The 57671-nt window shown below is 72.3% G+C and carries 46 protein-coding genes and 3 pseudogenes (2 of these 49 running past the window's edge); 26 read left to right on the forward strand and 23 right to left on the reverse strand.

The annotated features are described in order from the left end of the window. Nucleotides 1-941 carry the 3' portion of a hemolysin family protein gene (locus tag ACFC96_RS24805; RefSeq protein ID WP_376257506.1) on the forward strand. 394 nt of this gene lie to the left of the window's left edge, so only the last 941 of its 1335 coding nucleotides appear in the window; the start codon falls outside the window, past its left edge; its stop codon occupies nt 939-941. After that, nucleotides 938-2035 carry a hemolysin family protein gene (locus ACFC96_RS24810; protein ID WP_376257508.1) on the forward strand — a complete coding sequence of 366 codons (1098 nt, stop codon included), beginning with the start codon at nt 938-940 and terminating at the stop codon, nt 2033-2035. Before ACFC96_RS24805 ends, ACFC96_RS24810 begins: the two co-directional genes overlap by 4 nt. A gap of 54 nt (nt 2036-2089) precedes the next feature. Here the strand turns inward: ACFC96_RS24810 and ACFC96_RS24815 are convergent, their stop codons facing one another. After that, nucleotides 2090-3964 carry an AAA family ATPase gene (locus ACFC96_RS24815; RefSeq protein WP_376257510.1) on the reverse strand — a complete coding sequence of 625 codons (1875 nt, stop codon included), beginning with the start codon at nt 3962-3964 and terminating at the stop codon, nt 2090-2092. A gap of 433 nt (nt 3965-4397) precedes the next feature. Then, a complete protein-coding gene (locus ACFC96_RS24820) occupies nt 4398-5039 on the reverse strand; it encodes a uridine kinase (RefSeq protein WP_376257512.1) in 642 nt (213 codons plus the stop codon). Between the two features lie 202 nt (nt 5040-5241). On the opposite strand from ACFC96_RS24820, the gene ACFC96_RS24825 reads away from it, so the two are divergent. Continuing rightward, the gene (locus ACFC96_RS24825; RefSeq protein ID WP_376614132.1) at nt 5242-6609 is read left to right on the forward strand and encodes a peptidase C39 family protein; all 1368 of its coding nucleotides are present in this window, start codon (nt 5242-5244) and stop codon (nt 6607-6609) included. Nucleotides 6610-6890: 281 nt separating this feature from the next. Then, nucleotides 6891-7037, forward strand: a complete 147-nt coding sequence (locus ACFC96_RS24830) for an SCO1431 family membrane protein (RefSeq protein WP_116503494.1) — start codon at nt 6891-6893, stop codon at nt 7035-7037. Between the two features lie 449 nt (nt 7038-7486). On the opposite strand, the gene ACFC96_RS24835 is transcribed toward ACFC96_RS24830, so the two are convergent. Beyond that, entirely contained in the window at nt 7487-8728 is a 1242-nt protein-coding gene (locus tag ACFC96_RS24835) for a glycoside hydrolase family 18 protein (RefSeq protein WP_376257516.1), read from the reverse strand. A gap of 466 nt (nt 8729-9194) precedes the next feature. Between ACFC96_RS24835 and ACFC96_RS24840 the strand changes: the two genes are divergently transcribed. Then, nucleotides 9195-10367, forward strand: a complete 1173-nt coding sequence (locus ACFC96_RS24840; protein WP_340461048.1) for an acyl-CoA dehydrogenase family protein — start codon at nt 9195-9197, stop codon at nt 10365-10367. Here ACFC96_RS24840 and ACFC96_RS24845 read toward each other — a convergent pair. Further along, nucleotides 10330-10590: a hypothetical protein gene (locus tag ACFC96_RS24845; RefSeq protein ID WP_340461047.1), complete on the reverse strand. Its 261-nt coding sequence runs from the start codon at nt 10588-10590 to the stop codon at nt 10330-10332. The two genes, ACFC96_RS24840 and ACFC96_RS24845, sit on opposite strands and share 38 nt — an antisense overlap. 310 nt (nt 10591-10900) lie before the next feature. On the opposite strand from ACFC96_RS24845, the gene ACFC96_RS24850 reads away from it, so the two are divergent. Both ACFC96_RS24850 and ACFC96_RS24855 read left to right on the forward strand, forming a co-directional pair. Further along, nucleotides 10901-12025, forward strand: a complete 1125-nt coding sequence (locus tag ACFC96_RS24850; protein WP_376614134.1) for a hypothetical protein — start codon at nt 10901-10903, stop codon at nt 12023-12025. Nucleotides 12026-12037: 12 nt separating this feature from the next. Continuing rightward, the gene (locus tag ACFC96_RS24855) at nt 12038-13132 is read left to right on the forward strand and encodes a phosphotransferase family protein (protein WP_376614136.1); all 1095 of its coding nucleotides are present in this window, start codon (nt 12038-12040) and stop codon (nt 13130-13132) included. Between the two features lie 7 nt (nt 13133-13139). Here the strand turns inward: ACFC96_RS24855 and ACFC96_RS24860 are convergent, their stop codons facing one another. Continuing rightward, complete coding sequence (locus ACFC96_RS24860; RefSeq protein ID WP_376614138.1) at nt 13140-13580, reverse strand: hypothetical protein; 441 nt, start codon at nt 13578-13580, stop codon at nt 13140-13142. 245 nt (nt 13581-13825) lie between these two features. On the opposite strand from ACFC96_RS24860, the gene ACFC96_RS24865 reads away from it, so the two are divergent. From ACFC96_RS24865 to fxsA, 4 genes are all read left to right on the forward strand, one after another. Then, nucleotides 13826-14266 (forward strand): Lrp/AsnC family transcriptional regulator, encoded by a 441-nt coding sequence (locus tag ACFC96_RS24865; RefSeq protein WP_100597468.1) that lies wholly within the window; start codon nt 13826-13828, stop codon nt 14264-14266. A 69-nt stretch (nt 14267-14335) separates the two neighbouring features. Next, nucleotides 14336-15970, forward strand: a complete 1635-nt coding sequence (locus ACFC96_RS24870) for an amidohydrolase (RefSeq protein ID WP_376614140.1) — start codon at nt 14336-14338, stop codon at nt 15968-15970. 518 nt (nt 15971-16488) lie between these two features. Beyond that, nucleotides 16489-17256 carry a polyprenol monophosphomannose synthase gene (locus ACFC96_RS24875; RefSeq protein ID WP_376257527.1) on the forward strand — a complete coding sequence of 256 codons (768 nt, stop codon included), beginning with the start codon at nt 16489-16491 and terminating at the stop codon, nt 17254-17256. A gap of 69 nt (nt 17257-17325) precedes the next feature. After that, nucleotides 17326-17907 (forward strand): FxsA family membrane protein, encoded by a 582-nt coding sequence (gene fxsA / locus ACFC96_RS24880; RefSeq protein ID WP_376614141.1) that lies wholly within the window; start codon nt 17326-17328, stop codon nt 17905-17907. 156 nt (nt 17908-18063) lie between these two features. Here fxsA and ACFC96_RS24885 read toward each other — a convergent pair whose 3' ends face one another. The 4 genes from ACFC96_RS24885 to ACFC96_RS24900 all read right to left on the reverse strand — a co-directional run bounded on the left by ACFC96_RS24885 (nt 18064) and on the right by ACFC96_RS24900 (nt 21533). Beyond that, the gene (locus ACFC96_RS24885) at nt 18064-18438 is read right to left on the reverse strand and encodes an RNA polymerase-binding protein RbpA (protein WP_003977404.1); all 375 of its coding nucleotides are present in this window, start codon (nt 18436-18438) and stop codon (nt 18064-18066) included. A 254-nt stretch (nt 18439-18692) separates the two neighbouring features. Then, a complete protein-coding gene (locus tag ACFC96_RS24890; protein ID WP_376614143.1) occupies nt 18693-20054 on the reverse strand; it encodes an MFS transporter in 1362 nt (453 codons plus the stop codon). A 46-nt stretch (nt 20055-20100) separates the two neighbouring features. Beyond that, a complete protein-coding gene (locus ACFC96_RS24895; protein ID WP_376257533.1) occupies nt 20101-20868 on the reverse strand; it encodes a glycerophosphodiester phosphodiesterase in 768 nt (255 codons plus the stop codon). Further along, nucleotides 20865-21533 (reverse strand): YitT family protein, encoded by a 669-nt coding sequence (locus ACFC96_RS24900; RefSeq protein WP_376257535.1) that lies wholly within the window; start codon nt 21531-21533, stop codon nt 20865-20867. Before ACFC96_RS24900 ends, ACFC96_RS24895 begins: the two co-directional genes overlap by 4 nt. 99 nt (nt 21534-21632) lie before the next feature. Between ACFC96_RS24900 and ACFC96_RS24905 the strand changes: the two genes are divergently transcribed. Next, on the forward strand, nt 21633-23132 hold the full coding sequence (locus ACFC96_RS24905) for a PLP-dependent aminotransferase family protein (protein ID WP_376614145.1): 1500 nt from the start codon (nt 21633-21635) through the stop codon (nt 23130-23132). Nucleotides 23133-23151: 19 nt separating this feature from the next. Here the strand turns inward: ACFC96_RS24905 and ACFC96_RS24910 are convergent, their stop codons facing one another. Both ACFC96_RS24910 and ACFC96_RS24915 read right to left on the reverse strand, forming a co-directional pair. Then, a complete protein-coding gene (locus ACFC96_RS24910; RefSeq protein ID WP_376614147.1) occupies nt 23152-24774 on the reverse strand; it encodes a hypothetical protein in 1623 nt (540 codons plus the stop codon). A gap of 36 nt (nt 24775-24810) precedes the next feature. After that, nucleotides 24811-25005: a hypothetical protein gene (locus tag ACFC96_RS24915; RefSeq protein ID WP_266668277.1), complete on the reverse strand. Its 195-nt coding sequence runs from the start codon at nt 25003-25005 to the stop codon at nt 24811-24813. Between the two features lie 282 nt (nt 25006-25287). On the opposite strand from ACFC96_RS24915, the gene ACFC96_RS24920 reads away from it, so the two are divergent. The 5 genes from ACFC96_RS24920 to ACFC96_RS24940 all read left to right on the forward strand — a co-directional run bounded on the left by ACFC96_RS24920 (nt 25288) and on the right by ACFC96_RS24940 (nt 30761). Next, entirely contained in the window at nt 25288-25680 is a 393-nt protein-coding gene (locus ACFC96_RS24920) for an ankyrin repeat domain-containing protein (RefSeq protein ID WP_376257541.1), read from the forward strand. A 278-nt stretch (nt 25681-25958) separates the two neighbouring features. Continuing rightward, the gene (locus ACFC96_RS24925; protein ID WP_376614149.1) at nt 25959-27377 is read left to right on the forward strand and encodes a HEAT repeat domain-containing protein; all 1419 of its coding nucleotides are present in this window, start codon (nt 25959-25961) and stop codon (nt 27375-27377) included. Between the two features lie 140 nt (nt 27378-27517). After that, a complete protein-coding gene (locus ACFC96_RS24930; RefSeq protein ID WP_376614151.1) occupies nt 27518-28642 on the forward strand; it encodes a glycosyltransferase family 4 protein in 1125 nt (374 codons plus the stop codon). Next, entirely contained in the window at nt 28639-29907 is a 1269-nt protein-coding gene (locus ACFC96_RS24935; RefSeq protein ID WP_376614153.1) for a glycosyltransferase, read from the forward strand. The genes ACFC96_RS24930 and ACFC96_RS24935 overlap by 4 nt, the downstream gene beginning before the upstream one ends. Then, nucleotides 29904-30761 (forward strand): SGNH/GDSL hydrolase family protein, encoded by an 858-nt coding sequence (locus ACFC96_RS24940; protein ID WP_376257549.1) that lies wholly within the window; start codon nt 29904-29906, stop codon nt 30759-30761. The genes ACFC96_RS24935 and ACFC96_RS24940 overlap by 4 nt, the downstream gene beginning before the upstream one ends. A gap of 79 nt (nt 30762-30840) precedes the next feature. On the opposite strand, the pseudogene ACFC96_RS24945 reads toward ACFC96_RS24940, so the two are convergent. Beyond that, nucleotides 30841-31105 (reverse strand): annotated as a pseudogene (locus ACFC96_RS24945) (allophanate hydrolase subunit 2 family protein); the annotation flags it as partial. A gap of 57 nt (nt 31106-31162) precedes the next feature. Then, nucleotides 31163-31714, reverse strand: a pseudogene (locus ACFC96_RS24950) (hypothetical protein); the annotation flags it as partial. 18 nt (nt 31715-31732) lie between these two features. On the opposite strand from ACFC96_RS24950, the gene ACFC96_RS24955 reads away from it, so the two are divergent. The 4 genes from ACFC96_RS24955 (at nt 31733) to ACFC96_RS24970 (ending at nt 39879) form a co-directional block, all read left to right on the forward strand. Continuing rightward, nucleotides 31733-32437 carry a GntR family transcriptional regulator gene (locus tag ACFC96_RS24955; protein WP_376614155.1) on the forward strand — a complete coding sequence of 235 codons (705 nt, stop codon included), beginning with the start codon at nt 31733-31735 and terminating at the stop codon, nt 32435-32437. 136 nt (nt 32438-32573) lie between these two features. Next, a complete protein-coding gene (locus tag ACFC96_RS24960) occupies nt 32574-34100 on the forward strand; it encodes a hypothetical protein (protein WP_376614157.1) in 1527 nt (508 codons plus the stop codon). Between the two features lie 91 nt (nt 34101-34191). Then, entirely contained in the window at nt 34192-35085 is an 894-nt protein-coding gene (locus ACFC96_RS24965) for a hypothetical protein (RefSeq protein ID WP_340460101.1), read from the forward strand. A gap of 66 nt (nt 35086-35151) precedes the next feature. After that, nucleotides 35152-39879 carry a hypothetical protein gene (locus ACFC96_RS24970; protein ID WP_376614159.1) on the forward strand — a complete coding sequence of 1576 codons (4728 nt, stop codon included), beginning with the start codon at nt 35152-35154 and terminating at the stop codon, nt 39877-39879. Nucleotides 39880-40060: 181 nt separating this feature from the next. On the opposite strand, the gene ACFC96_RS24975 is transcribed toward ACFC96_RS24970, so the two are convergent. The 9 genes and pseudogenes from ACFC96_RS24975 to ACFC96_RS25015 form a co-directional block, all read right to left on the reverse strand. Further along, complete coding sequence (locus ACFC96_RS24975; protein ID WP_376614189.1) at nt 40061-41611, reverse strand: GMC family oxidoreductase; 1551 nt, start codon at nt 41609-41611, stop codon at nt 40061-40063. An 8-nt stretch (nt 41612-41619) separates the two neighbouring features. Further along, nucleotides 41620-43191, reverse strand: a complete 1572-nt coding sequence (locus ACFC96_RS24980; protein ID WP_376614161.1) for an APC family permease — start codon at nt 43189-43191, stop codon at nt 41620-41622. After that, entirely contained in the window at nt 43188-44690 is a 1503-nt protein-coding gene (locus tag ACFC96_RS24985; RefSeq protein ID WP_376257557.1) for an aldehyde dehydrogenase family protein, read from the reverse strand. Before ACFC96_RS24985 ends, ACFC96_RS24980 begins: the two co-directional genes overlap by 4 nt. Further along, nucleotides 44683-45783 (reverse strand): aromatic ring-hydroxylating dioxygenase subunit alpha, encoded by a 1101-nt coding sequence (locus ACFC96_RS24990; RefSeq protein ID WP_376614191.1) that lies wholly within the window; start codon nt 45781-45783, stop codon nt 44683-44685. The genes ACFC96_RS24985 and ACFC96_RS24990 overlap by 8 nt, the downstream gene beginning before the upstream one ends. Before the next feature lie 41 nt (nt 45784-45824). Further along, nucleotides 45825-46049, reverse strand: a pseudogene (locus ACFC96_RS24995) (N-methyltryptophan oxidase); the annotation flags it as partial. A 123-nt stretch (nt 46050-46172) separates the two neighbouring features. Continuing rightward, a complete protein-coding gene (locus ACFC96_RS25000) occupies nt 46173-48641 on the reverse strand; it encodes an FAD-dependent oxidoreductase (protein WP_376614163.1) in 2469 nt (822 codons plus the stop codon). Nucleotides 48642-48674: 33 nt separating this feature from the next. After that, on the reverse strand, nt 48675-49295 hold the full coding sequence (locus tag ACFC96_RS25005) for an MBL fold metallo-hydrolase (protein ID WP_376614165.1): 621 nt from the start codon (nt 49293-49295) through the stop codon (nt 48675-48677). Beyond that, the gene (locus ACFC96_RS25010) at nt 49292-50377 is read right to left on the reverse strand and encodes an S-(hydroxymethyl)mycothiol dehydrogenase (protein WP_376614166.1); all 1086 of its coding nucleotides are present in this window, start codon (nt 50375-50377) and stop codon (nt 49292-49294) included. The genes ACFC96_RS25005 and ACFC96_RS25010 overlap by 4 nt, the downstream gene beginning before the upstream one ends. 203 nt (nt 50378-50580) lie before the next feature. Then, complete coding sequence (locus ACFC96_RS25015) at nt 50581-51399, reverse strand: IclR family transcriptional regulator (RefSeq protein ID WP_340460091.1); 819 nt, start codon at nt 51397-51399, stop codon at nt 50581-50583. 175 nt (nt 51400-51574) lie between these two features. Between ACFC96_RS25015 and ACFC96_RS25020 the strand changes: the two genes are divergently transcribed. Together ACFC96_RS25020 and ACFC96_RS25025 are read left to right on the forward strand one after the other, a co-directional pair. Continuing rightward, on the forward strand, nt 51575-51895 hold the full coding sequence (locus tag ACFC96_RS25020; protein WP_340460090.1) for a bifunctional 3-phenylpropionate/cinnamic acid dioxygenase ferredoxin subunit: 321 nt from the start codon (nt 51575-51577) through the stop codon (nt 51893-51895). A gap of 32 nt (nt 51896-51927) precedes the next feature. Then, nucleotides 51928-53115: an NAD(P)/FAD-dependent oxidoreductase gene (locus tag ACFC96_RS25025; protein WP_376614193.1), complete on the forward strand. Its 1188-nt coding sequence runs from the start codon at nt 51928-51930 to the stop codon at nt 53113-53115. A gap of 178 nt (nt 53116-53293) precedes the next feature. On the opposite strand, the gene ACFC96_RS25030 is transcribed toward ACFC96_RS25025, so the two are convergent. Next, entirely contained in the window at nt 53294-53743 is a 450-nt protein-coding gene (locus tag ACFC96_RS25030) for a hypothetical protein (RefSeq protein ID WP_376257566.1), read from the reverse strand. Nucleotides 53744-54156: 413 nt separating this feature from the next. Here ACFC96_RS25030 and ACFC96_RS25035 point away from each other — a divergent pair, with 413 nt between their 5' ends. The 3 genes in view from ACFC96_RS25035 to ACFC96_RS25045 are tightly spaced (at most 9 nt apart) and all read left to right on the forward strand, a layout consistent with a single transcriptional unit that may run on beyond the window. Next, entirely contained in the window at nt 54157-57027 is a 2871-nt protein-coding gene (locus ACFC96_RS25035; protein ID WP_376614167.1) for a nitrate- and nitrite sensing domain-containing protein, read from the forward strand. Beyond that, nucleotides 57024-57464, forward strand: coding sequence for a roadblock/LC7 domain-containing protein (locus ACFC96_RS25040; protein WP_100597501.1), 441 nt, complete (start codon nt 57024-57026; stop codon nt 57462-57464). Before ACFC96_RS25035 ends, ACFC96_RS25040 begins: the two co-directional genes overlap by 4 nt. Nucleotides 57465-57473: 9 nt before the next feature. Continuing rightward, nucleotides 57474-57671: the 5' end (the start) of a DUF742 domain-containing protein gene (locus tag ACFC96_RS25045; RefSeq protein WP_340459213.1), read on the forward strand. Its footprint extends 207 nt past the window's final position; only the first 198 of its 405 coding nucleotides appear in the window; its start codon is at nt 57474-57476; the stop codon falls past the right edge of the window.

Consider the following 57671-nt stretch of genomic DNA (forward strand, 5'->3'; position numbering starts at 1 on the left):
AGCCGCTCCAGGTCGCACGGTTCGTCGCGGGCCCCCAGCACGTGTTCTCGCGCCTCTTCAGGCCCGTGATCGCGCTGCTCAACGCCGTGGCCAACCGCGCCGTACGCGCCCTGGGCGTCGAGCCCGCCGACGAGCTGGCCTCGGCCCGCACCCCCGGCGAGCTCGTCTCCCTGGCCAGGCACTCCGCGCAGGCGGGCACCCTGGAGCAGGACACGGCGGACCTGTTCGTCCGCACCCTGTCCCTCGGTGAGCTCACCGCCCAGCACGTCATGACACCGCGCGTGAAGGTCAGCTCGCTCCAGTCCTCGGCGACGGCCGAGGACGTCGTCAACCTCACGCGCGCCACGGGCCTCTCCCGCTTCCCTGTCTACCGCGAGCGGATCGACGAGATCATCGGCATGGTGCACCTCAAGGACGCCCTCGCGGTGCCCGCGCACGAGCGGCTGCGCACTCCCGTGAGCCGCATCGCCCAGGCCCCGCTGCTCGTCCCGGAGACGCTGCCCGTGCAGCCCCTCCTGGAGCGCCTGCGCAGCGAGCAGCCCATAGCCGTCGTCGTCGACGAGTACGGCGGCACGGCCGGCGTCGTCACCCTGGAGGACATCGTCGAGGAGCTCGTCGGCGAGGTCCGCGACGAGCACGACCGCCTCGACCTGCCCGAGCTCGCGGTCGCGCCGTCCGAGGACGGCCGCCCCGCATGGGACGCCGACGGCAGCTGCCGGGTCGACATCCTGCGCCGCATAGGACTCGACGTACCGGAAGGCCCGTACGAGACCGTCGCAGGTCTCGTCGCCGACCTGCTGGGCCGGATCCCCGCGCCCGGTGACCGCGCCGAGCTGCCCGGCTGGCGGCTCTCGGTGCGCCAGGTCGACCACTACCGCGCGGAGCGCGTCCGGATCGTCAGGACCGCGGACGCCGCCCAGCTGGCGGAGGCCGCCCGATGAGCGCGCTCCAACTGTTCTTCGCCGTCCTCCTCGTGCTGGCCAACGGGTTCTTCGTGGGCGCCGAGTTCGCCCTCGTCTCCGTGCGCCGCAGCCAGATCGAGCCCCTGGACACCTCGCGGGCCCGCCAGGTCCTGTACGGCCTGGAGCACCTGCCGCAGATGATGGCGGCGGCCCAGTTCGGCATCACCGTCTGCTCCTTGACGCTCGGCGCGGTCGCCGAGCCGACGGTCGCCCATCTGCTGGAGCCGCTCTTCGAGGCGATGCACCTCCCCGAGGGAATGATCCATCCCCTCGGCTACGTCATCGCGCTCGCCGCCGTCGTCAGCCTGCACCTCGTCGTCGGCGAGATGATCCCGAAGAACCTCGCGATGGCGGCGCCGGAGAAGACCGCCCTCTGGTTCAGCCCCGGCCTCGTCGCCTTCGCCCGGCTGTGCCGGCCGGTCACCGTCGCCCTCGGCGCCTGTGCCCGGCTCGTGCTGAAGCTGTTCGGGGTCGAGCCGAGGGACGAGGTCGAGGCGGTCTTCACCAGCGTGCAGCTCGGCCGTCTCGTGGAGGACTCCGGACAGGCGGGGCTGCTCGAACCCGAGGCGCAGGAACGCCTGGAGGACGCCCTGGAACTGGGCTCGCGCCCGGTCACCGACGTCCTGCTCGACCGGGCGTCCCTGATCACGGTCGGCCCTTCGGTCACCCCCGGCCAGGTCATCGAGCTGACGGGGCGCACGGGCTACTCCCGCTTCCCGGTCTGCGCGGAGGGGGGCGCCTTCATGGGCTATCTGCACGTGAAGGACGTCCTGGACCTGATCGACTCCGCCGACCACGACCGCGCGGTGCCGCAGCAGATCTGGCGTCCCATGACGACGCTGCGCGCCGAACTCCCGCTCGACGACGCCCTGACGGTGATGCGCCGCGCCGCGACGCATCTCGCGCAGGTGGCCGACGCCTCGGGGCGGGTCCTCGGCCTGGTCGCCCTGGAGGACGTCCTGGAGATGCTCGTCGGCGAGGTCCGTGACCCCGCGCACCGGGACGCCCCGGCGCCCGGGTCGCGGGTGGCCGAGCCGCGGGCCGAGGCGCCGGAGGAGGCGCTGGCCGGCTGACAGGCGCACACGGCGAAGGGGCGGGTCCCGGATCGGGCCCGCCCCTTCGCGCTGTCACATCGCGGACGGATCCTGGGGCCCGCGCCCCGAGAGGACCTCGCCGTACGCCTGCATCAGGTCGGGCAGCCGCAGCGTCGACAGGTCGTCCCGTGTCGGAGTCGTCGCGTACCCCGTCAGCCGCAGGTCCCGGTAGGCGCACGACTTCTCGTACAGCGTCCGCAGGAACCTTCCGTTGCCGAGCTCGTCGATCCAGCCCTGGTCGACGACGTGGCCGCTGATGGAGCGCAGCTCGTCGAGCGCCTCCTCGTCCCACACGTCCCCGTTCTCCGCGGCGAGCACCTCGCCGATCGCGGTGAGTTCGAGGGGCCGGTACGAAGGAAAGTCGACCCGCGTCGTGAAGCGCGAGGACAGTCCGGGGTTCGCCGCGAGGAGGCGGTCCATGCCCTCCGGGTAGCCCGCGAGGATCACCACGAGGTGGTCCCGGTTGTCCTCGGCGCGCTTCAGGAGGACCTGGAGCGCCTCGTCGCCGTACGCGTCGCCCTTGCCGTAGCCCGAGTTCGACAGGGCGTACGCCTCGTCGACGAAGAGGACGCCGCCGATCGCCGAGTCGATCAGCTCGTTCGCCTTCACGGCCGTCTGGCCCAGATACTCGCCGACCAGGTCGGCCCGCTGGGACTCCACGAGATGGTCGCCGCCGAGCAGTCCGAGGGCGTAGAAGACCCGGCCGAGGATGCGGGCCACGGTGGTCTTGCCGGTGCCGGAGGGGCCCGAGAAGACGAAGTGCCGTTTCGGCGGTTGCACGGGAAGGCCCTGCCCGGCCCGCAGCCGCGCCATGTTCAACTGCGCCGAGAGCGCCTTCACCTGCCGTTTCACGGGTTCCAGGCCGACCATCCGCTCCAGCTCGGCGAGGGCCTCCTCGAGCAGCGCGGGGTCGGCGGGTCCGGCGGGCAGTTGCGGCGTGATCGGTACGACGGCCTTCTCGCGGACGGCGTCGGTCTCGGCGGACATGGCGCCGGGCGGCGGCAGATCGGGCTCGCTCACCTTCAGGTTCCGGCCGTCGCCCTCGTACAGCGGGTCCATCGACTCGGAGCCGTCCAGCACGTCCTGGCCGAGTCCGCTCATGGCGAGGGGACTGAGGTCCGTGCCGTCGCCGAAGTCGCCGTAGCCGTCGCTCTCGGCGATGGCCGCGAGGCGGGCCGAGGTGTCCATGAAGGCGGGGTCCACCCGGTGCACGGCCCGGTACAGGGGGAGCGCGGCGGCGGAGCGGCCGGTGCCCTCGTGGGCGCGGGCCAGCCAGTAGCGCAGCTCCTTGCGCTGAGGCTGCTCGCTCCGGCAGCGCATCAGCGCCGCGGACAGGAGTGGCTCGGCCTGCCCGTACATCTCCAGGCGCACGCGGGCCATGCCGCCGAAGAGGCCGGCCTCGATGCCGAGGAGCCCGTCGTCGAGCAGCGGGTCCGTGTGCCGGACCAGCTGCTCCCAGTCCTTGACGAGGTAGGCGCGGCAGGCGTGCAGGAACCGCACCTGCGGATCGGCGTCCACCCGCGGCAGCGTCGCCAACGCCCCGTCAAGGTCGGGGACATGGCGCCCGTCGAGCCAGTGCGACGCGTGGGCGAGCAGCAGGTCGCGCGGCCGCTCCAGGACGGGCTGCACCCACCAGCCGAGCCAGTACCAGGAGTTCAGGGTGCGCCGGTGCCGGGTGCGCTGCTCGCCGAACCGGTCGCGGTGCCGGAACATGCGCAGCAGCGCGGTCGTCGTGTCGATGCGTAACGCGTGCAGCCCCAGCCAGCCGTCGGCCATGCCGGGATCCATCCGGACCGCGGCCCGGAACTCCTCCTCGGCCTGCGGATAGGCGCCCATGGTGTAGGCGTCCACACCGCGCACCCAGGCGAGGTCGGCCGGGCCGGGCGAGCCCTGTGTGCCGAAGTCCATCACGTCCCCCACAAACCGTGCCCCCGTGGTGCTCCGTCGGGCCGGTGCCCGCCGGCTCCTGCGTCGAACCGATGTGCTGTGGACGGGAGTTGTCATGGTGCGGACCGCGAGCCGTCCGTAAGCCGCACCGAGAGGCATCGTACCTGCGCAGCAGTCGTCGGCCGAGGGCGCCGCAGGGCCGGATCCGAGGCGGGCGGCGCAGGTGAGGACGGGGCCGGATGGTGACCGAGGGTGAACGAATCGCGGCTCACCGCACCCCCGAAGGGGCGAACAGGGCAGAACGAAGCCCCCGATCACGGGGGAACAACCGGGGGCTTCGCGTCTGCCGGCGGCCCCGAAAGGCCGCACATTCAGAACGTAAGTCCTGTACGGCCCCTCGGTCAAGCCGAGTTGAGGCACTCGCGGAAACTGGCGGAAGGCGCTTCGGGAGGGGTCAGCGCGCTGCCGACGGCCCTTCACGGTGAGTGACGGAAGGCGTCGGAAATTGGGTCCCAGGAGGCATCTGACGTGCCTCGTACCCCTCAGGACACTCGCGTACCAATGTCTGGGCGAAGGGGCGCGAGGGGTCGTCGGCGAAGTGCGCGCGCTCCGCACGGATCCAGCCGTCCCAGAACTCGCTCTGCGCCGGCCCGTCCCTGCGCCGCCCCCGTTCCCAGGACACCTCCTGCGGCGTGTCCATCCACAACAGGTGCGCCAGGAAAGGCCGCACGGCGTGCCGGCCGGCGCCCACGCCCTCCATCAGGACCACCGGCGCGGGCGCCAGGACACGAGGCGGGCAGAAGCGTCGGGCGTTCCAGTCGTACGGCTCGTACCGGGCGCTCTCGCCGCGGGCGAGCGGATCGATGACCTGCTCGCGCAGCCGTGCCGTCCAGTCGAAGAGGGCGTCGTGGCTGGCGAGATCGTCGAGGTGCAGGACGGGCGCCCGGCCGAGCGCCTCGGCGAGCCGCGCCGCGAACGTCGACTTGCCGGAGCCCGCGTGGCCGTCGACGGCGACGAGCCGGACCGGGCCGCAGGAGGGCGGCAGGGCGCGCAGGGTCGCGGCGAGCCGGGGGAGCGGCATGTGCTGGAAGGTCATCGCCCGCAAGGGTACGGGAGGCGCTCGATCGGTTTCCCGCGCGCCGTCGCAGGTCATGCCAGTGGTACAGGCCAATATTGGTAGCCACGACAGGCCCGGAAACGCTGGTGGAAGTCGGCGGGTACCGGCCATAGTTGGCGCACTGTTGTGCCACCTCACCCGCCCCTTTACGGATATCTCGTCGACTGGGGGAGCCCCGCTCATGTCCCGACCCGAACCTCTGTCCCGTAGAACCCTGCTCACCGCCGCCGTGGCCACCGCGGGCGCGGCGGCGCTCACCGCGACCGCGGGTACCGCTGTCGCGGGCACCGGCGCACCGGCCTCCGCCCACGCGGCCCCGCGTCTCGTGGACAACCACGCCTGGACCTCGCACGCGGACTGGCGCTCCGGAACGGCGTCCGGCACCCGCGCGGTCGCCGGAGCCCGTCCCGGTCTGACGCTCGCGACCCCCGAGGGCCGCACCGATTACACGGATCCGCACACGGGCAAGACCGCCACCTGGGAGTACGGCCGGTGGACCTCCCCGGCCCACCGCCTGTCGGTACCCGCCACCGAGGTCATCGCCTCCTGGAACGCGCGCACCCCGGCCGGTACCTGGATCCAGATCGAACTCCAGGGCACGTACTCCGACGGCGCGGCGACGCCCTGGTACGTGATGGGCCGATGGGCCGCCGGCGACCAGGACATCCGGCGGACCTCCGTCGACGACCAGTCGGACGGAAAGTCCAGTATCTGGACGGACACCTTCTCGATCGACGACGCGGCCTCGGGCCTGCGCCTCGTCTCCTACCGCCTGCGCCTGACCCTGTACCGCGCGCCGGGTTCCAAGGACGCGCCTCTCGTGTGGCGGCTCGGCGCGATGGGCTCCGACGTCCCGGACCGCTTCTCGGTCCCGGCCTCGACCCCGGGGCTCGCCAAGGAGCTGTCCGTTCCGCGCTTCTCGCAGAGCGTCCACGCGGGCCAGTACCCCGAGTACGACAACGGCGGCGAGGCCTGGTGCAGTCCCACCTCCTCGCAGATGATCATCGAGTACTGGGGCCGCAAGCCCTCCGCGGAGGACCTGGCCTGGGTCAACCCGGACTACGCGGACCCGGAGGTCTGCCACGCGGCCCGCTTCACGTACGACTACCAGTACGAGGGCTGCGGCAACTGGCCCTTCAACGCGGCCTACGCGGCGACGTACAAGGACCTCCAGGGCGTCGTCACACGGCTCGGCTCGCTCAGTGATCTGGAGACCCTGATCGCGGCGGGGATCCCGGCCATAACGTCTCAGTCGTTCCTCAAGGAGGAGCTGACGGGCGCGGGGTACGGGACGTCCGGACACCTCATGACGGTGATCGGCTTCACCGCGGACGGCGACGTGATCGCCAACGACCCGGCGTCGCCCAGTGACACGGCCGTGCGCCGTGTCTACAAGCGGGCCGAGTGGGAGAACATCTGGCTCCGTACCAAGAGGTACAACGCCACCGGCAAGGTCGTGTCCGGCACCGGCGGAGTCTGCTACCTGTACTTCCCGGCCCACCCGACCTCGAAGCAGCGCCGCGCGCTCGAGGCGGTCGGCGTCCGCTGAGGTACCCGCCGCGGCCCCTCCCGACGCGACCGGGAGGGGCCGTGGTACGCCCGCGACGACTCCACGAGCGGATGGGTTCGGGACCCGATCCACGCTCCGGTCGGGTGGCCGGCGTCGGGGCCGGCGGTCTCTTCCTCGCAGGTCCGGCACCGAGGTGAGCCGCGCGGCGCCGCGGGTCAGTTGTGCGTGACCAAGCTCTCGCCCACAACCGGCCGCGGCGGTGGCATGGTGGACGGGTCAGTGGGGGGGATGCCACTGCCGGACGACCTCAGCGAGATGCCATGACCGCGACCACCGTCACGAACCGTGCCGCCCGGACCCGCACCGGCGGTCCCAAGGACAACGGCCCCAAGATCCTCGAGCACGTCCTCGGCTGGACCTTCGTCGTGGTCCTCGCCATGTTCGTCACGCAGGCCGGCCTGATGTAGCCCGCCTTTCCCCGGCGCCGGGCCCGACGCGCCAGTGCCGGTCGGTGAGCCCCGCGAGCTCTTGGAGCCACCGCACGGGTGCCCTGTGTGGTGGTCCCGTACCTTCTTGCGCCCCGCCGATTCCTCCCGCATGGGTGTCCGGCCGCGTCCCGTCGCGCTGCCGACGATCCCGAGAAGCACGCCGACGAGGAACCCGCCGAGATGCGTCGCCGCGAACGCACGGGGCGGGCAGGATCAGGGCGTCGAGGCCGACGTGGTGGCGGGTGCGGGGCGAACTCCAGGTGCGTCTGCTCGGCGAGACCCTGCGAGTGATCGGGCAGTTCGCGCCCGGCTGCCCGGCTGCCCGGCTGCCCGGCTGCCCGGCTGCCCGGCGCCCGCGAAGCCCTGAAGCGACGCGAAGGGGCGGGGGACGCCGCGCATCCCCCGCCCCAAGTGCCGTACCCGACCGGCTAGTCGACCGCCTTGATCAGCTCGCCGTTCGTCGTGTCACCGCTGAGCTCCCAGAGGAAGGTGCCTCCGAGGCCCTGCTGGTTCTTGTAGTCCATCTTCCCGGCGATGGTGGCCGGGGTGTCGTAGCTCCACCAGTTGTTGCCGCAGTACGCGTAGGCGGTGCCGCCGACCGTTCCCGTCGCCGGGCACTTCGACTTGAGCTCCTTGTAGTCGTCGATGCCCTGCTCGTACTTGCCGGCCGCCGCGCCCGTGGCCGTGCCGCCGGGCGCCGACTGTGTGACGCCGGTCCAGCCTCGCCCGTAGAAGCCGATGCCGAGCAGCAGCTTCGACGCCGGGACGCCGAGGCCCTTGAGCTTGGTGATGGTGGCGTCGGTGTCGTAACCCGCCTTGGGGATGCCGCTGTACGAGGTCAGGGGCGAGTGCGGGGCGGTCGGCCCCTGCGCGTCCCAGGCCCCGAAGTAGTCGTACGTCATCGGGTTGTACCAGTCGACGTACTGGGCGGCACCGGCGTAGTCGGTGGCGTCGATCTTGCCGCCGTCGGAGGCGTCGGCCGGGATCGCGGACGTGATCAGGGCGCCGGAACCGAACTTCGAACGCAGCGCGCTCATCAGGTTCTTGTAGGCGTCGCGCCCGCTCGTGTCACAGGAAAGGCCGCAGGCGTTGGGGTACTCCCAGTCGATGTCGATGCCGTCGAAGACACCGGCCCACTTGGAGTTCTCGACCAGGTCGTAGCAGGACTGCGCGAACCCGGCCGGGTCCTTGGCGGCCTCGGTGAACCCGCCCGACCAGGTCCAACCGCCGAAGGACCAGAGGATCTTGAGGTTCGGGTGCAGCTTCTTCAGCTTGAGCAGCTGGTTGAAGTTGCCGCGCAGCGGCTGGTCCCAGGTGTCGGCGACGCCGTCCACCGCCTGGTCCGCGGTGTAGGCCTTGTCGGTGGCGGCGTACGAGTCGCCCATCGCGCACTTGCCGCCGGTGACGTTTCCGAAGGCGTAGTTGATGTGCGTGAGCTTGTCGGCAGAGCCGGACGTCTCGATGTTCTTGACGTGGTAGTTCCGGTCGTAGACGCCCCATTCGGTGAAGTAGCCGACGACCTTCGAACCGGCCGCGGCTTCTCGGGGGACGACGTCGTTCTGTGCCGCGGCGGTGCCCGCGGAGGCGAGCAGCCCGGCGCCGAGGACGGCGCAACACGCGGCGGACAGGAGCGCCCGGAAGGGGGCGCGTGGACGGTGCGGTCTGGGCATCGTGTCTCCTCGTGGGGGAGGGGAGCGTGGGGGGATTTGCTGTGCACCAAAAGGGCGTCGTCACGCGATCCGTGCCATGCATCTTTGGCATGAACGCGTTAAGACGTTGCAGGGAACCATAGGAGGACTAGACCAGTGGGGTCAATGGTGCGGACCAATGCGCCGGGGGCTCGGTGGCTTCCGGTTCCGGCGGGCCGTTGCGGCTTCGGACAGGCCTTCGGCGGCTTCCCCTGGGGCTCCGGGCCGCCCCCGGCCGCCGCTCCCCCGTCTTTTCGGTATCTTTGAAGTAAGCGGTCGTTAACTGGTGACGGGCCGCCGTCGAACAGGCATACTCAACGGGCCGCAGCCGCTGGTCAGCACCCGTCCGAGACCCGGAGGGGAGCCCTCGGCGGCGGCTCGATCACGGCGCCGCCGCACCACCCCGCGCGCGACCGCCGCAGCGCCCGACAGGGAGGAGAGCGTCGATATGCCCGACCGCGCCCCGCAGCCGGTGGACCGTCAACTGCCCACGGACGAGGCCCGGGATCTGTTCTCGCTCGTACGTGAGCTCGTGCAGCGCGAGATCGCCCCGAGCGCGGCCGAGGAGGAGGACGCCGGACGCTTCCCTCGCGAGACGTTCTCACTGCTCTCCGAGTCGGGTCTGCTCGGCCTCCCCTACGACTCCGACTTCGGCGGCGGCGACCAGCCGTACGAGGTCTACCTCCAGGTGCTGGAGGAACTCGCCGCCGCCCGGCTCACCGTCGGCCTCGGCGTCAGTGTCCACTCGCTGGCCTGCCACGCGCTGGCCAATTTCGGCACCAAGGAGCAGCGGGTCGAGCATCTGCCCGCCATGCTCGGCGGCGGCCTGCTCGGCGCGTACTGCCTGTCCGAGCCGTCCTCGGGATCGGACGCCGCGTCCCTGCGGACCAAGGCGGTCCGCGAAGGCGACGGCTGGGTGATCACCGGTACCAAGGCCTGGATCACGCACGGCGGAGTCGCCGACTTCTACACCGTTCTGGCGCGTACCGGCGGGGAGGGGGCGCGTGGCATCACCGCGTTCCTGGTCCCGGGGGACGCCGAGGGACTGAGCGCGGCGGCGCCCGAGAAGAAGATGGGGATGAAGGGCTCGCCCACGGCCCAGGTCCACTTCGACGGGGTGCGTGTGAGCGACGCGCGCCGCATCGGCGACGAGGGGCAGGGCTTCGCGATCGCGCTCTCCGCCCTCGATTCGGGGCGGCTCGGCATCGCGGCCTGCGCGATCGGGGTGGCCCAGGCGGCCCTCGACGAGGCCGTCTCGTACGCCACGGAGCGCCGGCAGTTCGGGCATCCCATCGCCGACTTCCAGGGCCTGCGCTTCATGCTTGCCGACATGGCCACGCAGATCGAGGCCGGCCGTGCGCTCTATCTGACGGCGGCGCGCCTGCGCGACGCGGGCCGGCCCTTCTCCAAGCAGGCGGCCATGGCCAAGCTGATGTGCACGGACACGGCGATGAAGGTCACGACGGACGCCGTCCAGGTGCTCGGGGGGTACGGCTACACGGCCGACTTCCCGGCCGAGCGCTACATGCGCGAGGCCAAGGTGCTCCAGATCGTGGAGGGCACCAATCAGATCCAGCGCATGGTCATCGCGCGGCACCTCGCCGGTCCTGAAAGCCGCTGAACTGGCCGGTTCTGACCGGGGACGCCACCAGCCGGGCCCACTCCGGATCGTGGCGCCCCGGCAGGGTCTTGCCGTGGTCGGCCCAGTGGCTGACCAGGGCGCGGTAGATCGGCGGGTCCTGGGGCGCGGGGCGCTCCGGGGGTGGCGGCTGAGGAACCGATTCTGCGGTGGTGGGGGCCAGGAGGCGCCGACGACGGCCGGCGGCGGTCTGCGTAAGGGTCATGCCCAGGCCAACGCGCCCGCGCCGCACAGGTCACCCTTCGCGGCATGGGGGCGTGCGTTCTAGGGTCTGTCTTTTCGCCTTCCCGTCGTCCGCCCCCGGGGCGGTCCGACGGTGAGGGCGGCGACTGGGGCCCCGTTCGGACCAGGCCGGACCACCGGCTTCGATCGCCCGGCCTGATCCGGCCGTCGCCGGGGCCGGGTCGGCGCACGCATCTGGCTCCGGCGGCTCAGCTGACGTACCGTCAACTCCGCCGCCGGGGGCCGCACCCCTCCGGGCGACGTCAACCGCCGTACGCCCAGGGAGGAAACGCGTGGCAGACGACCGCCCCGTCGCACTCGACGAATACCCGGTCCACCAGGTCCCGCTGTCCATGAAGCACGTCGCGACCGGTGACCGCAACGCCTACGACCGGTGCATCTTCCACCTCGTCGACCCCACCGGGGAGTTCCTGCTCATCCTCGGCCTCGGCGTCTACCCGAACCTCGGCGTCATCGACGCGTACGCGACCCTGCGCGTCGGCGACACCCTGCACGCGGTCCGCGCCTCCGACGCCCTGCGCGACGACAGCCGCATGGAACTCGCCGTCGGCCCGCTCCGGATCCAGGTGGAACGTCCCCTGAAGGACTTCGTCCTGACCTGCGAGGCCGACCCGGACAACCCCGACGGGCTCGCGTACGAGATCAACTGGTCGGCGGCCTTCCCGGCCCTCTGGGAGCCCCATCACACGCAGCGGCGCGGCGGCCGGCTCACCCTCGAGGGCAGGCGCTTCGTGCAGGCCGGGCGCTGTGACGGCCGGCTGCGCATCGGCGGGCGCGAGGTGTCCCTCGACGGCTGGACCGGCACCCGCGACCGCAGTTGGGGCGTGCGCCCGGTCCCCGGCGAGGAGGGCGGCCGGCTCGCCGAGGAGAACAGGACCGAGGGCTTCCACTGGATCTGGTCACCGGTCCGCTTCGACGACCGCTTCCTGATGGTGATCGTCCAGGAGGACGCCGACGGCTACCGCACCCTCAACGACGCCACCGTCGTCCGCGACGGCCACCCGGACCTCCAACTCGGCTGGCCCCAGGCCGACATCACCTACCGGGCCGGCACCCGCCATCCCGAGAGCGCCGTCGTGCACCTCATCGACCCGCTCTCCCGCAAGCCCCTGGAACTCGGCGTCGAGATCCTCGCCTCGTCCCCGCTCGCCGTCGGCGCCGGCTACCCGCCCGCGGACGACTGGCAGCACGGCACCTGGCGCGGCCACGACTGGACCGACCGTCGCAGCTACGACCTCTCCGACCCCGCCGCCCACCCGCTGGCCGCCTACGGCGTCATCGACCACGCGGCGCGCTTCACCCTGGACGGCCAGGTCGGCCACGGCATCTTCGAGCACGGCAGCTTCGGCAGGCACGACCCGAGCGGTTTCACCGGCTACGACTCCGTGGCGCCCTGAAAGGAGCCTGCGATGGCGACAGCACCCCGACCGCGCACCAGCACCCGTGACCCGGAGGAAGTGGCCCGGAAGCTCACCTCGTGGCTGGCCGTCCGTCTGCCGGGCGCCAAAGCCGTGAACGTGAGCGTCCCCGAGTCCAACGGCATGTCCAGCGAGACCCTGCTCTTCGACATCGAACACCCCGAACCCCCGCTCCGTGCGTGCGCGTTGAGGCTCGCCGCCGACCCGTCCGCGTACACGATCTTCCCCGACTACGACATGACGCGGCAGTACCGCACGATGCGGCTCGCCGCCGAGCGCACCGGGCTGCCGGTGCCGCGGGTTGCGTGGCTGGAGGAGGATCCGGGGCCGCTGGGCGCCCCGTTCTTCGTGATGGAGCGCGTCGAGGGCCGCGTGCCGCCGGACGTCATGCCCTACACCTACGAAGGGAACTGGCTGCACTCCGCGACGGACGCCGAACGCGCACGGCTCCAGGAAGCGACCGTGGGCCTCATCGCCCGCCTGCACGACGGAGTCCCCGCGTCCGAGGCCGAGTTCCTCGCCGCGCCCGGCCGGGGAAGCGCCCTGCGCCGCCACGTCGAGGCCCAACGTGCCTACTACGCCTGGGTGGTGGACGGACTGCCGTCCTCGCCGCTCATCGAGAGCGGCTTCGACCGGCTCGCCGAACTCTGGCCGGCCGACGAGGGCGAACCCGTCCTCAACTGGGGCGACGCCCGCATCGGGAACATCATCTACGACGGCTTCGAACCGGCCGCCGTGCTCGACTGGGAAATGGCGGCACTGGCCCCGCGCGAGGTCGACCTCGGCTGGACCGTGTACCTGCACCGCTTCTTCCAGGACCTGACCGAGAGTTTCGGCCAGGCCGGCCTGCCCGGCTTCCTGCGCCGCGCGGACATCGAGCGGCGCTACGCCCGACTCACCGGCCACACACCGCGCGACATGGACTTTTACACCCTGTACGCCGCCCTGCGCCACGCCATCGTGATGCTGCGCGTCGCCTACCGGCAGGTGTATTTCAAAGAGGTGGCCGTGCCGGACGATCCGGACACACTGATCCTGCACCATGCCAGTCTGCGGGCCATGGTGCAGGGCAGTTACTGGACTTGAGGCGTCGTCAGGCGGCCGTGCGGCGCATCTGCTCGGGGATGCGCAGCGGGCGCGAACCCGGGCCGGCCACGTGCGAGAAGGGCTGCATCCGCCAGTCGAGACCCTGAGGGAGCGTCAACAAAAGCGCGGCGTCCTGCTCCTGGGCCATTGCCGAGTCGTCGGCGGGCCGGGCGTCGGCCGCCGCGCGGCCCGTACCGGCGCAGACCGTGAGACCGAACGGGTTCCACGGCGAGGCGCACAGCGCGTGCTCGGGCAGCACGTCCTCGTCGGCGAGCAGCGCGATCGGCTGCGCGCAGTCCGGGCAGAACACCCGGTACATCTCGAAGGTGTCGTACGCGTCGAACGCGTCAGTTCCGGTGTCCTCCGGTTCGACACCCTCCGGCTCGGACTCGATCACCGGCTGCTGCCGGCTGCGGGCAGGACGACCGGGACGCTTCACATTCTGCATGGGACTCTCCCCCTCGGGTGGGCCGACAAGGCGCTGCGGCCTCGACCACAGCAAGCACTTCCCGTCCCGTCGTGGGGGTAATCGTGGCACGCGCCTGGACACGGTTCGACAGGTGTGGTCTTCGTCACATGGTGATTGCGGATGCCCGGCCGCAGGTAGGCGTATCCGCCCTCATGGTCCGCTCGGGTATCCGCAGGGATCATTCGGGTATCCGCGGGGATCAAGGGCACTGTAGGTTCTGCGCCATGGAGGAGCTCGACCGACAGATCGTGCAGCTGCTCGTCAAGGACGGGCGGATGAGCTACACCGACCTGGGCAAGGCCACGGGCCTGTCCACGTCCGCGGTGCACCAGCGCGTGCGCCGCCTCGAACAGCGTGGGGTCATCCGCGGCTATGCCGCAGTGGTCGACCCCGAGGCGGTCGGCCTGTCGCTCACCGCCTTCATCTCGGTGAAACCGTTCGACCCCAGCGCCCCCGACGACATCGCGGAACGTCTGGCCGGCGTGCCCGAGATCGAGGCCTGCCACAGCGTCGCCGGCGACGAGAACTACATCCTCAAGGTCCGCGTCGAGACCCCGCACGACCTGGAGAACCTGCTCGCGCGGGTGCGCTCCCTGGCCGGCGTCTCCACCCGTACGACCGTGGTCCTCTCCACCCCGTACGAGGCACGGCCGCCCCGCGTCTGACCGGCCCGGGTCCGACCGCTGCGGGCCCCCGGGTGCGGCCCGGTGGCACAAACGCGGGAAACTGTCCCCATGAGTACGACCCCCACGCCCGCACCGGCAGAGTCCCGCACCGTCCTTCTGCGCGGTGGCGACGTCCACAGCCCCGCCGACCCCTTCGCCACGGCCATGGTCGTCGAGCGGGGACACGTCGCCTGGGTCGGCTCCGAAGGCGCGGCCGACGCGTTCGCCGAGGGGGTCGACGAGGTCGTCGACCTCGAAGGCGCGCTCGTCACTCCCGCGTTCACCGACGCCCACGTCCACACCACGTCGACGGGGCTCGCCCTGACCGGCCTCGACCTCTCCGCGGCCCGCGACCGGGGCGAGGCGCTCGCCCTCGTCCGCGCCCACGCGGCCGCCCGCCCCACGGACCGGATCCTCCTCGGCCACGGCTGGGACGCCGCCCGCTGGCCCGACGGCGAGCCCCTCACCCGCGCCGAGCTCGACGAGGCGGCCGGCGGCCGCCCGCTCTACCTCTCCCGTATCGACGTCCACTCGGCCGCCGTCACCACGGCCCTGCTCGATCTCGTCCCCGGCATCGCGGACCGCCCCGGGTTCACCCCCGACGGGCCGCTGACCCGTGACGCCCACCACGCCGTGCGCGCCGCCGCCCACGCCGCCGTCACCCCGCAGCAGCGCACGGAGGCCCAGCGCGCGGCGCTGCGGCACGCGGCCTCCCTGGGGATCGGCTCCGTGCACGAGTGCGGCGGCCCCGAGATCTCCTCCGAGGACGACTTCACGGGCCTGCTGCGCCTGGCCGCCGAGGAACCCGGCCCCCGGGTCGTCGGCTACTGGGCCGACCTGGACATCGAGCGCGCCCGCGCGCTGGGCGCCGTCGGCGCCGCCGGTGACCTCTTCGTGGACGGCGCCCTCGGCTCCCACACGGCCTGCCTGCACGAGCCGTACGCAGACGCGTCCGCCGGGCACACCGGCACCTCCTACCTGGACGCCCACGCCGTCGCCGCCCACGTCGTCGCCTGCACCGAGGCGGGACTCCAGGCGGGATTCCACGCCATCGGGGACGCCGCGGTGACCGCCGTGGTGGACGGCGTGCGCGCCGCCGCCGAGAAGGTGGGCCTCGCCCGGGTCAGGGCCGCACGGCATCGCGTCGAGCACGCGGAGATGCTGTCCCCGGAGACCATCGCCTCCTTCGCCGAGTTCGGCCTCACCGCGTCCGTACAGCCCGCCTTCGACGCCCTGTGGGGCGGGGAGGACGGCATGTACGCCGATCGTCTCGGCGTGGAACGGGCCCGCGCCCTCAACCCGTTCGCCGCCCTCCTGCGGGCCGGGGTCCCGCTGGCCTTCGGCTCCGACAGCCCGGTCACCCCGCTCGACCCGTGGGGCACGCTCCGCGCCGCGGCCTTCCACCGCACGCCCGAGCACCGGGTGTCCGTACGGGCCGCGTTCGCCGCGCACACCCGCGGCGGCTGGCGCGCCGTCGGCCGGGACGACGCGGGCATCCTGGTGCCGGGCGCCCCGGCGGACTACGCCGTGTGGCGCACCGAGGAGCTCGTCGTCCAGGCGCCGGACGACCGCGTCGCGCGCTGGTCGACCGACCCGCGCTCGGGGACGCCCGGTCTCCCGGATCTCACGCCGGGGGCCCAACTGCCGCTCTGCCTGCGCACGGTGGTCGGCGGGCGGACCGTGTACGTAGGGCCGGACGAGTGATGTCGGCGGACGCAGTACCGCCGATCGCGCTCGGCCGCACGTTCGCGCGACCTGCGGATCCTCGGCACTGACCAGGCGGTTTCCCCAATAACCGCAGCTCAAACGGGTGTTGACAGCTGGGCGCGGTCGACGGGTAGGTTCTGCCGGGTCCACCACTGGACGTCCGACCGGGGAACCTCCGCGCAGTCGATGAACGCCGCTGGGTCATGGGGCGGTGTGCCGCACCGGCGCACCGCCACTGGGAGCCAGGCCCAGCACCCGCGCCATGGGGCGCTGGAACGTTCCGGCCGGATGACGGTCCTTCCCTGCTCCGCGGGAGCACGGGGGACGGTGCGACCCGGGTGGGGCCCGGAAGCTCAGTAGACAACGGCTCTCGGTAGACCCGCAGCCAGCGGGTCCCAGGTCGGCCCGAAGGGCGCCGGGCCCCGATCCCGCAGCTTCGTGCAGGGCGCCTTACCTGCACCGACAAGCGGCCTCGCTATGGTGGTCCCCTCGTACAGGAGTCTTAAGGGGAAGCTGTGAACGACGGCGGTGGGCGGCAGTTCGGTCCTCTCGGTACGGCGCTGGTGATCATCCCGACCTACAACGAGGCGGAGAACATCAAGTCGATCGTCGGCCGGGTGCGCGCGTCCGTGCCCGAGGCGCATGTCCTCGTCGCCGACGACAACAGCCCCGACGGCACGGGAAAGCTCGCCGACGAGCTCGCCTCGGCCGACGACCAGGTCCAGGTCCTGCACCGACAGGGCAAGGAAGGGCTCGGCGCGGCCTATCTCGCGGGGTTCCGCTGGGGCTTGGAGCGCGGCTACGGCGTCCTGGTGGAGATGGACGCCGACGGCTCGCATCAGCCCGAGGAGCTGCCCCGGCTGCTGACCGCGCTGAAGGGCTCCGACCTCGTGCTCGGCTCGCGCTGGGTGCCGGGCGGACGGGTCGTCAACTGGCCGAAGTCACGCGAGTTCCTCTCCCGCGGCGGCAGCACGTACTCGCGGCTCCTGCTCGACGTGCCGATCCGGGACGTCACCGGCGGCTTCCGCGCCTTCCGCCGCGAGACCCTCGAAGGCCTCGGGCTCGGCGAGGTCTCCTCCCAGGGCTACTGCTTCCAGGTCGACCTCGCGCGACGTGCGGTCAGGGCCGGCTATCACGTCGTCGAAGTGCCCATCACCTTCGTCGAGCGCGAGCTCGGCGACTCCAAGATGAGCCGTGACATCGTCGTCGAGGCACTGTGGCGGGTCACCGCATGGGGCGTGGGGGAGCGCATGGGGCGTGTGATCGGCCGCAAACAGCCCTGAGCCCGGGCCTTTGTCGATCTTGATCTCCCCCTTACGCCACTCGCGCCGGGGCCCAGGCACACTGGGGGCATGACCACAGGCACTCCGCCCCCTTCGCGCCCCACCGCGCCCCGGCGCTCCCGGGTCCGCACGTTCCTGCCGCTCGGCATCGCCGCATGGCTGGTCCTGGAGATCTGGCTGCTGACCGTGGTGGCCGCCGCGGCCGGCGGGTTCACCGTCTTCTTGCTGCTGCTCGCCGGGATCGTGGTCGGTGCCGTCGTCATCAAGCGCGCCGGGCGCCGGGCCTTCAGGAATCTGAGCGAGACCCTGCAACAGCAGCAGAGCGGCGCGGTACCGGCAGGCGAGCAGCGCTCCGGGGGCAACGGTCTGTTGATGCTGGCGGGCCTGCTCCTGATGATCCCCGGCCTCGTCTCCGACGCCCTGGGTCTTCTCCTGCTCGTCCCGCCCGTGCGCACGGCGCTGAGCCGCTACACGGAGCGGACCGTCGAGCGGAAGATGCGGTCGGCCGCCCCCGGGACCCTCGGCGACGCCTTTCAGCAGGCCCGGATGCACCGGCCCGAGGGCACGGTCATCCAGGGCGAGGTGATCAAGGACGGTGGGCGGCCCGCAGAGCGCCCCGAAGCGGGTCCGCGCCCCCCGATCGCTCCCTGAGCCCGGGCGGGGCTCAGAAGCTGCCTGAGCCCCGCCCGGCGCCGGACGTGAAGGCGAAGGCCGGTACAGGAGGCGCGAAAAGCCGTGGGCCGGACACACGTGACGTGTGTCCGGCCCACGGCTTTGTTCAGTCGCGCTCCGGCTGCTCCCGAGGGATCAGGCGGACTTGCGGCTGTCGCGCGGATGCACCGCGATGTTCATGGCGCCCGATCGGAGAACGGCGAGCCGCTCCTCGAGGACCTCTTCGAGCTCCTCGCGGGTACGCCGCTCCATCAGCATGTCCCAATGCGTACGCGCCGGCTTGGCCTTCTTCTCCTCAGGGCCGTCGCCGTCCACGAGAAGTGCCTGGGCCCCGCAGACCTTGCACTCCCACTCCGGCGGAATTTCCGCCTCCACCGAGAAGGGCATCTCAAAGCGATGTCCCTTCTCGCATGCGTACTCCACGGCCTGGCGCGGGGCCAGGTCGATGCCGCGGTCCGTCTCGTAGCTTGTCACCACGAGGCGCGTGCCGCGAAGAGCTCGCTCACTCATGAATCGTGCCTCCCGGGCTTGTCGCCCACAGGACAGGTGTCGCTGTCGTCGTCATCCGGTCAACGTCCGGTCGGCGGTAAAGATTCCCGTTCCGGGTCATGCGTCGCCGTCGTAGCCGCCCCTTGTTGTACCCACCGGCGCCCGGTTTGTCACATCTGCCAGCAGATGTCACCCAGCAGTTTGCGATATTGACGTGCAGTAACGGTACGCCTGGCAGGCCAAACGCGTACACTACCGGCCTTTGGCCCCAGGCGCTAAATCCGGGTGGGTACGGGATTTCCCGCGTCGCGCACCGCCCGCCTCACCGGAACCCGGGCCAGCAGCACAAAGCCGATCACGAAGAACGCCACCAGGGACACGATGGCGTCCCTGTAGCTGCCGGTCAGCTGGTACGCGAGACCGAAGACGAGCGGTCCGAGCCAGCTCATACCCCGGTCGCTCATCTCGTATGCGGAGTAGTACTCGGCCTCCTTGCCGGCCGGCACCAGATGCGAGAAAAGGGAACGGGACAGTGCCTGTGTGCCGCCAAGTACGAGCCCGATCCCGGCCGCCAGCGCGAAGAACCACACCGGGGCCCCCGACGGCAGGAAGTAACCCGCCCCGATCGTGACCGTCCAGGCGATCAGCGAGCCGAGGATCGTGTTCTTCGCGCCGTACGCACGGGCGAGGCGGCCCATCGCGAGCGCCCCCGCCACGGCGAGGACCTGGACCAGCAGTACCGCCACGATCAGCGTCGACTGGTCGAGGCCGAGCTCCTCCGAGCCGTACACGGATGCCTGCGAGATCACCGTCTGGATGCCGTCGTTGTAGACCAGATAGGCGAGCAGGAACGAGAGCGTCAGCGGGCGGCGGCGCATGTCGCGCACGGTCGACGCCAGTTGGCGCCAGCCGGGCACGGCGGCTGTCTCGCCGCCGGCGGGCGCCGTGCGCCGGTCTCGCAGGCGCCGTAGCGGTACGAGCGTGAACGCGCCCCACCACACGCCCGCGGAGGCCAGGCAGATCCGTACCGCCGCCGACTCGGAGACACCGAAGGAGTCGTGGCCGGAGTACAGGACGAGGTTCGCCACGAGGACGAGCGCCCCGGACGCGTAGCCGAACGCCCAGCCGCGCGAGGAGACCGCGTCGCGTTCCTCGGGGGTCGCGATCTGGGGCAGATACGAGTTGTAGAGGACCATCGACACCGCGAGCGAGGCATTGGCCACGACGAGCAGGAACCCGCCCAGCAGATAGCGGTCCCCGTCCAGGAAGAACATGCCGGCCGTCGCCGCGGCCCCCAGATACGCCGAGACCGCGAGCAGCGGCTTCTTGCGGCCCGTACGGTCGGCGGCCGCGCCCGCGAGCGGCATCACCAGGATCGAGATGATCACCGAGGCGGAGACGGCGTACGCGAAGAACGCGCCGGCCCGGACCGGTATCCCCAGCGGGTGCACGAAGCCGTCCGTGTCCGCCGCCGACTTGGCGACCGCCGTCAGATACGGCCCGAGGAACACCGTGAGGACGCTCGTCGAATAGACCGAGCACGCCCAGTCGTAGAAGTACCAGCCGCGCTGCTCCCGGCGCCGCTGCGCCGCCTCGTCGTCGTCCGCCGGCTCCGCCCGCACCGTGTCGCTGCCCACCCGCGCCCCCTCGCTGTCCCCGTGTCCGGACGCGTCCGGCGTGCGGTCAGGTCCAGGCTCCCCGGTCCGTGAGCACGTCACGCAGCGTCTCGATGTGATCGGTCATGATGCCATCCACGCCGAGGTCGAGGAGTTCACCCATCTGTGTCCGGTCGTTGACCGTCCACACGTGGACCTGGAGCCCGCGCGCGTGGGCCGCGCGGACGAAGCGCCGGTCGACGATGCGTATCCCCGACTGGGCCACGGGTACCTGGGCGCACACCGCCGAGGGGCGCAGCGCCGCGGGCAGCCCGAGCGACCGCAGCCGCAGGCCGAGCACGCCACGCGTGCCGTACGACGTGGCGAGGCGGGGGCCCGCGAGGGACTGGGCCCGGGCGACCCTGGCCTCCGAGAACGAGCCGACGCAGACCCGGTCCCACGCGTCCAGACGGCCGATCAGGGCCAGCAGCGGAAGCAGTGCGGGCTCGGCCTTGACGTCGACGTTCCAGCGCACGTCGGGGAAGGTCTCCAGGAGTTCCTCGAAGAGCGGCACCGGTTCGCGGCCCGCCACGCGCGCGTGGCGCACGTCGCTCCATGGGAGGTCCGCTATCCTGCCCGCCGCGTCGGTGACCCGGTCGAGCGTCGCGTCGTGGAAGGCCACGAGCGTGCCGTCGGACGTGGTGTGCACATCGGTCTCGATGTAGCGGTAGCCGAGGTCCACGGAGCGCCGGAACGCCGCCATCGTGTTCTCCAGACCGTCGGCTGTCCCGCCGCGATGGGCGAAGGCCAGCGGTCCGGAGCAGTCGAGATACGGATGGCGTACGTGCGTGGTCATCGCGGAAGTATCGCCCCTTCGGGTGACGCGCCGGCAACCGAGGTGGGTGCCTCGGGAGGCGCTGGGGCGGCGAAGACCTTCAGGAACACCTGGGCCAGCGGGCCGATCGCCACGGCGTACAGGACGGTGCCGACGCCGATGGTGCCGCCGAGGACGAAGCCCGTCACGACCACGGCGATCTCGATGGTCGTGCGCACCAGCCGGACCGAGCGGCCGGTGCGCCGGTGCAGCCCCGTCATCAGGCCGTCGCGCGGGCCGGGCCCGAAGGAGGCGGCGATGTAGAGGCCCGTCGCCATGCCGTTCAGGACGATCGCCGCCACCATCAGCGGGATCCGGACACCGAGAGCGTGCACATCGGGGACGACGGCCAGCGCGCCGTCCATCGCGATGCCGACCACGAAGACGTTCGAGACGGTGCCGAGGCCGGGGCGCTGCCTGATCGGGATCCACAGGAGCAGCACCAGCGCGCCCACGATGATCGACACGACGCCGATGGAGAGCCCCGTGAGTTCGGCGAGCCCCTGGTGGAGCACGTTCCACGGCTCCAGGCCGAGCCCCGCCTCCACGAGGAGGCCGGAACTCACGCCGTACAGCGCCAGGCCGACATAGAGCTGGAGAAGGCGCCGGGTGAGACCCGGGCCGGGTGGCGTGGACGACGCGGACAAGTGGAGCCCCCTGTGGTGGTAGTGGCCTGTCGCATGACACTCTGTGGCTTGAGAACGTAGGCCAACCATGGCCAATTCGGGGAAGGTGGACTGGACTCCATGGCTCAGTGGACTTCGGCGGTCGGCGCGACTCAGCTGGCCCGGCTGCTCACCTCCCAGCAGACGCGCCCTCCGGGCTCCGGGAGCCGCCGTCCCCCCGCCTACCGCGCCCTCGCCGACGGCATCCGCCTCCTCGTCCTCGAAGGGCGCGTGCCTGTCGCGGCGCGCCTGCCCGCCGAACGCGAGCTCGCCGTCTCCCTGGCCGTCAGCCGCACGACCGTCGCCGCCGCCTACGAGGCGCTGCGCGGCGAGGGGTTCCTCGAATCACGCAGGGGAGCGGGCAGCTGGACGGCCGTGCCCGCCGGGAACCCGCTGCCCGCGCGCGGCCTCGAGCCCCTGCCGCCCGAGGCCCTCGGCTCGATGATCGACCTCGGCACCGCGGCCCTGCCCGCCCCCGAGCCCTGGCTGACCCGCGCCGTCCAGGGCGCGCTCGGCGAACTCCCGCCCTACGCGCACACTCACGGCGACTACCCGGCGGGCCTGCCCGCGCTGCGCGAGATGCTGGCCGAGCGCTACACCGCCCGCGGGATTCCGACCATGCCCGAGCAGATCATGGTGACCACCGGCGCGATGGGCGCGATCGACGCGATCTGTCATCTGTTCGCGGGCCGCGGCGAGCGCATCGCCGTCGAGTCGCCCTCGTACGCCAACATCCTCCAGCTCATGCGCGAGGCGGGTGCCCGGCTCGTCCCGGTCGCCATGGCCGAGGGGCTCGCGGGATGGGACCTCGACCGCTGGCGGCAGGTCCTGCGCGACGCGGCGCCCCGCCTGGCCTACGTCGTCGCCGACTTCCACAACCCCACCGGGGCGCTCGCCGACGAGGACCAGCGCAGGCAGCTCGTCGAGGCGGCGCGCTCGGCCGGCACGGTGCTCGTCGTCGACGAGACCATGACCGAGCTCCACTTCGACTCCGACCTGGACATGCCCCGCCGCGTCTGCGCCTTCGACCCGGCGGGCTCCACCGTCATCACGGTCGGCTCGGCGAGCAAGGCGTTCTGGGCGGGCATGCGCATCGGCTGGGTGCGGGCGGCGCCCGATGTGATCCGCAGCCTCGTGGCCGCGCGCGCCTACGCCGACCTCGGCACGCCCGTCCTGGAGCAGCTGGCCGTGAACTGGCTGCTCAGCACGGGAGGTTGGGAGGAGGCCGTGGAAGTGCGCCGCAGCCAGGCGAGGGACAACAGTGCCGCGCTGGTCGCCGCGCTGCGCCGCGAGGTGCCCGACTGGGAGTTCGACGTGCCGGTCGGCGGGCTGACGCTGTGGGTGCGCGCCGGAGGTCTGTCGGGGTCCCGGCTCGCCGAGGTCGGCGAACGCGTCGGCGTACGGGTGCCCTCGGGGCCTCGCTTCGGGGTGGACGGAGCCTTCGAGGGGTACGTGCGGCTGCCGTTCACCGTTTCCGGGGCGGTCGCCGACGAGGCGGCGGTGCGGCTCGCGGCGGCGGCGCGGCTCGTGCGGGAAGGCGGAGCGTCCGGGGCTGAGCCGCCGCGGACGCTCATCGCATAGGACCGGTGGGGCCCGGCCGTCACCCCTCGGCGGCGACCGTCCGCACCGAACCCACCGCTTCCACCGCTTCCACGGCTTCGACCGGCTCGGCGGCTTCGACGACGGGTTCGGCCTCCGGGCCGGCGTCGTCCGGCGTCGTCCGCTGCGGGAGGAGCGCGAGCACCGCCTGCCGGTCCGCGTCACTCGTCGCGTCGTCGTACGGATCGGGGGTGGCCGGCACCTGGAGGCGGTGGACGGCCCCCGCGCCGAGGCGCGCGTAGCCCCGTCCCGCCGGGACGTCCGGGGTGGGCGTCGTGTGGGGCGCCACCCCGAGGACGTCCTCGATCTGGTCGTACGTGGCCGGGCCGAGCACCACGCGCGCGCGTGTGTGCTGGCAGACGGTGTCGGTCAGGGAGTCGAGGCTGTCGAACTGGTCGGCCACGACGACCGTGACATTGGCCGCGCGCCCGTGCCGCAGAGGGACCTGGAGCAGGGTCTGCGGGTCCTTGCGTCCGTCGGCCGCGGCCAGATGACCGAGGACGCTGGGCCGGTCGAACAGGATCCACAGGGGGCGCCGGGTGTCGTCGGGCGCGGGATGGCCGGCCTGGCGCGCCCGGTTCGCGGAGATCAGGCGCCGCTCCGTCTCGTGGGCCGCCCATTCCAGGCTCGCCAGCGCGCCGGCGAGCCCGCACTCGACGGCCAGGACACCGCTGCGTCCGGTCAGGCACGCGTAGTCGCCCGTTCCGTTGCCCTCCACGATGAGGACGTCACCGTGCTGGAGGGCCTGGAGTGCGATCGAGCGCAGGAGAGAGGTGGTCCCGCTGCCGGGGTGGCCGACGGCGAGGAGGTGGGGCTCGGTGGAGCGCATGCCCGTGCGCCAGACGACGGGCGGCACATCGCGCCGCTCGTCGCCGTCACCGAGGGGGAGGGTCCGCTGGGTGCCGCTCTCGTCGGTGAAGCCGAGGACCGTCTCGCCCGGTGCCGTGACGAAGCGCTGGGCTGCGATGTCGGTGGGCAGCGGGGGCATGACGGTGACCGCCAGCCGGTTGCCCTCCTCGTCCCACTCGAAGTGGTACTCGCGGCCCCGGCCCGACTTGGCGTGCAGGAGCTGCTCGATGCGGGCGCGGGAGTCGGCCTCGCCGTCCGTGAAGTACGCCGGGTAGCGCACCACGATGCGTGAGACGCGCCCGTCGTCGTCGAAGTCGTACGACTCGAAGGCCTTCTCCCACTCGCCGCCGTGGGCGAACAGTGGGTTCGGGTCCTCGGGGACGGAGAAGTACGGGACGAGCGCCTCGTAGAGCGCGGTGAGCCGCTCGACCTGGGACTTGTCGGGGCCGGTCGGCGCCGGTGGGGTGTGGTCCCGGCCCTTCCACGCGGCCGCTGCCATCAGGGTGATGACGGCCAGCAGCGGCCCGTACGGAATCAGCACCACGACCAGGAACAGGGCTGCCACCAGGAACAACAGCGGTCCGCGCCGGTCCTTCGGGGTGTCGGCCCACTTGTGCCGCCCGGCGGATGCCAGGCGGCCCAGGCCCTTGCTGATCGTGATCAGGGGATGGAGTACGTCCGTGGCCCCGTCGGCTGCCGTCCGTGCCAGTTCCCGGCTCCGGGCGATGGATGCGCTGCCGTTGCTCAGAATGCGGGGGAGGGGGCGCCGAGCCACGTCTGTCTCCTGATGGTGCGTGCGAGGGGGAGGGGGTCAGAACTTGATCCCGCCGAGCAGGCCGGCCAGGCTCGCGCCGCCGGCCTTGATGCTCGGGGCGATGGCTGTGCCCGCGAGGTAGAAGCCGAAGAGGGCGCAGGTCAGGCCGTGCGACGGCTTGAGTCCGTCTTTGCGGAAGAAGAGGAAGGCGATGATTCCGAGCAGCACCACGCCTGAGATGGACAGGATCATGTGAGTTCTCCTGGTCGATGGGGACAGTCACCATGAGTTCTTCCAGGCTCACAGCATGTATCCATACGATAAAAGGTGCAAATGGGTGGAATTTTCTTGATTTCACCCGTTCGGCAGACGCCCGGTAAGCCTCCTGAGCGTGTGCCGTACCGCCGTCAGGGCTCTTCGTGATCTTTGCCTCGGCCGACGCTGCTCATGTGCCGAACCGGGCAGTACTCTGTCGATTCACTCGTACGGCCGCACGGTCGTAGCACTCCGTACACGCAAAGGCGGTCTGTTCCGATGAGCGAAGTCCCCGACCCCGAGGTCGTGGAACTGGCGACCAAGATCTTCGATCTTGCGCGCCGGGGCGAGAGCGAACAGCTCGCCTCCTATGTCGACGCGGGCGTATCGGCGAACCTCACGAACGACCGTGGCGACTCCCTCGTGATGCTCGCCGCCTATCACGGGCACGCCGAGGCGGTCCGCGCGCTCCTCGCGCGCGGCGCCGACGCCGACCGCGCCAACGACCGGGGCCAGACCCCGCTCGCGGGCGCCGTCTTCAAGGGCGAGGACGAAGTGATCCGGGCACTGCTGGACGGCGGCGCCGACCCGGCGGCGGGGACCCCGTCGGCCGTCGACACCGCCCGGATGTTCGGCAAGGCGGAGCTTGTGGAGCTCTTCGGCATTTCCTGAGACACCGGCTTTGACCAGCCAGAACGGGGGAGCAGGAAATGTGGTCGCGGCGGGAAGAACCGCTGGGTCATCATGACGACGTGATTTACGGACGCGACGGCGGGGCAGATGGTGCCACACCGCGCGGGCCGTGAACGGTCCGATTCGGGCCACAGACGAGAGGCAGAGGAAGATGGTCTACAGCAAGCAAGAGACGGCGGGCGCCCCGCAGTGTTGTCGCGCGGCCAGGTAGTGCGGTTCCCCCGGTTGCGTCGACGCTTGATGTGAGGCTGTTTCCCATGTTCGATCCGGTCATAGCGCCCAGCGGTACGCTGCTCGGCCTGCTGCAGCGGGGCCGCGGCGACGGCACGCTGCACGCGCTGACGGCGCCGCGCGCCGAAGCGCTCGCGGCTCTCAATCACTGTGTGCTGAGCGACCCCCGCCACGACTGGCAGGTGGAGAACCGCTCGCTCTACTACGCCCGTCTCTACCTCGACCTCCACGGCGAGCTCGGGGAGATCGAGCGGCACCTCTTCGACCCCGAAGACGTCCTCGACACGGACGAGTCACGCACGGGCCTCGCGCTCGCGGTCCTCGGCCACCTCGCCTCGTACGGCAGGCGCGACGCCCTGGAGCTGCTGCGCCGCTACGCCGCCTTCGGGTCCAGCTGGGCCTGGGCGCTCGACGAGCTGGCCCTGCGCGACGACGACGCGGGGCTGCGCATGCTCGCCGCCCCCGTCCTCGACAGATTCCCCGAGGACGCCGACGGCGACGCCGAACTCGCCGCCGCCGTGCGCGACGCCTACGAACCGCGCCCGTGGCGGCTGTGGGCCGAGGATCCCAGGGAAGCCATCGGCGCCCGCGTGCGCGCCGCCCAGGAACGCGGCTCCTTCGACCAGTGGCAGCGCCAGATGCGCCCCTCCGGGCCACGCCCCGGGTGGAGCGTGCGGGCCGTCTTCGACTGGGCCCAGGAAGGCCTCGAACGAGGAGCCGTCCTGTACGTGCCCGCCGCGCGCTGCCTGACCGCCGTCGCCGGACCCGGCGACAGGGCCGAGATCGTCCAGGCCGCGCTCACCGGGCACGACGGCGCCCGCAGCACGGCACTGCGCTATCTCGCCGACGCCCATGATCCAGACGTACTCGATCTGATCGAGGCCGCCGTGGAGAGTCCCTCGCACGCCGTCGTGGACGCCGCCCTCGACGCCTTCGAACGTATGCGGACGGTCGCCTCATTGGAGCGCGCCCGCCGCTGGGCCCCCAGGCCCGACGCCCTCGGCGCCGCCGCGGGACGCATGCTCGCCTGCCGCGGCGGCGCCCAGGACACCGAACTGGTCCTGGCCGCGCTGCGCGAGGCGGTGCGCGGCGAAGGCGCCGACGCGCCGACACTGTGGCCCCTGGTCGACGGGGCCGGACGCCTCGGCATCGCCTGCGCCGCCCCCGTCCTGCGCCATGTGTACCGCGAGACCGCCTCGTCCCACCTGCGCGGCCACGCCGCCAAGGCCCTGGCCGCCACCGACCCTTCCTTCGCCGCCGGATTCGCCGTCGAATGCCTGTGGGACTGTGAGGAGTCGACCCGCGAGGTCGCCGCACGCCACGCGGAGACGGGCGACGCGCGCGTCGTGGACCAGCTCCGCAGACTCGCCGCCGACCCGGCCGAGGAGGCCGAGGTGCAGACGGCGGTGCGCAGCAGAATAGGACCGGACGCGACGGCTTTGTGACCGGCGGCTTTCCGGGAGGCAACGCGTGAAGGACGCTGCCTCCCGGCTGCCGGCGGGCGAGGGCCAACGCTCATGGGACGTTCCTCGACAGGAAAGATCCACGTTGACGTGGCCACGCTCGACACGACGACAACACCGGTATGCGTGTCGTCATCGTCACCGAGTCCTTTCCCCCCGACATCAACGGTGTGGCGCACTGCGCCCTGCAGACCGCCCGGCACCTCGCCGCCCGCGGTCACGACCCCCTCGTCATCGCTCCGGCCACCGCGCCGGGCCCTGACGCCGACACCGACGCCCCCTGCCCGGTCATACGGGTGCCGTCCCTGCCCCTGCCGGGCTACCCGCAGGTCAGGGTGGCGCTGCCGAGCCGCCGGGTCGCCGCCGCCGTGGCCGCGCACGGCGCCGAACTCGTCCATCTGGCCAGCCCGTTCATCCTCGGCGTGCGCGGCATGGCCGCCGCGTCACGGCTGCGGATCCCCGCCGTCGCCGTGTACCAGACCGACCTCGCCGGTTACGCGCGTACGTACATGGGGGCCGGTGAGGCCACCGCGTGGCGGCGGATCCGCGGCGTCCACGGTGCCGCCGACCGCACACTCGCCCCGTCCGGCGCCGCGGTGCGCGACCTGGAGGTGCACGGGGTGCCGCGCGTGCGCCTCTGGCCGCGCGGCGTGGACACCGTCCGCTTCCGGCCCGACCTGCGCGACGAAGCCCTGCGGCGCGAACTCGCCCCCGACGGCGAGCTGATCGTCGGCTACGTGGGCCGGCTCGCCCCGGAGAAACAAGTCGACTTGTTGGCAGGCGTGTGCGCCCTCGACGGTGTGCGCGTGGTCGTCGTCGGCGACGGCCCCAGCGAGCCCGGTCTGCGCGAGGCGCTGCCCGGCGCCGTCTTCCTCGGCCGCCGCACCGGTGCCGAACTCGCCCGCATCTTCGCCTCGTTGGACATCTTCGCCCACACGGGGCCCTACGAGACGTTCTGCCAGACCGTGCAGGAGGCCATGGCCAGCGGCGTGCCGGTGATCGCGCCCGCCGCCGGCGGGCCGCTGGACCTCGTGGCGCACGGCCGGACCGGGCTCCTCGTCGCACCCGGTGACGCGGCCGCCGTACGCGACGCCGTCTGGTCGCTCGCCGAGGACCCGCTGCGCCGCCTCGCCTACGGGGCGGCCGGCCGCGGCACGGTCGAAGGGCGGACCTGGGAGGCCGTCGGCGACCAGCTCGTCGGCCACTACGAAGAAGTCCTCGACGCGCGGACGGCGGTGGCGGCATGAGCGGGCTGCGGATCGTGCGTCTCGCCAACTTCGTCGCGCCCGCCTCGGGCGGGCTGCGGACCGCCCTGCGGGAGTTGGGGGCCGGTTACCGCGCCGCCGGGCACGAGCCCGTCCTGATCGTGCCGGGCGAGCGGGCCGGCGAGCACGAGAGCGTGCAGGGCCGCGTCATCACGCTGCCGGGGATGCTGCTTCCCGGCACCGGCGGCTACCGCGTCCTCACCGACCGGCGGCGCGTGGCCGAACTGCTCGGGCGCCTCGCCCCCGACCGGATCGAGGTCTCCGACCGTACGACCCTGAGGTGGACCGGGGAGTGGGCACGGCGTGCCCGGGTGCCCGCCGTGATGGTGTCCCACGAGACGGCCGACGGTGTCCTGCGGACCTGGGGACTGCCCGAGAAGGCCGCCCTGCGCGCCGCCGACGCGCTCAACTCCCGCACCGCGCACGCCTACGCGCGCGTGGTGTGCACGACCGAGTACGCCGAACGCGAGTTCATCCGCATCGGGGCACGCAACGTCGTACGCGCCCCGCTCGGCGTCGATCTGGAGCGCTGCCACCCGGGCCTGCGCGACCCCGCCGTGCGCGAGCGGTACGCGCGCGTGGGTGAGGTGCTGCTCGTCATGTGCTCGCGTCTGTCGGTGGAGAAGCGGCCCTCGACCGCGCTCGACGCGCTGGCCGCCCTCCGCCGCCGGGGAACGCAGGCCGTGCTCGTCGTCGCCGGGGACGGGCCGTTGCGGGCGCGGCTCGAACAGCAGGCGCGTGCCCGGCGGCTGCCGGTGAGGTTCCTCGGGCACGTCGCGGACCGCGGGCGGCTCGCGGCGTTGCAGGCCGCCGCCGACGTGTGCCTCGCGCCGGGTCCCGCGGAGACGTTCGGGCTCGCCGCACTCGAGGCGATGGCCTGCGGCACACCCGTCGTCGCCAGTGCGTCGTCGGCGCTGCCGGAGGTCGTGGGTCCCGCCGGGGGAGTCGCGCAGGACACCGGTGAGGCGTTCGCCGTCGCGGTGACGGAACTCGTCGCACGCTCCCGGGACGAACGCCGTGAGGCGGCACGCGCGCGTGCGGAGTGCTTCGGGTGGGGCGCCGCGGTGGACGCCTTCTTGCGGGCGCACGACGCGGTACGGCTGAGGGCCGACGTGTCTCTTCGGGGAGCGGCTGCTGACATGCCCCTCCTGGGGACGGCCGACGTGCATCCCAGGGGGACGGCGGACCTTTCTCTTCGAGAGACGGCCGACGCGCCGATACGGGTGACCGGGCGGGATGCCGTATGAGCGCGGTCCTGCGGTTCGTCGCCCTCGGGGACTCCCTCACCGAAGGAGTCGGCGACCCGGTGGGCGACGCCTGGCGGGGCTGGGCCGAGCTGCTCTCCGCCGGGCTCGCCCCGGACGGCGCATCCGTGGAGTTCCACAATTTCGCGGTGAGCGGTGCCCAGACGTCTGACGTCCTCGAACGACAGATGCCCCAGGCGCTCGCCCTGCGGCCCGACATCGCCTCCGTCCTCGTCGGCGTCAACGACACCCTGCGCCGCACGTTCGACATCCACGCCGTGGCCGCCCGCCTCGACCACGTGTACGCGGCGTTCACGGAACAGGGCGCGGTCCTGCTCACGGCGTGCCTGCCCGACCCCGGCACGATGCTGGGGCTGCCCGGCCTGCTCGGCCGGCCGCTCGCGAGGCGCCAGCAGGCGGTGAACTCGGTGATCCACGCCCTGTCCGAGCGGTACGGAGCCGTGCATCTGCACGCGGCGGAGGGGGCGTGGGTCGCGGACCGCTCCATGTGGAGCGCGGACCGGCTGCACCCCGGCGAACGGGGGCACCGGATGCTCGCCGCTCGGTTCCACGCCCTGCTCGCGGCCGACGGACGCGCCCAGGGGACGCCGCCGTCGCCGCGGCCCGAACGGCCCGCGCCCACACGCTCGGCGAGCCTCTTGTGGCTCGCCACGGCGGGCACGGGCTGGGTCGCACGGCGATGCACCGATCTGCTCCCCCAGCTCCTCACCCTCGCCGCGGACGAACTGCGCCACCGGGCGCGTGGCACCAGCGCCCGCCTCGACCTGCGGGCGTCCAGCTCGGTGGTCTCGGCGCTCGCGGCACTGGCGGCCGTGGAGCAGGCGGACGTGGCGTGAGGGGCGGACGGCGCGTGAGGTGACGTGGGCGACGTGGGGGTCCGGTCCCGGGGGTCGGCGGTCGCTGTGGGGTCCCCCGTCAGCGGTCCGCCGCCGGGACGAAACGGACCGGTGCGCCCGAAGTCGCATGCGCCGCGGCCGGCAGGTCTTCCTGGCGCACTACGGCGACCACGGGACGGGCGCCCGTCGTAGAGCGGTCGACAGGGAACACGACCGACCTGCTGTCCGGTGGTACCTGTACAGCCCTCAGGACCATTCCCTCACCGGGGATTTCGCCCCTGCGCCCGGGGCAGGGGCGGCCCCTCCGTTCGCAGGCCGATGCGGTGGCCCGCCGACGACGCGCGGCACCCGCCGGCGTGGAAGGCGCAGGCCACGTGAGTGCTCGTGACGACGGACAGGGGCTCCTCGTCGTCGAGGCGCCGGCGGTCGAAGCCCTCGTCCAGGTCGGCGATCAGGTCGATGGTCGCCGCCGTCGGCGGAGCCTGCACGGCCTTCACGCGGCCGATGCGGTCCGCCACGACGCCGGCGACGGCGCCGCCGATCGCACGGACGCCGAGCGTGACCGTGGTCAGCAGGCCGGTCTGGCCGCCGCCGAGTCCGAAGTGCGCGGGCCGGTGCGACCATGCTCGGCGGGAGCGTGAAGTTGTCGAACGAGTCGAGGCGCACAGCAGCCGAAGGTGCCCGGCGAAGGCGTGCCCGCCGCGGAGGAAGAGATCGCGCAGCCAGTCGAACGGGCCCTCGGGGGGCGGGAGTTCACCAGGGTGAGCGGGAGGCACGGTCGCTGTCGTGTCGGGCGGTCGGGTCGTGTTCATGAGCGCCTCGCAGGACGAGATGAGGGGCTTCCTGAGTGGGCCGAACGGAGGGCCGCGGAGCGTGCGGGGATCCGCGTCTGCCCGCCAAGGCGGAGGATCATTGAACGATCCCTCAATACCCGTGTTGTTTCGTTCTCGCATCTGCGCTTGAATTCGGGCGTGGCCGAACTGAACGGACTGGCGGACGACCGTGCGCTCCTGGGGCGCACCAGCACCGCCGAGCGGGTCGCGGACATCCTCAGGAGCCGCATCGCCGATGGGTACTTCCCGCCCGGGACGCGGCTGTCGGAGGACAGCATCGGCGGGGCGCTCGGCGTTTCGCGCAACACGCTGCGCGAGGCGTTCCGGCTGCTCACCCACGAGCGGCTGCTGGTGCACCAGCTCAACCGCGGCGTCTTCGTGCGCGTACTCACCGTCGAGGACGTCGAGGACATCTACCTCACGCGCCGCCTCGTCGAGTGTGCCGTCGTGCGCGGCCTCGGCCGGCCCCCGTACGACCTCGGTGCGGTGGCCGACGCGGTCGCCGACGGGCTCCGAGCCGCAAAGGCGCGGGAGTGGAAGGGCGTCTCCACCGCCAACATCCACTTCCACCGGGAGCTCGTGGCGCTCGCGGGCAGCGCGCGGACCGACGAACTGATGCGCAGCGTCTTCGCCGAACTGCGCCTCGCGTTCCACGTCGTGGACGACCCCCGCCGCCTGCACGAGCCCTATCTCGCCCGCAACCAGCAGCTCCTGGAGACCTTGGAGGCGGGGCGCCGCGACGACGCCGAGCGGCTGCTCGCCCAGTACCTCGACGACTCCCGCGAGGGTCTGGTCGACGTGTACGGCCGCCGGGTCGCCGAGGGCGAACAGCTGGACGGCTGACGGCCGGCGGAGGACGCCGCACCCGGCGGCGCGGCGCCCGCGGCCTGCGCTCCGGGCGGTCGCGGAGCCCGCGCTGCCGGCGGTCGCTTCTGCGCCGTTTCGACCGTTGTCAGACCTAGGACCTAGTCTGTGCTCCGTGACTTCGCCTGCCACCACGGAATCCGTTCCGCCCCAGCTCAGCGCGGGGCCGCGGCCCGCACCGGGCCCGGCCGCCGACGAAGGGCTCGCGCGCCGCCTTCGCGCGCTCGCCTGCACCGCGCCGCTGCACGACCTCGACGTGCGCAAGGCCAACCTCGCGGGCGAGTACTCCGGATACGGCATGGCCGAGGTGGCGCTGTCCGCCATCGACCTCGTCACACTCAACATGGACTTCGACACGGGCGCCGACCACGAGCAGATAGTGGCCAGGCTCATCCCCCGCGTCGGCGCACAGGCCCCGCAGCGCCCCGTCGCCGAACACGAGCGCGTGGCCCGCTGGGTCCTGGAGAACCTGATCAACGTCGGCAGCGTCGACCGCGGCTTCCGCGCCGTGTACGGCACGTTCGCGCCCGACGGCTCGTACGTCCGCAGGGACTACGACTTCAAGCTGATCGAGGAGGTCCCGGGCCACGGGGGCAGCGTCTACCTCCGCACCACGGACGAAGCGGTCAACGTCCTGGTGGGCGCCCTCGACACCGACGTCACCAGCGCCCAGATCGCCGCCGAGGTGAAGCTGGAGGTGCTGATCAGCCGCGGCCGTCTCGCCGACGCCCAGCTCGCCGCCGAGCAGGCCAGGTACCGGACCGTGCAGTACTCCGAGACCCTCCGCAGGGCCCTGGACGCGACCCGGAGGAACGTCCGCGCGGTGGACTGGCTGAACGCCGTCCCGGACATGATCGCCGAGGCGCTCGACCACGTCGCCGACCGGTACCGCCACGAGAACGCGATCCTCACGAACATCCGCAAGGCCCGCGACGAGTCCGAGGACCCCGAGCACAAGCGGCGGGCCGCCGAGCTCGTCGACATCGTCAAGGACTGCATCCGCCGCCACACGCAGCTCCAGTCCCGCCTCCTCGAAGCGGGCCCGCTGTTCCGCGCCGAGCAGGACCGGCAGGCCTTCGCCGCGCCGTCCGCGCGCGCGGGCCTCGACCTGTACGGGCAGCTCGTCGCGCCCCTGCTGCCGCTGCCCGTCGAGCAGGCGAGCCGCGTCACCGGCGCGTTCTTCGCGCGCGGCACGGGTATGCGGACGCCCGTGTCCGTACGGGTGGGGGACCTCATCGACATACTGCTCACCCCGCCCCAGGAGCGGGAGCACCTCGGCGTCGAAATGCCCGAGCCCGACCTGATCGCGACGCCGGACGACAGCCGCTTCAGCGAGGAGCAGCTCGCGAGCGCCATGGAGCTGCTCGACCTCCCCTCCGACGCGCCGCGCAGGCTCTCCGGACTGCTCGCCGAGGCACGTCGCCGTGACCCCGAACTGCCTTACCTGGTAGCCCTGCTGTCCGTTCACGCGGCCAGCCCGCCGGTCGGCACGGCCTACCGGCAGGGCGAGGAGAAGCTGCTCTTCGCCGTGGACGACGGCACCGAGCTCGACGACCCCGAGTTCGGCGGCGCCGACCTCATCGTCGGCACGGCCCTGCTGGACGCCGCGGGCATGGCGGCCGACCGGACGGAGGCCGCGTAGTGCCGATCGCAGCGCACCGGGCTTGCGCCCCGCACCCTTCCACCGACCTGCACCCGAGCTTCGCAGCAGACCTCACCAAGGAGTACCAGTCGTGACCGACCACCCCGCAGAGCACACCGCGTGGGGCGAGACGGAGTCCTTCGAGGCTCCGGCGGCCGGCGCGTCCGTCACCCCGGCCGACGCCGCCGACGCGGCTCGGCTCGTGGCCTTCGGCCTCCAGCCCAAGCTGCAGCCCGCCCGCGACCAGGAGTACGCCGAGCTGCTGCGGCGCTACCGCGAGGACCCGTCGTTCGCGCGGCTCGCCGACGCCGTCGCCGCCGGGCTCGGCCTCGTCGTCCTGGAGGTCTCCACGCGCGCGGGGATGGCCGTGACCGCCGCCGAGGACTCCGTCTTCGCCGTCCGGATGGGCGACTATGCGCGCCGCACCTCCGCCGACGGAACCGACCGCTTCCTGCACGGCCTCGCCCACCTCGCCGTCGCCGCCATGGCGTTCCCGCGCCCCGAGGACCTCGCCGACGACGGGTACATCGGCCGCGTCACGGTCAACGGCGTGGACGCCTTCGTCCGACAGGCCTGCCGCCGCCTGGAGGAGCGCGCCGAGGAGCAGGGCGAGAACACCGACCCGGCCTCCGACGCCCCGGGCCTCGAGGCCGCGTGGCGCATCTGGGCCCGGCGCAGCTCGACCGGTGCCACGAAGGACGCGCGCCGCCTCGCCGGATCCACCACCGGCATCGTCGCCAAGGCCGTCGCGTTCCTCACCGACTCCGGGTTCCTGCAGAGAACCGGCGACGACTCCGGCGGCACCTACCGCACCACGGCCCGCTACCAGCTCCAGGTCCGCGACCTGGCCGGCACCGCGGCCCTCTCCGAGCTGGCGGACCTCGGCATCGTGCCTGTCACGGACGGCTCAGCCAGCCTCCTGCCGCCCGCGGACGAGGACGACGGGGAGCTCGTGGCCGACGCAGGACTCCCCTTCCACTCCTGACCGGTCACGCACCACCGCCCCACGACGTACCGCCTTACCGACTTACTACGACGAGAGTCCGCCGCCATGTACGAGCTGTCCCGGATTCGCCTCTACTCCATCGGGCCCGCCGGTGCGCGCTACGCCGACACCGTCCTGGACCTGCGGGGCGTCGGCGAGCCCGTGCCCGACCCCGCGCCCACCCAGGCGGAATTCTTCGAGGACGAGCCCGTCGGCCCGCCGCGCCGCCCCGCGCCCGCCGGCGTGCTCTTCCTGGAGAACGGCGGCGGCAAGTCGGTACTCCTGAAGCTGATCTTCTCCGTGATGCTGCCGGGCCACCGGAACACGCTCGGCGGCGCCAGCTCCGGCGTCCTGCGCAAGTTCCTGCTCGCCGACGACTGCGGGCACGTCGCCCTGGAGTGGCAGCACACCCTCACGGGTGAGTGCGTTGTCGTCGGCAAGGTCAGCGAGTGGCGGGGGCGCCAGGTCTCGAACGACCCGCGGAAGTTCGCCGAGGCCTGGTACTCACTGCGGCCCGGGCCCGGCATGAGCCTGGACTCGCTGCCCGTCGCCGAGTCCTCCGCCGTACGGGCCTCGGTCGAGGGCGTGTCCGGCGCGCAGGGGCGGCGGCGCACCATGAAGGGTTTCCGGGACGCGCTCACGGACGCGGGCAAGGCGTACCCGCACCTCGAAGTGCACTGGGAAGAGATCCACGACCGGTGGAACGAGCACCTGGGCGATCTCGGCCTCGACCCCGAACTCTTCCGCTACCAGCGCGAGATGAACGCGGACGAGGGTGAGGCCGCCGGTCTCTTCGCCGTCAAGAAGGACTCCGACTTCACCGACCTGCTCCTGCGTGCCGTCACCGACACCCGGGACACGGACGGGCTCGCCGACCTGGTCAGCGGGTTCGGCAACAAGCTGGGGCGGCGCACCGAGCTGATCGCCGAACGCGAGTTCACCGCCGGCTCCGTGGACCTGCTCGGCCGCATCGTGGACGCCGCGGACTCCCGGGCACGCGCGCGCGACGTGCACGCCGGGGCCGAGCGCCGCACCCGCACCCTGGCCCGCAGGCTCGCCGCCCGCGCCGCCCAGGAGCGCGGCCGTGCCGCCGACCTCGCCCAGCAGGTCACCGCCGCCGCGCACACCGTCGGCGAGGCGGAGCGGGCCTGCGGCCGCAGCGACCTCATCGCCTCCGAACTGGCCTACCGGCACGCCTCGTTGGCGCTCGCCGGAGCCGAGAAGGCCGCCGCCGCACAGAAGCGCGAGCTGGCCGACGCGCGCACCCTGCACGCGGCCTGGCAGGCCGCCGAGGCCGTCCTGCGCCACCGCGCGGCCGCCGACCGCTCCGCGCGCGTGGCCGTCGCCATCCGCGAGGCCGAGCGGGACGCAGCCCCGGCCCTCGCCGCCCGCGCCAAGGCCGCCGCCGACCTCGTCCGCGCCCTGCACGCAGCAGCCGAGAGCGCCGAGCAGCTGGCCAACGAGGGCGAGGAGCGTTCCGCCGCGCTCCAGGAGGCGGGCGAGACCGCTCACCGTGACGCGACCGTCGCCGCGACAGAGGCGCAGCGCGCCCGCAGCGAGGTCGGACACCTGCGGCAGCGGCTCTCCGAGGTGGAGCAGGAGACCGCCGAGGCGGTACGGGCCGGCTGGCTCGACGACTCGGCGCCCGACGCCGACCCCGCACGCGCGGCGCTCGCCGCGAGCGACTCGGAGAAGACCACGGTCGCCGCCTGGGACACGGCGCGCGACGCCGCACGGCGCGCGAGCGAGCACGCCCGGGAGGCGGCGGGCGCCGAGGCACGCGCCGAACTCACCGCGGCCCGCGCCGCGGACGCCGCCACGGCCGCCGAGCACGCGTACGGGGCCGAGCACCGCGCCGCCGGTGCCCTCGCGCGCGAGGAGCGCGTCGTCGAGCTGCTCGGACTCTCCGGCGCCCCGGGGATCCCCGCCGCGGGGGTGCCCGCGCCCCGGGCCGCGGCGGCCGACGCAGGTGCGACCGGGCACGTCCGCGTGGCGACCGTCCCCCGCGACCTCACCGAAACCCCGCTCACGGCCGATGAGTTGGACCGCGCGGCCGACGACCTCAAGGTTCTCCTCGACGACGGCGTCGCCTCCGCCGAACGCCAGCTCTTCGACCTGCGCACGGCCGCGGCCGACGACGCCCGCATCCTGGGAGCGCTCGGCGACGGCGGGCTCCTGCCGCCGGGACCCGACGTCCTCGCCACCGTCGAGTTCCTCGGCGAGCACGGCATCCCCGCCCTGCCCGGCTGGCGCTACCTCGCCCAGGCCGTCGACCCCGCGGACCACGCGCGCGTGCTCGCCGCACGCCCCGAGCTCGTCGACGGCGTCGTCATCACCGACCCCGACACGCACGCCCGGGCCCGCGAGGCCCTCGGCGGCGCCGCCCTGCTGCCCCGCTCCGCCGTGGCCGTGGGCACGGCGGCCGCTCTGCTCGCCCCCACACCCCACGAGGAGACCGGCGACAGCGGCGTCTTCCTCGTCCCGCCGAACCCGGCGATGCACGACGAGCACGCCGCCGACGAGGAGCGGCAGGCGCTGCGCACGCGCGCGACGGAGCGCGACGAGGAGATTCGTGCCCTGGCGGCGCGGCTCTCCAAGGACCGGGAGCTCGCCGCCCGGATCGGCTCGTGGCGCACCGGCTGCCCGGCCGGACGTCTCGCCGAACTGGCCGCCGCCGCACACGAGGCACGCGCCTTCGCCGACGAGGCCGAGGCCGAGCTCGCCGAGGCCCGCACGGTCCGCGCCGAGGCCGACGAGACCTCGGTCGAGGCGACGCGCGTGCGCGACGAGCGGCAGGAGGCGGCCCAGCGCGCGCGGCGCGTCGCCGACGCCCTCGCGGGCCTTGCGTTCCGGCTGCGCGAGCGCGCCGGCTGGCAGGTCAAGCTGCGCGAACTCGCCGACGAGGCCGTCGAGTCGGAGGCACGCGCCCAGACATGCCTGGAGCGCGCACGCTCCGCCGACGAGGACCGCAGGGCGGCCCAGCGCGCGGCCGACGACGCCCGCCGTACCGCCCGCGCCCTGCGTGCCGAACGCGCGGAGATCGCCGGCGCCCCCGACGACGTACCGGCGGACACGGAGCGGCCCGCTTCGGAGAGTGTCACGCCGAAGCCGTCGCTGCCCGCCCTGCGTGAGGCCTACCGCGCGGCATCGCAGGTCTACGAGAAGGTCGGCGTCGGCGCCGACCTGCGTGCCGAGCAGGCCCGCGCGGAGAGCGACGAGAGCGCCGCGCTCGCCGAGCTCGACCGGCTCAGCAACAAGGTCCGCACCCGCGCCGCCCAGCTCCTGGAGTCCCCCGACGGCTCCGACGGGCCGTCACGGCAGGCCGCCGCGGCGCGCGCCGACGAGCTGGTCCAGATCCTGGAGGCGCGCGTCTCCACGGCGAGCGAGCAGCTCGGGCGCCTGCGCGGCGAGGCCGAGCGGCACGCGCCCGGGGACGGCGACGACGCCCACACCGAGCTGCCCGACGACCTCGTGCCCACCGGTGCCGAGCACGCCCAGACGCTTCTGCGCACCGCCACGGGCGAACTGGCCGCGCACACCGATGCGTTGGCCGTGGCGCGAGCCGCCCACACCGAACTCCTCGACGCCCACCGCGCCGCCGAAGACGCGACCGGTGGCTTCGAGGAGACGGCCGCACTCCTCAAGGACCTGCTGCGCGAACACCCCGACCGGCACGAGTCCGAGCCGGACGAGCCCGAGCCCTACCCCGGCACCCTCGAAGAAGCCCGGCACGCCGCGGCCGAGGCCCGGCGCTCCCTGCGCGGGTGCGCCGCCGACCTGTCCGCCGCCGAGGCCTCCGTGCGCGACGCGAGCGACATCCTCGTACGGCATGCGAACGCCACGCGCTACGAGCAGGTGCGTACGCCCGCCCGGCAGCAGATCCGCGAGCTGCCCGCCTCGTCGCTGCCGGAGCACGCGCAGAAGTGGGCCGACGCGTTCGCGCCCCGGCTGCGTGTCCTGACCGACGAGCTGGAGCAGCTGGAACGCAACCGCGACTCGATCGTGGACCGGCTGCGCGGGCTCGTCGAGTCGGCGCTCGCCACGCTGCGTTCCGCCCAGCGCCTGTCCCGCCTCCCGGAGGGGCTCGGCGAGTGGTCGGGCCAGGAGTTCGTGCGGATCCGCTTCGAGGAGCCCGACCAGGCGACCCTCGTGGAGCGGCTCGGCGAGGTCGTCGACGAGGCGACGCGCGCCGCCGTCAAGAAGAACTCCGACCTGCGCCGCGACGGCATGTCCCTGCTCCTGCGCGGCGTCGCCGCCGCGCTCCAGCCCAAGGGCATCGCCGTCGAGATCCTCAAGCCGGACGCCGTGCTGCGCGCCGAGCGGGTACCCGTCGGACAGATGGGCGACGTGTTCTCCGGCGGCCAGCTGCTCACCGCGGCCATCGCCCTGTACTGCACGATGGCCGCCCTGCGCTCGAACGACCGGGGCCGCGACAGGCACCGGCACGCGGGCACGCTGTTCCTCGACAACCCGATCGGCCGCGCCAACGCCACGTACCTGCTCGAACTCCAGCGGGCCGTGTCGGACGCGCTCGGCGTGCAGCTCCTGTACACCACCGGCCTGTTCGACACGACGGCACTCGCCGAGTTCCCGCTGGTCATCAGGTTGCGCAATGACGCGGACCTCAGGGCAGGGCTGAAGTACATCAGCGTCGAGGAGCACCTGCGGCCGGGCCTGCCGCAGCAGGACCCGGCCGAGGAGACGGTGCACGGGGAGATCACCGCGACGCGCATGTACAAGCGCCCCGCGAGCCGGTCCGGTGAGAGCCGGCCGAGCGAGAGCCGGGCGACCTGAAGCCGGAGAACCAGGGCCTGTCGTGTGGATCATGCGGGGCTCGCGGGCGCCGGCACCGCGCCGCGCGGTGCCGGCGCGGTGCGGTGCCGGCGCCGACGCTCCGCGTGGGCCCCTTTCTCCGCCTCGCGACGCACGGCGCCGGCACCCGCTCCCTGGTCCGGCCTGATCCCAAACGAAAAGCCTAGGCGTCGGCCCGCAGCAGATCGGCGCACTTCTCGCCGATCATCATCGTCGTGATGCACGGGTTGACCGTGACGAGGTCCGGCATCACGGAGCCGTCGGCGACGCGCAGGCCCTCGGTCCCCTTCACGCGCAGCCGCGCGTCGAGCGGGGCCGAGGGATCGTCGTCCGCGCCCATCTTCACCGTGCACGCCGGGTGGTAGACGGTGTTGTGCGTCTTGTGGATGTAGTCGAGCAGTTCGTCATCGGTGCGCACATCCGGCCCGGGAGCCAGCTCGGCGCCCGCCCAGCCGGTGAGCGCGGGCTGCTCCGCGATGCGCCGCGCCAGCTTCAGCCCGTACGTCATCACGCGTGCGTCGTGCTCGTGCGTGAAGTACCGCGGGTCGACCAGCGGCTTGTCCCGGTAGTCGCGGGTGCGCAGCCGCACGGTGCCGCGTGACTTCGCCCGCGTCACGTTGGGCGTGAGGCAGAAGGCGTTCTCCGACGTCGGATAGCCGTACCGCGCGGTGTTCATGTCGAAGGGCACGGAGCCGTAGTGGAACATCAGGTCGGGCCGGTCGAGGCCGGGCTCTGTGTCGTAGAAGATGCCCGCCTCCCACCACTGGCTGGACGTGGTGGTCATCGGCTGCTTGGCCTCCCACATGATCACGCCCTCGGGGTGGTCCTGGAGGTTCTCGCCGACCCCGGGGGAGTCCACGAGCACGTCCACGCCCGTCTCGCGCAGATGGGCGGCCGGGCCGATCCCGGACAGCATGAGGAGCTTGGGCGAGTCGATGGAGCCGCAGGAGAGGATCACCTCGCGGCGGGCCCGCACCGTCCTGGTGTGGATGAGATCGGGGTCGAGGTACTCGGCGCCCACGCAGCGCCGGCCCTCGAAGACGAGCCGCTTGGCCCGCACCCCGGTCCGTACCGTCAGGTTGCGCCGCTTGCCCATGACCGGGTGCAGATAGGCGACCGAGGACGACTGGCGGATGTTGTTCTCGTCGGAGTTGATCTGGAACCAGTTGGCGCCGCGCACCACCGTGCGGCCCGAGTTGAACGCGGTGGTCGGGATGCCGGCCTCGGCGCAGGCCGCGAGCAGCGCGCTGCCGCACGGGTCCGCGCCCTTGAGGGTGCGCAGTTTCACCGGTCCTGAGCGGCCGTGGTGGTCCCCGGGGGCGTCGTTGTTCTCCAGGCGCTTGTACAGCGGGAACACCTCCGCGGCGCTCCACCCCGTGCACCCCGCCGCCGCCCAGTCGTCCAGGTCCTCGGCCGGCGCCCAGAAGGCGATGCACGAGTTGTGGGACGAGCAGCCGCCGAGGACCCTGGCGCGCGCGTGCCGCATGAAGCTGTTGCCGCTGGCCTGCGGCTCGACCGGGTAGTCCCAGTCGTATCCGGAATCCAACAGGGCCATCCAGCGGTCCAGTTGGAGGACGTTGTCGTCGCCCACGTCGCTCGGCCCCGCCTCCAGGACGCACACGGTGACGGACGGGTCCTCGGACAGGCGTGCCGCGACGACGTTTCCGGCGGTGCCTCCCCCGACGACGACGTAGTCGAAGACATCAGAGTTCACGGGCTGGTTCACGGGGTGGTGACCTCCTCCAGGGCGGCGGAATCATCGGACGGGGCAGCCTGGGCCGCGTGTTCGGCGAGGACACCGGTGCGGTGCCGCTGGACGAACCAGTAGTAGGCGAAGCCGCCGCCCGCGATCACTCCGATGAACAGGACGGCGCCCCAGCGCAGGTACCAGTGGTAGGGGGCGGCGGCGTTGTAGACGGCCGCGCGCGGCCAGATCAGGTTGACGGTCATGGCGCCGCCCCACAGCACGGCGATGAGGTTGACGGGCAGTCCCCAGCGGCCGAGGGAGAACTTCCCGTCGCCCGCCGGCTGCCACGTGCCGCGCAGGCGGGCCACCAGCATCGGGCCGGTGACCAGCAGATAGGCGAGGTAGATCATGATGATGCCGATGCTGGTGACCACGGTGAAGATCTGCGGCTGGCGGATGTTGACGACCAGGATCGCGAGCGCCAGGACGCCGATGACGACGGCCGGGACGACCGGTGTCCTGAAGCGCGGGCTGACCCGGCCGAGGACCGACGACGCCGGCAGGTTGTTGTCCCGCGACATCGCGAAGGCCAGGCGGATCGCCGCCGTGTGCACGGCGAGCGCGCACACGGTGACCGCGATCAGGACGCACCACAGCATCGCCTTGCCCGCTGTCGGGCCGAGCACGTCGAGGACGACGTACTGCAGGCCGTCCGTCGACAGCTTCTTGCCGGTCAGGCTCGACACGCTCATCAGGGCGAGCAGCAGGATCAGCCCGCCGAGGACGAACGAGGCGACGATCGCGCGGATGATGGCGCGCGGCGCGCTCCGCGTCGGGTCGAGGGACTCCTCGCCGAGCGAGGCCGCCGTGTCGAAGCCGTACATGACGTACGCGGAGGCCAGCGACGCGACCAGGAACGCGCTCAGGTAGCCGAAGGGCTGGCCGTGGCCCGCCCCCGCCGTGTGCGTCACGACCTGCGGGCCGCGCACGATGTGCACCGCGAACAGGACGATCAGGACGACGGTCGCGATCAGTTCGAGGAAGACGCCGGCCGTGTTGATGGTCGCCATCAGCTTCACGCCGAAGGCGTTGACGAGCGTCGTGAAAAGGATCAGTACGGCGGCCAGGACGACGGCGTTGGTCGCGACGTCGTACGGGCCGGTGCCGTCCCCGATGAACTGGAAGGACGACGAGATCTGCGGCAGCGTCAGCTGGTAGGCGAGCGCGACGGCCGCGATCGACACGACCGAGGCGAGCAGCATCATCCACCCGGCGAGCCAGCCGATGTGCGGATTGCCCACCTTCTTCGCCCAGTTGTAGACCGAACCCGCGACGGGGTAACGGGCGGCCAGTTCGGCGAAGCACAGGGCGACCATGAACTGGCCGCCGAACACCATCGGCCAGGACCACCAGTAGGCGGGGCCGCCGTTCGCGAATCCGAAGTAGAAGAGCTGGAAGGTGCCGGTGAGGATGGAGATGTAGCTGATGCCCGCGGCAAAGGTGTGGAAGTTGCCCAGCGTGCGCTTGAGTTCGGGCCGGTAACCGAACTCGGCGAGTTCGGCGTCGTCCCCGCTCCGGCTCCCCTGTGTGCCGTCGTCCTGGCTCATGACGGCTCACCGTCCTCGGGACACACCGGCGGCGTGCCGAACCAGCCCTGCGCCACAGGACGCGTATTACGCCAGATGTGCTTGGTCTCGCGGTACTCGGCGAGCCCCGAGGGGCCGAGTTCGCGCCCGGTGCCGGACTGCTTGAAGCCGCCCCACTCCGCCTGGGGGACGTACGGGTGGTAGTCGTTGATCCAGACCGTGCCGAGGCGCAGGCCGGCCGCGACCCGCGCGGCCTTCCCCTCGTCGCCGGTCCAGACGGCGCCCGCGAGCCCGTAGATGGAGTCGTTCGCGAGCCGCAGCGCCTCCTCCTCGTCGGTGAACCGTTCGACGGTCAGGACCGGGCCGAAGGATTCCTCCTGCACCACGGACATGTCGCTCGTGCACGCGTCGAGGACGGTCGGCAGGTAGTAGAAGCCCTGCTCGCATGCGGCCGACTCCGGCCGCGCGCCGCCGCAGCGCAGCACCGCCCCCTCCTCGATGCCCCGTGCGACGTACGCCTCGACCTTGGCACGGTGCGCGGCCGAGATCAGCGGCCCCGTCTGCGCGTCCTCGTCGAACGGGCCGCCCGGTCTGATGAGTTCGGCGCGCCGCACGACCTCGTCGACGAAGCGGTCGTGCAGCGAGTCCTCCACGAGGAGCCGCGCTCCGGCCGAACACACCTGCCCCGAGTGCAGGAACACCGCGGTGAGCGCCATGTCGACGGCCGCGTCGAAGTCGGCGTCCGCGAACACGATGTTCGGGTTCTTGCCGCCGAGTTCGAGGGCGACCTTCTTGACGGAGCCCGCCGCTGCGGCCATGAGCAGCCGTCCCGTCCGCAGACCGCCCGTGAACGAGACGAGGTCCACGTCCGGATGGTCGCCGAGCGGCGCGCCCGCCTCCGGGCCCGCGCCGAGGACCAGGTTGGCGACGCCCGCGGGCAGCCCTGCCTCGTCGAGCAGCCGCATCAGACGGATCGCCGTGTGCGGGGTGAGCTCGCTCGGCTTCAGGACGAAGGTGTTCCCGGCGGCGAGCGCCGGGGCGACCTTCCACGCGGTCTGCAGGAGCGGGTAGTTCCACGGGGTGATCAGGGCGCACACCCCGACCGGCTCGTACACGACGCGGCTCTCGGCGCCCTCCGTCCCGGTCTCCACGACGCGTCCGGTGTCGGCGGCCGCGAGCCGCCCGAAGTAGCGGAAGCAGTTCGCGATGTCGTCGATGTCGTACGCGCTCTCGACCAGCCGCTTCCCGGTGTCCAGGGACTCGGCCCGGGCCAGCGCGTCCTTGTCGCGCACGAGCAGGTCCGCGACGCGCAGCAGGAGGTCGCCGTGTTCGGCCGCCGTCATCCGGGGCCACGGGCCTTCGTCGAAGGCGTGGCGGGCCGCGGCGATCGCGTCGGCGGTGTCCTTGGCCCCCGCCTCGTCGACCACGGCGACGAGCGAGCCGTCCGCGGGGCAGCGGATCTCCCGGGTCCGCCCGTCCCGGGCGGTGGTCCACACTCCGCCGATGAACAGGTCAGGCATGGGCACCGCCCAGCTGCGAGGTCAGCCATTGATGGAAGATCCCGATGTGGTGCTCGGTCGGGACGAGTACGCCGCCGCGCCGGTAGGCACGGGAGCCCATCGCCGGCTGGGTCCGCTCGCAGGCCTCGAAGTCCTGGGTGTTGACCCGGTGGAACAGCTCCACGGACTTGGAGACATCGGTGCCCGACGCGACGACCTCGGGCGCGTAGAGCCAGTCGCACTCGACGACCGTACGGTCCTCGGCGAGCGGGAACATCCGGTGCAGGATCACATGGTCGGGGACGAGGTTGATGAAGACCGTCGGTTTCACGGTGATCGCGTAGTAGCGGCGGTCCTGGTCGTCGGCGACCTGGGGCAGCCGGCCGAAGCCCTCGCTGCCGTCGACGGTGAAGCCCTTCACGCCGTCCCCGAACGCGGCGCCGTGGCCCACGTAGTACTGGGCGGCGTAGCCGTCGGCGAACTCCGGCAGGACGTCGGTCAGTTCGGGATGGATCGTCGCGCAGTGGTAGCACTCCATGAAGTTCTCGACGATCAGCTTCCAGTTGGCCTTCACGTCGTACGTGATGCGCTTGCCGAGGGCGAGCTCCTCGGTGCGGTAGCGCTCGATCGAGGCCGTGTCGCCGAGCCGTTCGACGGCCGCGCCGACCACCGTCTCCTCGAAGGAGGGCGGCTCCTCGGCCAGGCAGACCCAGGCGTAGCCGAGCCACTCGCGCAGGGCGACCTTGACGAGGCCGTACTCGGTGCGGTCGACGTCCGGCATCTGCGCGAGGTTCGGCGCGGCGATGAGCTTGCCGTCGAGGTCGTACGTCCACGCGTGGTACGGGCACTGGAGGTTGCGGCGGACCTGGCCCGACTCCTCGGTGCACAGGCGGGCGCCGCGGTGGCGGCAGACATTGAGGAAGGCCCGTAGTCCGCCCGTGCGGGACCGGGTGATGAGGACGTTCTCGCGGCCTGCCTGGACCGTGCGGAACGCGCCCGGTTTGTCGAGGTCGGCGGACCGCACGGCACAGAACCACATCGACTCGAAGATGCGTTCCTGCTCCTGCCGGAAGATCTCCGGATCGGTGTAGTAGTGCCCGGGCAGCGTGGCCATCAGGCTGGGGTCGATGGGGGTCGTCGTCACGTGCGTACTCCTCAGGCGGGCGCGGCGGCGAGGCGGCTGGGGTCGAAGAGGTCGATGGGGTGCGCGGTGGTGCCGGTGCGTGCGAGGCCGGCGACGATTCCACCGACGACGGGCACGAAGGTGAAGTCGCGGCCGGAGAATTCGGCGGCCACGGTGACGGACTCGAGGCGGGCGGGGTGCCGGGCGATCACGAAGTGCTCGTCAGGCGTGCGGGAGTACATGCGGGTGGCGGGCCGGCCTTCTCCGGGCCGGACGCGCGCGCCGCGTGCCGACAGCTGGTGGGTGGCGGCGCTGCCCATGCCGCCGAGGCCGATCGCGATCACGTCGTAGGTGGGTGACACGTCCGAACCTCCGTGCGGTCAGCGGCGGATGCGGGTCATCTTCGGGTCGAACAAGGGCTCGTCGGCGACGGTCGCGGGGATCTTCTCGCCGAAGTACTCGATGTGGACGCCGGTACCGGCGGCGAGCGGTGGCAGCCAGGCGTACGCGACACAGCGGCCCAGCGTGTAGCCGTACGACGCGCTGGTGACGTAGCCGGCCGGGACTCCTTCGACGTGCACGGGCTCCTTGCCGAGGACGACGGCCGCGGGGTCGTCGAGCAGGAGCGGTGTGAGCCTGCGGGCCGGTTGTTCGCCCTTGCGCTCCAGTGCGGCCCTGCCGACGAAGTCACCGCGGTCCATGCGTACGGCGAACCCGACGCCCGCCTCGTACGGGTCGTGCTCCTCGGTCATGTCGTGGCCCCAGGAGCGGTACCCCTTCTCCAGGCGAAGGCTGTTGAAGGCCGAGCGCCCGGCCGCGATCACGCCGAGCTCCCGCCCCGCCTCCCACAGCGTGTCCCACAGGCGCAGCCCCAGGTCGGCGGTGGTGTACAGCTCCCAGCCCAGCTCACCGACGTACGACAGGCGCATCGCGGTGACGGGCACGTGGCCGAGGTGGGTCCGCTGGGCGCGGAAGTAGCCGAAGCCCTCGTGCGAGAAGTCGTCGCGGGTCAGCGGCTGGACGAGGTCGCGGGCCAGCGGGCCCCAGACGCCGATGCAGCAGGTCCCGGAGGTGATGTCCCGGATCCGCACGTCACCGGGCGCGTGGCGGGTGAGCCAGTCCAGGTCGGCGGGGGAGTTCGCGCCGATCTGGAACAGGTCCGGCGCGAGACGGGCGACGGTCAGGTCGGACCGGATGCCTCCCGCCTCGTTCAGGAGGAGCGTGTAGGTGACCGCGCCCGGCTTCTTCGCGAGGTTGTTCGACGTCATGCGCTGGAGGAAGTCGAGGGCGCCCGGACCCGTGACCTCCAGGCGGCGCAGCGGCGTCATGTCGTAGAGGGCGACCTTCTCGCGGGTGGCCTTTGCCTCGGCGGCCGCGATGGGCGACCAGTAGCGGGCCGACCAGGCGTCGCGCTCGGGCAGGTCACCGGTGGGCAGGTCCGCGTTCGCCTCGTACCAGTGGGGACGCTCCCAGCCGCCGCCCTCCAGGAAGTACGCGCCGAGCTGCTCCTGGCGGGCGTGGAAGGGGCTCACTCGCAGCGGGCGCGGATGCTGCGCCGGCTGGAGCGGGTGCAGGACGTCGTAGACCTCGACGAACTGCTGCGCCCCGCGGTCGTGCACATAGGCGGGGGAGCGTTGGGCGTCCTCGAAGCGGGTCAGGTCGCACTCGTGCACGTCGACGGAGGGCCGCCCGTCGACCATCCACTCGGCGACCGCCTTGGCGACGCCCGCCGAATGCGTCACCCACACCGCCTCGGCCAGCCAGAATCCGCGCAGCGCACGGGTCTCGCCGAGGACCGGCATCCCGTCGGGCGTGAAGCAGAAGACGCCGTTGAAGCCCTCCTCGATCTCCGTCCCGCGCAGCGCGGGGATCAGCCACCGGCAGTCCTGCCAGCTGGGCGCCCAGTCCTCCTCGGTGAAGGGCAGCGACGAGGGCATGTCCAGTTCGCTCGCCCGCGCCTCGTCGTAGTCGAGGACTTTGAACGGGTCGACGGGCAGCGGCTTGTGGGCGTAGCTGCCGATGCCGATGCGGTCGGTGTGCTCCCGGAAGTACAGATCACGGTCCTGGAAGCGAAGGATCGGCTTCGAGGCTTCCGTGCGGGGGTCGTTGGCACCGTCGAGCTCCGCCATGGGCCGGGTCTTCGCGTACTGGTGCGCGAGGGGCAGGAGCGGGACGTCCACGCCCGCCATGCGGCCGATCACCGGGCCCCAGAATCCGGCGGCGGAGACGACATGGTCGGCGGGGAAGCGGCCGCGGTCGGTGACCACCGCCGTGACCCGGCCGCCCTCCTGCTCGATGCCGGTGACCGTGTGCCGGTCGAGGAACGTGGCGCCTCGCTCGCGGGCGCGTTCCATCTGGGCGCGGGAGGCGAGCAGGGCACGGGCCAGGCCGTCGTCGGGGGTGTGGAAGCCGCCGAGTACGGCCGACTCGTCGATGAGAGGCCACAGTTCCTTGCACCGGGCGGCGCTGACGAGCTCCCCGCGCACGCCCCAGGAGGCGGCGTAACCAGCCTTGCGGTGCAGGTCGGCCCAGCGTTCGGGGGTGGTCGCCAGCTCCAGGCCGCCCACCGGGTTGAAGCAGGAAAGTCCGTCCACCTCAAGGGTGTTGAACTTCTCCACCGTGTACCGGGCGAACTCCGTGAGGGTCTTGGACGGACCCGTCTGGAAGACCAGCCCCGGCGCGTGGGAGGTGGAGCCGCCGGGGGCCGGCAGCGGGCCCTGTTCGAGGACGGTGACGTCGGTCCAGCCGCGGGCCGTGAGTTCGTCGGCGAGGGAGCAGCCGACGATTCCGGCGCCGACGACGATGACGCGAGGGCTGGATGTTCCGGGCTTTTCGGGCGTGCTGGACATGCCCCTCCTCATGCTGGTGGGGATGAAATGGCCTTATGCGGCAGGTAGGTTGGCGCGCTCCGCGGCAATGGTCGTGTCCTGGCCGTGGCCGGTGTGGACAACCGTGCCACCCGGCAGGGTGAGAAGTCGGCCGCGGATGGACGCCGTGATCGTCGGGGCGTCGGAGTACGAGCGGCCGGTGGCGCCCGGGCCGCCGTGGAAAAGGGTGTCGCCGGTGAACACGGCGTCGAGGAACGGCACGTAGAGGCTGCAACTGCCCCATGAGTGACCGGGGGTGTGCAGGACCTGGACGTCGACCCCGGCGACGGTCAGGAGCATCCCGTCGGTGAGCTCCGCGTCCGGCTCGCGGCCCGGGTGGACCGCCTTCCACAGCTCGCGCTCGGCGGGATGCAGGAGGACGGGGGCGCCGGTCGCCTCGGCGAGATCGGCCGCGGCGCCGATGTGGTCGTCGTGCCCGTGGGTGCAGACGATCGCGGTGACGCGCCGCCCGGCGACGGCGGCAGTGATCGGTTCCGCGTCGTGCGCCGCGTCGACGATCAGGACCTCCTCGTCGTCGCCGATCAGCCACACGTTGTTGTCGACGTCGAACGTCTCGCCGTCCAGGCTGAACGTGCCGGAGGTGACGACGCGTTCGGCGCGGGCCGCAGGGCTCACAGGACCACCACCGAGCGCAGCACGTCACCGCGGTGCATCTTGGCGAACGCCTCCTCCACCTGGTCGAGGGCGATCGTCTCGGTCACGAACCCGTTCAGGTCGAGCAGCCCGTAGAGGTACTGGTCGATGAGGACCGGGAAGTCGCGGCTCGGCAGGCAGTCCCCGTACCAGGAGGACTTGAGGGCGCCGCCGCGCGAGAACAGGTCGATGAGCGGAATGTCCAGGGTCATCTCGGGGTCGGGCACGCCGACCTGGACCAGCACGCCCGCGTGGTCGCGCATGTAGAACGCCTGCTTGTACGTCTCGGGTCGGCCGACCGCGTCGATGGCGATGTCGACGCCGAACCCGTCGGTGAGCGCGCGCACCGCCTCGATCGCTTCCGTGCCGCGGGAGTTGACCGTGTGCGTGGCGCCGAACCTCTCGGCCTGATCGAGCTTCTTGTCGTCGATGTCGACGGCGATGACGCGGCGCGCGCCGTTGAGACAGGCGCCCGCGATGGCCGCGTTGCCGACGCCACCGCAGCCGATCACGGCGACGGTGTCGCCGCGCTGGACGTTGCCCGTGTTCACGGCCGCGCCGTAGCCGGCCATCACGCCGCAGCCGATCAGGCCCGCGGCCTCGGGGCGCGCCGCAGGGTCGACCTTGATCGCCTGCCCTGCCGCGACCAGGGTCTTCTCGGCGAACGCGCCGATGCCGAGCGCGGGGTTCAGCGGCGTTCCGTCGAGCAGTGTCATGGGCTGCGTCGCGTTGCGCGAGTCGAAGCAGTACCAGGGGCGGCCGCGGCGGCAGGAACGGCAGTTGCCGCAGGGGGCGCGCCAGGCGAGCACCACGTAGTCGCCGGGGGTGAGGTCGGTGACCCCGTCGCCGACGGACTCGACGGTGCCGGCCGCCTCGTGGCCGAGCAGGAACGGGAAGTCGTCGTTGATGGCGCCCTCCCGGTAGTGCAGATCCGTGTGGCAGACCCCGCACGCCTGCACCTTGACCAGAACCTCGCCCGGGCCGGGATCGGGCACGACGATCGTCTGCACCTCGACGGGTGCGCCCTTCTTCACAGCGACGACGGCGCGGACCTCATGTGGCACGACCAAACTCCTCTGCTGTTGCGCAATGCACGACCTGTTGCGCGATGAGGAACATCTTGGAAACGCCATCAAGGCTCCGTCAAGGGGTGGGAGTTAATGCTTGGCAAAACGATCGGTCAGGCCGAAACGTCGTCGACACACGAAGAACGCGGGGCCAGGTTTCCCTGACCCCGCGTTCAGTAACCGCGCTGCGGAACGTCCTGCTAGAAGCCGTATCCCATCCGGCGTGACAGTTCGGCCGAGGCCGCGACGGTACGTTTGGCCAGCTCGGGGAGATGTTCCTCGGTCAGCCGGTACACGGGACCCGACGCGCTGATCGCGCCGATGACCTTTCCGTCGTGGGCGAACACGGGGGCCGCGACGGCGGCGAGGCCGACCTCCAGCTCCTCCACGGCGACGGCGTACCCCTGCTCGAGCACGGCCTCCAGCTCGGCCCGCAGCGACGCCGACCCGGTCGCCGTGTGCGGGGTGAAACGTGCCAGCGGGCGGGCGAGCAGGCCCTCGCGCAGCGCGGACGGCAGATGGGCGAGCAGCACCTTGCCGCTCGACGTGGCGTGCAGGGGGGTGCGTCTGCCCAGCCAGTTCTGCGCCGTGACGGAGGCGGAGCCGCGCGCCTGCATGATGTTGACGGCGACATCGTCGTCGAGGATCGCGATGTTGACCGTCTCGCCCAGCTCGTCGGCCAGTTCGCGGCAGACGGGCACGCCCTCCTGGGAGATGTCCAGGCGCACTGCCGCCGCCCCCGCGAGGTGCAGTACGCCGGCCCCCAGGTAGTACTTGCCGCGGTCCTTGGCCTGTCCGACCAGGCCCCGGTTCTCCAGTACGCCGAGCAGTCGGAAGGCGGTGGACTTGTGCACGTCCAGCTCGTCGGCGATCTCGGTGACGCCCGCCTCGCCGTGCCGGGCGAGGATCTCGAGGACGCTCACCGCGCGGTCCACGGACTGGACGGAGGCGGCCGCGCCCTTCGGGGTCTTCTCCGGTGCCGTCGTGCCTGGTTCAGCGTGCGATTCCTTGCGGGTCATCACTCAACTCTCACCACCTTGCGACCCCTTGGCGGGTCGCATCTTCGAGAAGCCCTTGACGCGGCGGGCACCTCGACCGGATTCTGTTGCGCATAGCGCTCCCTCGTGCGCCATGCGGAACGCCATGTTACCGAACAGTCCTGAGTCAGACAGCCCTGGACCAAGAGGGGGGCCCGTGATACCCGTCTGCCGCCTTGAAGACCTCCCCGAGGGCGGATCCGTCCGCATCGACACAGCACCGCCCATCGCCGTCTTCCATGCTGACGGTGAGCTGTACGCCATCGACGACACCTGCACCCACCAGGACGCCTCTCTGTCGGAGGGCTGGCTGGAGGGCTGTCTGGTCGAATGCCCGCTCCACGAGGCTTCATTCGATCTCCGCACCGGGCGGCCGACCTGCCTGCCCGCCCGCCGCCCCGTACGCACCCACCGGGTGACCGTCGACGACGGCGTGGTCCACGTCCACCCCGCCGCCGAGGAAGGTTCCGCCGCATGAGCACTGTCAACGGAATGAGGACGGGATCCGGCATGAGGACCGTGACCGTGGTGGGCGCCTCGCTCGCCGGGCTGTACGCAGCCCGTGAGCTGCGGGCCCAGGGCTTCGACGGGCGGCTCGTCATCGTGGGCGAGGAGCCGCACCGTCCGTACGACCGCCCGCCGCTGTCCAAGGACTTCCTCCTCGGGAAGGCCGGCGAGGACCAGCTCGCCCTGTCCGACGTCGACGAGACGCTGGAGCTGGGCGCCGAGTGGATGTTCGGTGTGCGGGCGCGTGGGCTCGACGCGCGCGGTCGCACCGTCCTCCTGGAGGACGGCCGCACGGTGTCCACGGACGGGGTCGTCATCGCCACCGGGGCGAGCGCCCGCCGGCTGCCCGGCCCCGCCCTCACCGGCGTGCACACGCTCAGGACCCTGAACGACGCGCGCTCCCTGCGCGCCGAACTGCTGCTCGGGCCACGGCGCGTGGTCGTGATCGGCGGTGGGTTCATCGGCGCCGAGACGGCGTCTTCCTGCGCGGCGCTCGGCCACTGCGTCACCGTCGTGGAGGCGGCGCCGCTGCCGCTCCTGCCCCAGCTCGGCCCGGAGATGGCCGCGGTGTGCGCGGGGCTCCACACGCGCGGCGGGGTGGAACTGATCACGGGCGTCGGGGTCGCGGCACTGCACGGCGACACCGCTGTCCACGGCGTGGAGCTGGCCGACGGGCGCGTGCTGCCCGCCGACGTGGTCGTCGTCGGCATCGGTGCCGTGCCCAACACGGCCTGGCTCGCCGGTTCGACGCTCGCGCTGCACGACGGCGTGCTCTGCGACGACGGCTGTGTCACGGCGCTGCCCCAGGTCGTGGCGGTGGGCGATGTGGCCCGCGTGGGCGGGGCGCGCGCCGAGCACTGGACGAGTGCCACGGCCCAGCCGCGGGTCGCCGTACGCAATCTGCTGGCGGGTCGCGCCGTCGAGGCCGTGCGGCCGCTGCCGTACTTCTGGTCGGACCAGTACGGCTCGCGCATCCAGTTCGCCGGGCGCAGGAAGGACGGGGACCTGGTCCGCGTCGTCGAAGGCGCCGTGGAGGAAGGAAGTTTCCTCGCGCTCTACGAGCGTGGGGGCGAGACCACGGCTGTGCTCGCGGTGGACCGGCCGCGACCGTTCACACGCGTGCGCCGGGAACTGGCGCGCGGCGAGGCGCGACCGGTCGTGCCGAACGTCGCGGAGCCGGTGGCGCTGTGACGGTGGCTCGCGCCTTGGGCGCACTGGGACAGCCGACACCCGCCCCGGCGGTACCCAACCGCCACCGATCCCACGCCCACCTACCTACGCGGTCGCGTACCGGCACATGCGGGCGCACCTGACCACTGAGGCGCCATCTGCACGCACCTGCGTATGCGTCAACTGTCCCTGCGCGCACCTACGTATGCGTCAACTGTCCGGCCCTGCCACGCCTCCGTATGCGTTCCGGGGCCGGACGGCCTTGCGCGCGTGCCTGGCGGCGGGCCTGCCGACGGACCTGACGGCGCTCCCTGCGCAGCCGCCGTGCCGTGCTGTTGGGTGCGGACACCACGCCGTTGCGCTGGTTCCACACCTGTCGGGTCACCCAGACGTCCAGCACGCCCCAGGTCGCCGCGACCGTGCTCCCCACGCTGCTCAGCACCATCGGGAACGCCAGCCACGAGTCGGCGAAGGTGCACAGGAACGCGATCACCGCCTGCATCAGGGTCAGCGCGACGATGAGCACCGCCCGTACCGCCGCCGTCCGCACCGGATCAGGCATCCGGCGCCGGCCGACCGGCTCCTCGACCCACAATTCCCCGCGCTGCTCTGCCGTGCCCATCAGTTCGTCACTCCCCACCGCCGTCACAGCCCGCCGCCCTGAGTGCTCCCGCACCGTGGCTCTTCGATGGCTGCCCGGATTGCGCCGCTTTACGCTGTCCGCTCACCTCGTGCGGGCCTCATCACGCATGCCCCGTGAGGAAGGACGTATGGCAGCGACGAAAGATTCCCCCGGATCGCGGCGTTCACTTCCGCTCGCCGAAGATCGATCGATTCCGGCCAACTGCCGCCCGTGTCAGGTCGGATGGTGCCGGATTGTGAGCGCCGCTTTGCGGGATGCAATCTCCCGCAATGCCCGGACACATGCTGACGTCCCACTCCACCTGCCACCGAACAGCATCCGGACAGCCCTTCGAGTTGCTCGTGCGTCAGTAGTAGGCTCGCGCCGTTTGTTGCCGCACATGTGTACCCCTGACCGCAGGGGTCGATCTGGGGGAGGCCATGCGCTTTCGCGGGAAGTCCATCCGCCGGAAGATCGTGGCGTTGCTCCTGGTGCCGCTGGTATCCCTGACCGCCATCTGGGCTTTCTCCACGGTGATCACGGGCCGCGCCGCGACGCAGTTGCTGTCGTCGGGGAGGGTCGCGGACGAGATCGGCTACCCGATCGCCGGCGCCGGCCGGACCCTTCAGGAAGAGCGCCGCCAGACCCTTGTCTATCTGGCCGACCCCCGGGCCTCCGACGCCCTCTCCAAGCTGCGCAGCCGCCGCAGCGCCTCCGACGAGGCGATGGCCCAGATCAAGGCGAAGGCCGAGAACTCCGGGATCAGCGACGACATGAGCGACGACTCGCGGCGTCGTATCGCCACCGTCGTCGAGGGATTCGACGGCATCGAGTCCCTGCGCCGCAACGTCGACGAAGGAACCGTCACCCGCGAGCAGGCCCTCGACTTCTACAACCGCCTCATCGACCCGACGTACGACTTCCTGCTCACGCTCAGCTCCTTCGACAACTCGACGATGGACCGCCAGGGCCGCGCCGTCATCGGCGTGCTGCGCGCGCGTGAACTGCTGTCCCGCGAGGACGCGTTGGTCGGATCGGCGCTCGTCGCCCGCAGGATCACGCACAAGGAACTGCGCCAGGTCTCCGACCTCGTCGCCCAGCGCGGCATCCTGTACGACACCAGCCTCGCGCTGCTCCCCGACGACGACCGCGCGGAGTTCGAGCGCTACTGGAGGAGCGCCGACACGGCGGCTCTGCGCACGGCGGAGAACACGCTCGCCGACTCCGCGCCCGGCACCCCCAGAGGCGTCACCGCGCGCGCCTGGAACGACGCTTCGGGCCAGGTGCTCGACGAGTTGGTCAAGCGCGACACCGCCGCAACCGAGCGCTACCAGGACCGGGCACGCCCCGTCGCGATCGATGTCTTCCTGCAGGCCGGAGCCGCCGGTGTGCTCGGCCTGCTCGCCGTGCTGCTCTCGCTGTTCCTGTCCGTACGCATCGGCCGCGGCCTGGTCCGCGACCTCCGGCAGCTGCGCCTGGAGGCCCACGAGGCGTCCGGTGTCCGGCTGCCCAGCGTGATGCGCCGCCTCGCGGCCGGTGAACGCGTCGATGTGGAGACCGAGGCCCCCCGCCTGGAGTACGACAAGAACGAGATCGGGCAGGTCGGTCAGGCGCTCAACACCCTTCAGCGCTCCGCCGTCGAGGCGGCCGTGAAACAGGCCGAACTGCGCCACGGTGTCTCCGAGGTCTTCGTCAACCTCGCCCGGCGCAGCCAGGTGCTCCTCCACAAGCAGCTCACCCTGCTCGACGCGATGGAACGCAGGACCGAGGACACCGACGAACTCGCCGACCTGTTCCGCCTCGACCACCTGACCACGCGCATGCGGCGCCACGCGGAGGGCCTGGTGATCCTCTCCGGGGCAGCCCCCTCCCGGCAGTGGCGCAGGCCCGTCCAGCTCATGGACATCGTCCGGGCCTCCGTCGCCGAGGTGGAGGACTACGAGCGCATCGAGGTCCGGCGCCTGCCGCGCATCGCGGTCACCGGCCCCGCCGTCGCCGACCTCACCCACCTCGTGGCCGAACTCCTGGAGAACGCCACGGTGTTCTCGCCGCCGCACACCGCCGTGCACGTCATCGGCGAGCGCGTCGCGAACGGCTTCACCCTGGAGATCCACGACCGGGGCCTCGGCATGGCGGCCGACGCGCTCCTCGACGCCAATCTGCGGCTGGCCGAGACGCCCGAGTTCGAACTCTCCGACACCGACCGCCTCGGCCTCTTCGTGGTCAGCCGGCTCGCCCAGCGCCAGAACGTCCGCATCTCGCTCCAGCCGTCCCCGTACGGCGGCACCACCGCGGTCGTCTTCATCCCGGACACCCTGCTCACCGACGCCCCCGACACCGAGGGCGCCGGCTTCCGTCTCGACCGTCCGCACAGCCCCCGGCGCGGCGAGGGCCCCGGCGCGCGGTCCCCGAAGCTCTCCACGGCGGGCAGCCCGCTCCCGGGCCTTCCCGCCTCTGTCCTGGACGGGCCCGTGGAGCTGGAGGCACCTCTGGCGTCGTCGGACCTGGCGCCCTTCCCCGGCGCTCTCGACGACGAGGACAGCGAACGTGGCGGGCTCTTCCGGCCGCGTCGCCGCCCCGCCGGGCTCCCCGGGGAGCAGCACCAGCACACGCGCGACGAGTTCGAGAACCGGCCCGAGCCGACCCACCGCGCCGGTGGACCCGTGGACTCCGGCGCCGACGAAGCGCCCGTGCCGCTGCCACGACGCAGGGCGCCCAAGCTCGTCAGCTCGCACGGCAGGCCCGTCACCCACACGAGGCCCGGAGAGCCGGAACCGGACAACCGACGAACTGACGCGCAGCCCGAGACCCCGGGCGGTGTCCCACCCGAGCCCACGGCCCCGACACCGGACGCGCTCGGGGACACGTACCGTCCCGAAGCCCCGGCGGGACCCCGCGAGCGCCGTCTCACGTCGGCGCCCACGCCGGACCTGCCGCGCAGGCGCGCCCGGACCGAGGCGCCGGGGGACACGACTCCCGCACGGCGCCCGGAGCCGGTGCCCGACCCCGCGCCGGAGCCGGACATCGACACCCCCGCGCCGAGCCTGCCGAGTGGTCTGCCCCGTCGTGTGCGGCAGGCCAGTCTCGCCCCGCAGCTCAAGGAAGGACCCGACCTGCGCGCCGACCGCGTCGCAGACCGGGAGGGGCCCAACCACTCGGACAGCCCCGCCGAGCGCGACGCCGACGAGGTCCGCAACAGGATGGCCTCGCTCCAGCGGGGCTGGCGCCGCGGCCGCGAGGAGAACGCCGCAGACGACGACGCCTCCGACGGCACAGCACAGGGAACGACATCTGAGGGGGACGGTCGATGACCGCACCGAAGGCCGCCGCACACACCACCGCGAACGGCGGTTCCGGGGAGCTGAACTGGCTCCTGGACGACCTGGTGGAACGCGTCGCCAGTATCCGCAAGGCGCTCGTGCTGTCCGGGGACGGCCTCCCGACCGGGGTCTCCAAGGACCTGACCCGGGAGGACAGCGAGCACCTCGCCGCCGTCGCCTCCGGCTTCCACAGCCTGGCCAAGGGGGTCGGCCGGCACTTCGAGGCGGGCAGCGTCCGCCAGACCGTCGTGGAGCTGGACGACGCCTTCCTCTTCGTCACGGCCGCCGGCGACGGCAGCTGTCTCGCCGTCCTTTCGGACGCGGACTCCGACGTCGGTCTCGTCGCGTACGAGATGACCTTGCTGGTCAAGCGGGTCGGCGTGCATCTGGGGACCGCTCCGCGCACCGATCTCTCCGCCGGCGGGTAGTGGGCCGGTATGAGCCCTGACGGGGAGGGGACGCAGGAGACGCACCACTGGTTCGACGACGACGCCGGACCGGTGGTTCGCCCGTACGCCATGACACGCGGCCGCACCACCAGTGCGGCCCAGCACCGTCTCGACCTGATCGCGGTCGTCGTCGCGGAACACCGCACCGGCGACCCCGCCGCCGATCAGACGCTGTCCCCGGAGCAC

Source organism: Streptomyces sp. NPDC055955 (assembly GCF_042270245.1).
GTDB lineage: Bacteria > Actinomycetota > Actinomycetes > Streptomycetales > Streptomycetaceae > Streptomyces.

Coding starts and splice junctions, on each gene's coding strand:
- ACFC96_RS24865 (WP_100597468.1), top strand. CDS start 13,826: ATGGAGGAGCTCGACCGACAGATCGTGCAGCTGCTCGTCAAGGACGGG.
- ACFC96_RS24810 (WP_376257508.1), top strand. CDS start 938: ATGAGCGCGCTCCAACTGTTCTTCGCCGTCCTCCTCGTGCTGGCCAAC.
- ACFC96_RS24860 (WP_376614138.1), bottom strand. CDS start 13,580: ATGCAGAATGTGAAGCGTCCCGGTCGTCCTGCCCGCAGCCGGCAGCAG.
- ACFC96_RS24915 (WP_266668277.1), bottom strand. CDS start 25,005: ATGATCCTGTCCATCTCAGGCGTGGTGCTGCTCGGAATCATCGCCTTC.
- ACFC96_RS24930 (WP_376614151.1), top strand. CDS start 27,518: ATGCGTGTCGTCATCGTCACCGAGTCCTTTCCCCCCGACATCAACGGT.
- ACFC96_RS25025 (WP_376614193.1), top strand. CDS start 51,928: ATGAGGACCGTGACCGTGGTGGGCGCCTCGCTCGCCGGGCTGTACGCA.
- ACFC96_RS24820 (WP_376257512.1), bottom strand. CDS start 5,039: ATGACCTTCCAGCACATGCCGCTCCCCCGGCTCGCCGCGACCCTGCGC.
- ACFC96_RS24840 (WP_340461048.1), top strand. CDS start 9,195: ATGCCCGACCGCGCCCCGCAGCCGGTGGACCGTCAACTGCCCACGGAC.
- ACFC96_RS24920 (WP_376257541.1), top strand. CDS start 25,288: ATGAGCGAAGTCCCCGACCCCGAGGTCGTGGAACTGGCGACCAAGATC.
- ACFC96_RS25000 (WP_376614163.1), bottom strand. CDS start 48,641: ATGTCCAGCACGCCCGAAAAGCCCGGAACATCCAGCCCTCGCGTCATC.
- ACFC96_RS24885 (WP_003977404.1), bottom strand. CDS start 18,438: ATGAGTGAGCGAGCTCTTCGCGGCACGCGCCTCGTGGTGACAAGCTAC.
- ACFC96_RS25035 (WP_376614167.1), top strand. CDS start 54,157: ATGCGCTTTCGCGGGAAGTCCATCCGCCGGAAGATCGTGGCGTTGCTC.
- ACFC96_RS24980 (WP_376614161.1), bottom strand. CDS start 43,191: ATGAGCCAGGACGACGGCACACAGGGGAGCCGGAGCGGGGACGACGCC.
- ACFC96_RS24905 (WP_376614145.1), top strand. CDS start 21,633: ATGGCTCAGTGGACTTCGGCGGTCGGCGCGACTCAGCTGGCCCGGCTG.
- ACFC96_RS24970 (WP_376614159.1), top strand. CDS start 35,152: ATGTACGAGCTGTCCCGGATTCGCCTCTACTCCATCGGGCCCGCCGGT.
- ACFC96_RS24935 (WP_376614153.1), top strand. CDS start 28,639: ATGAGCGGGCTGCGGATCGTGCGTCTCGCCAACTTCGTCGCGCCCGCC.
- ACFC96_RS25040 (WP_100597501.1), top strand. CDS start 57,024: ATGACCGCACCGAAGGCCGCCGCACACACCACCGCGAACGGCGGTTCC.
- ACFC96_RS24835 (WP_376257516.1), bottom strand. CDS start 8,728: ATGCCCAGACCGCACCGTCCACGCGCCCCCTTCCGGGCGCTCCTGTCC.
- ACFC96_RS24990 (WP_376614191.1), bottom strand. CDS start 45,783: ATGGCCACGCTGCCCGGGCACTACTACACCGATCCGGAGATCTTCCGG.
- fxsA (WP_376614141.1), top strand. CDS start 17,326: ATGACCACAGGCACTCCGCCCCCTTCGCGCCCCACCGCGCCCCGGCGC.
- ACFC96_RS24925 (WP_376614149.1), top strand. CDS start 25,959: ATGTTCGATCCGGTCATAGCGCCCAGCGGTACGCTGCTCGGCCTGCTG.
- ACFC96_RS24815 (WP_376257510.1), bottom strand. CDS start 3,964: ATGGACTTCGGCACACAGGGCTCGCCCGGCCCGGCCGACCTCGCCTGG.
- ACFC96_RS24940 (WP_376257549.1), top strand. CDS start 29,904: ATGAGCGCGGTCCTGCGGTTCGTCGCCCTCGGGGACTCCCTCACCGAA.
- ACFC96_RS24830 (WP_116503494.1), top strand. CDS start 6,891: ATGACCGCGACCACCGTCACGAACCGTGCCGCCCGGACCCGCACCGGC.
- ACFC96_RS24845 (WP_340461047.1), bottom strand. CDS start 10,590: ATGACCCTTACGCAGACCGCCGCCGGCCGTCGTCGGCGCCTCCTGGCC.
- ACFC96_RS24985 (WP_376257557.1), bottom strand. CDS start 44,690: ATGCCTGACCTGTTCATCGGCGGAGTGTGGACCACCGCCCGGGACGGG.
- ACFC96_RS24855 (WP_376614136.1), top strand. CDS start 12,038: ATGGCGACAGCACCCCGACCGCGCACCAGCACCCGTGACCCGGAGGAA.
- ACFC96_RS24895 (WP_376257533.1), bottom strand. CDS start 20,868: ATGACCACGCACGTACGCCATCCGTATCTCGACTGCTCCGGACCGCTG.
- ACFC96_RS24870 (WP_376614140.1), top strand. CDS start 14,336: ATGAGTACGACCCCCACGCCCGCACCGGCAGAGTCCCGCACCGTCCTT.
- ACFC96_RS25015 (WP_340460091.1), bottom strand. CDS start 51,399: ATGACCCGCAAGGAATCGCACGCTGAACCAGGCACGACGGCACCGGAG.
- ACFC96_RS24825 (WP_376614132.1), top strand. CDS start 5,242: ATGTCCCGACCCGAACCTCTGTCCCGTAGAACCCTGCTCACCGCCGCC.